A 55,922-nucleotide genomic window follows, 5' to 3' on the forward strand; every position below is an offset into this window, starting at 1 on the left:
CGTGTTTCGGACAGTGCTGTTGCCACCCAGGAGTTCGTCAAGCCCGGCAGGTTTGCGCCCTGTGAGTGAAGTGACGGGTCGCAGCGGGCCGGCTACCACCGTGATCTCCCGCGTTTCCGTGCTGACGCCGTGGTGCAGCTTCAGGGAATCGTCTTCATCTTCGTCGTGGGGTTCAAAGTGCCGCGGAGCCAGGCTCAGCCGCGAGAGCATGGAAGGGCGCCCGTCTTTACGTGCAGGTTCCTCCGCGACGGCCGGAGCCGGTTCGGGATCTGCAGCGTCGTTTTCTTCGAGGTCTTCGTGCTCGCTTCCGGGCCGCGGGTGGGCTGCGGGAACGTTGCTCAGCAGCACCGCCAAGGCGTCGTCTCCGTCTTCGTCCACGCCCAGGCGCTGACCCCGCCGCGAACGCAGCATTTCCAGGAGGCTGTCCGATTCCTTGGCGGACGCGCGGGCGGCTGTCTCAGCATCGGTTTCGAAATCGAAAGGCCGGTCCGAGACGGCAGCGAGCCTGCGCGCCGGGACGGGTCCATCCAGTGGCTCCAGCTCGCTGAGTTGTTGGGCCCAGCGGTTGGCGTTCTGAAAGGACTTGCGCTGCGGGCTGAAGGTCCACATGGCAGGAGGTTCCTCACCGATGCTGCCGTGGGTGCCCGGTACCGTTTCGAAGCGTGCGACGACGGTCCAGGAACCGTCCGTACGGCGCCACGAGTCCCATTCCACCGTGGCCGAATCGATGCCGTGGGCAGCGAGCCTGTGGTCTACCATTTCACCCAGCGTGGCCGGGTTGTCGCCGAAGGCCGAACGGTAGGCGTCGTGCCCGGGGGCAGGGGCAGCAACCTCAATGTTGCGTGCCTGCCTGGCTACGTACTCACGCTCTGCGAGGACAGGGCCTTCGTAGCGTTGGACGTTGGCGAGGGGCAGCCCGGACAGCTCGGCCACTTCGGCCGCGGTGGCCCCACTGCGGATCCTGGATTGGATGTCGCGCGGGGACATGGCAATGGCTGTGTTGGCGGCGCGGGCCGCCACTTGGGCAGGGGTCCGGCTCGCCGCTGACCTCAAGGCCTCGTCGATCGGAAGCTGGAACATCGCACCGCCGGGGCCGCTCAAAAGCAGATGCCCGCCGTCGTCGTGGACGCCTACCAGTCGTAGATCCTGCATAACACCCTCCACCACATGGCATAACTGACATTCGAAACTCTGCCACCCGCCGGGGTCTTTTCCTACTAGGAGGGAGGGCGTGCCGTGATATTCCGGTGAAACCGGCCCTGCGAGGAGTTCTTTCGGTGCTTTTTGGCAACGATTGGGGGCTATGGACATTCGTGGGCGGGAAGAGGACAATCTGGCCGATACCGGGCACAAATCCGAGGCGTGCAGCGTTGCATCCTTACCCCGGTGGCGATGGCCGCCGGACCGGCGAGAACCCACTGCAGACAGGGAGGACTAGGAAGGACCATGGCCACCGATTACGATGCCCCTCGAAAGACCGAGGAAGACGTCAGCGAGGATTCCCTGGAAGAACTCAAGACGCACCAGTCGGGGAAGCAATCTTCCGCCGTGGACGTCGATGAGTCGGACCTTGCCGACGGCTTCGAGTTGCCCGGTGCTGATTTGTCCGGCGAAGAACTCCTGATCCAGGTCATGCCACCCCAACCGGACGAGTTCACCTGCTTCAATTGCTTCCTGGTGAAGCACAAGTCCCAAATCGCCACCGAGCGTGGCGGACATTTGTACTGCACGGAGTGCGAAGGATAGGAACACCAGCGTTCCCAGGGTTCCCGCAGGGACTTGTCAGTCCCGCGGGGTGGTGAGCGCCGAGACCAGTTCGTCAGGCCGGCGGGAAGAGGCGAGCCAGTACGGAGTCCGGTCCGCGGGGTCGGTGATCTCAATCTTGACCACGGGGTCGATCCAGCCACGGAAGCACATGTAAGCGAGTCCGTTGAGCCGGGGACCCCGCTCGGCGGTGGCTTCGCCTTTGGTGAAGGCCTGGACGGATCCCACGAACTTCCGGTCGATGCTGGCCCTGCCTACCCGGACCGTGGTGGGAGTGACCGTAATCGTGGGTGTTGAGAGCACCAACATGATGGTCATGATGGCCAGCAGGACCAAAGCCGCGATGATGCCCGTTGCTGCGCTGATGGGGCCGAACATCAGGATGCCGGCGCCGGACAGGCCCACCACCACAACCCAAATCCACACTGACGGCCACAGTTTCTCGGTGTAGAGAACCTCCGATGACGTCGGGGTGTTCCGGGCAGGCACGGGGGAGGACTGGTCAGGCGTAGGCATGCCTCCAGCTTATCCGGCCCTGCGCTGGTGCTGCGTCCACCCTCAAAGGCAGCGGCCGGCAGGCCGGGTGCGCAGGTTCCTGCTCCCAGTAGAATGGACCACTGTGAGCAATGAGACGGCAGTATTCAGCACAGACACCGCCCCCGGAACCGCCAACGGCAGTGAGACCCCCGCGGCCTACGGAGCCCCCACCTTGGAAGTCCAGCTGAAAATGCTCGACGCCGGGTTGGAAGCGCCGTCGTACGCGCACCCGGGAGATGCCGGAGCCGACCTCCGGGCCCGCGAGGACGTACACCTCGCCCCCGGTGAGCGGAAACTTGTTCCCACGGGCGTTTCGATAGCGCTGCCGAATGGTTTCGTGGCTCTTATCCACCCGCGGTCGGGGCTCGCCACCAAGCATGGGCTGACCGTCGTCAATGCTCCAGGCACTGTTGACGCAGGCTACCGGGGCGAGATCGCGGTGACGCTCCTGAATACCGATCAAGACCACGCCATCGACCTCAAGCGCGGCGATAGAATTGCACAAATGGTGATACAGCGCGTTGAGTACGCGCGGTTCGTGGCTGTAGACCAGCTGTCCGATTCCGTTCGTGGAACCGGCGGCTTCGGTTCCACAGGCGGCTTCAACGCACCGAAGCCCTCAGCAAACCACTGACCTCGCTGCGTCGGAGGCATCGCCTTGGCGTGGTTTTACATGGTTTAACGTGGGTGCGGTTTACTTGGGGATAGACCACTACTAAGGAGAAAACCCAATGCTTTTTGGGCGCGGCAAGAAGTCCAAGGACGAGCGGTCGGACACCGCCGGCACTGTCGAGGAATCCGGTGCTGAGGCACAAAGTCCTCAATCGGGCCAGCTTGGCACCCCCGGTGATTTCCGGCTTGCCAAAGGCCCCTTGGATATAGACGAGATCGAGGACCGTGACGGTTACGTGGACCTCGGGGCGCTGCTGATCGCTCCAGCCGAAGGTCTCCAGTTGAGGCTTGAGGTTGAAGAAGCCACCCAGCGTGTGGTGGCCGTGACCATGGACCTGGACGGTTCCAGCCTGCAGCTTCAGGCGTTTGCGGCTCCACGGTCAGAAGGTTTGTGGGATGAGATCCGGGAACAGATCACCCAGTCCGTGGCCAGTCAGGGCGGGGAAACCGAAGAGGTTTCCGGAGCCTTTGGTACCGAGCTGGTCGCCAAGTTGCCCGCTGAAGCGGCCGATGGCAGCCGTGGTTTCCGTGCCGCGCGTTTCATGGGCGTGGACGGTCCGCGCTGGTTCCTCCGCGGCGTCCTTGGCGGGCAGGCTGCCTTGGAGCGGGACGCTGCAGCAGGGCTGGAAGAACTTTTCCGCCGGGTAGTGGTGGTGCGCGGCGACAACCCGATGCCTCCCCGCGAATTGCTGCAGCTGCGCCTGCCCAAGGACGCTGCCGTGCCGGGACAGGCCGGCGCTCCGCAGGCTGCACCGGCCATGGAACAGCCCGAACGAGGGCCGGAGATCACCCAGATTGGCTGACACTTCGGGCAGAGGAGGAACAGCCGGCCAGCGTCCCCGGACGCAGGGAGTCCGTGATCTTCCTGCCCGGGGGAGGGCGGTGTGCACCGGCTTCATCGAGTCGGTGACGCATCAGCCGCCCAGCGATCAGCCATTCTTTTCCGCTGTTGTCGTCGACGCCCTGGGTCCCGGACCACATCACGCCATCAATGCAGGTGGAATCCGGAAGCCCTACGACCGTCTCCGCGTCATTTGGCTCGGCAGGACACACGTTCCCGGCATCGAGGCCGGTGTGCAGCTTCGCCTGAACGGCATGGTGACCCAGCTTGACGGTTTGCCGGCCATGTTCAATCCACGCTACGAAATACTTTCCCGTCAGGAGCATCTATGACCGTGTCCAATGGATCAGAACCCAAGGACACCGGGGGCGCTGTTCCCGATCAAAGGATGTCACCGCCGGATGATGCCCTCAAGCCGACGGCAGAAGCCCCCAGCGTGTCCGATCTCGCTGCCGGCTACGCCGAAAAAGCCGGCCTCCACCGGAACAGCGCTGGGCATGTGGACATGCTGAAGTCCGCAGGTGGATGGCAGGGAATCGCTGAGAGCATTCTTCCGGGACTGGTGTTCCTGGTGGTTTTCACCGTGACCCGTGATCTGACCCCGGCGTTGGTGGCGGCTTTGGCCGCCGCCGCGGTTTTCACCGTGGTCCGGTTGATCCAACGGCGTCCCCTGACCCAGGCGCTGGCCGGTGTGGTGGGCGTCGGTATTTCCGCGTGGTTGGCCAATACCACGGGCAAGGCAGAGGACTTCTACGTCCTGGGCTTCTTCACCAATATCGCCTACATCGCCGCCATGGTGCTCTCCATTGTCCTCAAATGGCCGGTGGCGGGCCTTCTTTTTGGTTTCGTCCGCAATGAGGGCCTCGAGTGGCGGAAGGATCCCGAACGGCTCAGGGCTTACAAACTGGGAACGTGGATTGTGGTTGCGGTTCTTGCACTGCGCCTTGTGGTGCAGGTGCCGTTGTACTTCATGGGTGAGGCCGGCCTGACAGCGTTGGCGACCACCAGGCTCCTGATGGGCGCCCCGCTGTACATCCTGGGTCTCTGGGTGGCCTGGCTGCTCACCAAGCCTGCACCTCAGCCGTCGAAGCCGTCGTCCTCAGAGGACTGATCCGCGGCCGAAGACGTTTCCCCACGAGGTTCGCCGCCGTCGTCGGAACCTGGCGACAACAGTGACCGGAGGCCGTCTTCGGCTGCGATGGTGGTGACGAAGAACAGCTCGTCGCCGCCATCCAGGACATCGTCCCGGGTAGGAGTGATCGGCGCTTGGTCGCGAAGGATGGCTACCAGTGTTGCGTCCTCCGGCCAGTCGATCCCTCCGACCGTGCTGCCGATGACATGGGAGTCATGCGGGACGGTGAATTCGACGATCGAGGCCACACCGGTCTGGAGCGTCAGGAGGCGGACAATGTCGCCGATTTCCACGGCTTCTTCCACCAATGCCGTCATGAGCTGCGGGGTGTTCACCGCGACGTCGACGCCCCAGGAATCATTGAACATCCAGTCATTCTTGGGGTTGTTCACACGGCCCACAGTGCGTCCCACGCCAAACTCGGTCTTGGCCAGCAGGGACACCACAAGGTTGACTTTGTCGTCGCCCGTGGCTGACACCACGACGTCGGCATCCTCAAGTTTTGCGTCCTGCAGGGTGCTGAGTTCACAGGCGTCTCCCACCAACCAGCGGGCGCCCCGCAGTCCGCTGCGGCCAATGACCTCGGGCTTGAGGTCGATCAGCAGTATCTGGTGCTTGTGGGCCAGAAGTTCGCGGGCAATGGACGAGCCGACGCTTCCTGCGCCAACAATGACAACTTTCACTAAGACTCCTTGGCGGGTGCTTTGGCGAGGATCCGGCTGATCTCGGACGTTCTGTCCAGGCTCAGCATCGCGTGGACCGTATCGCCTTCCTGGTAAGCCGTGCCGGCCTGGGGGAGCACGCCCTCACCAAACCGGGTGAGGAAGGCGATGCGGATTCCCGAGGCCGCCTCGATCGAAGCGAGGCTGTGCCCAATCCAATCCTCGTGCAGCTCCACTTCGGCCAGCACGAGCCGGCCTGAAGGCTCACGGTAGTCTCCGGCCAAATGCTGCTCCGGAAGAATGCGGCGAAGGACCTGGTCGGCGCTCCAGCGGACGGCTGCCACCGTGGGGATGCCCAGTCGCTGGTAGATTTCGGCGCGGCCGGGATCGTAGATCCGTGCCACGACGTGGGCAACGTGGAAGGTCTCGCGGGCCACCCGGGTGGCCAGGATGTTCGAGTTGTCGCCACTGGAGACGGCGGCGAAGGCGTAGGCCTCTTCCACGCCGGCCTGCTTAAGGGTGTCCCGGTCGAAACCCACCCCGGTGACCTTGCGGCCGGTAAAGGTGTTGCGCAACCGGCGGAAGGCCCGCTCGTCCTGGTCGATGATGGCGACCGAATGGCCGGCATCCTCCAAAGTGTGTGCCAGGGTTGCGCCAACACGGCCGCAACCCATGATCACGAAGTGAGCCACCATGTCTCCTTTATCTGTGCTGTCCGTCCCGCTCGGTATGACTTTACCGGTGCCGCGTGGCTGCGCCTGCGAACGACCGTCATGACATCGATGGGGATTCAGAGTAGCTTTGCGGAGTGCTGACAATTTTGAATGCTGCGAAGCGGGTGTTGGTGGGCCGGCCAGTCAGGAACGACCGCCTGTCCCACACCTTGTTGCCCAAACGCATCGCTTTGCCGATCTTCGCCTCGGATGCGCTGTCTTCGGTTGCCTATGCCCCTGACGAAATCCTGCTGACACTCGCCCTGGCCGGAGTCAGCGCAGTGGCCTTCTCTCCACTTGTCGGCCTCGCGGTCATGGTGGTTTTGCTCACAGTGGTGGCGTCCTACCGGCAAAATGTCCACGCCTATCCATCCGGCGGCGGCGACTACGAAATCGCCAGCGTCAACCTGGGCAAGTATGCCGGGCTCACGGTGGCGTCGGCCCTGCTGGTGGACTACGTGCTGACAGTGGCGGTGTCCATGTCCTCGGCGGCCACCTACCTCACTACGGCCATTCCCTCGCTGCACGGCCAACAGGCACTCATCGCCACCATCGGCGTGGTCATCCTTGCGTTGGTCAACCTCCGCGGGGTCAGGGAAGCCGGGACGCTCTTCGCTGTCCCCACCTATATCTTCATGGCGTCCATCCTCGGCATGACCGCGGTCGGCATCTTCCAAGCAGCTACCGGGACACTGGGTGAGGCACCCTCCGCCAACTTCACCATCGTCCCGGAGCCAGGCTTCGACGAGGGATTGGTGGGCCTTGCCGGAGCTTTCCTGCTGCTGCGGGCCTTTTCCTCCGGGGCCGCGGCGCTCACAGGTGTTGAGGCCATCAGCAACGGCGTTCCCAATTTCAGGAAACCAAAGAGCAAGAATGCGGCCAGCACGCTGCTGCTGTTGGGCGTCATAGCGGCCTCCATGCTGGCCGGAATCCTCTACCTTGCCAACGCCACCAAGGTGCACATTGTCCTGGACCCCGCGCGCGAGTTCCTGGTGGATGGCAAACCCCTGCCGGAGGGCTACATCCAGACGCCTGCCATCAGCCAGATCGCGGACACCATCTTTGGCTCGGGCTCCATCCTTTTCTATGTCGTGGTGGCTGCCACGGGTGTGATCCTGGTGTTCGCCTCCAACACCGCCTTCAACGGCTTTCCCGTGCTTGGCTCCATCCTGGCCCAGGACGGTTACCTTCCCCGCCAGCTCCGAACCAGGGGTGACCGCCTTGCCTTCAGCAACGGCGTTCTCGCCCTGGCGGCCGGCGCACTGGTGCTCATCCTTGCGTTCAATGCCGATGTCACCAAGCTGATCCAGCTTTATATTGTGGGTGTCTTCATCTCGTTCACGGCCAGCCAGCTCGGGATGATCCGCCACTGGGGCCGGGAGCTGAAGCTTGCAAGGGACAAGGCTGTCCGCCGCCGCATCTTCAAGTCGCGAACCATCAACATGCTGGGCTTTGGCATGACCGCATTGGTCCTGGTGATCGTCTTGATCACCAAGTTCGAGCAAGGTGCCTGGATCGCTTTGCTTGCGATGTTTGTCCTCTTCCTCATCATGTGGAGCATCCGGGCCCACTATGACAATGTGGCCCGGGAACTGGCCGTTGACGAGGACTCGTCCCCGCGTGCGTTGCCCACCCGTGTCCACGCGGTACTGCTTGTCTCGCACGTACGCAAGCCTGTCCTGAGGGCACTGGCCTATGCCAGGGCGTCGAGGCCTTCACGCCTTGACGCAATTACCGTGGACATCAATACCGAGGAGACCGAACACACCGTCCGGGATTGGGAGAAACTGGAAATTCCGGTTCCCCTGACCGTCCTGGCCAGCCCGTACCGCGAGACCGTGACGCCCATCATGGATTACATCAAGAACATGCGCCGTGATTCGCCGCGGGACTTGATCGTGGTTTACATCCCCGAATATGTCGTGGGCAAATGGTGGGAACAACTGGTCCATAACCAGACAGCACTCAGAATCAAGACGAGGCTCCACTTTGAACCTGGAGTCATGGTTGCCAGCGTTCCGTGGCAGCTGAAATCCTCCGAAGAAGCAAAGGCACTGCAGGATACCTAAATGACCTCCCACAGCAATTCCTCCCACACCGATCACCCCGTCAATGACCACCAAGGGGCATCCGGTACTGAACTGGTCGTTGACATTGGTCCCATAGCCCACGGAGGGCACTTCGTCGCGCGGCACGAAGGGCGCGTCATCTTCGTCCGGCACGCCATCCCGGGGGAGAAGGTCCGTATCCGGTTGACTGACTCCGGTGACTCGTCGCGCTTCTGGCGGGCCGACGTCGTCGAAGTCCTTGACGCTTCGCCCCACCGGGTCCCGCACTTTTGGAGGGCAGCGGATTCCCAGGCCTCCTGGCGCCGTGGCGGGCCGCCGGTTGGCGGCGCCGAGCTCGGGCATATTTCGCTGGAGCACCAGCGTGCCCTGAAAGCCGAGGTGCTGGCTGAACAACTCAAACGGCTTGCCGGGCTTGACCTCGCCACAGAGGTGGAAGCCGTGGGGGACCATAACGACGACGGCCTCGGCTGGCGCACACGCGCCGGCTTTGCCGTGACCTCCAAGGGTCGGTTGGGCATGCACGCCCATCGCTCGGACGTGGTGCTTCCCATCAAGGAGATGCCGTTGGCGCTCCCGGGACTGAACGACCTGAAGCTGTGGGACCTTGACCTCTCGGGCGTCGCCCGCGTCGAGGTTGCGGTCCCGGCCAATGGATCCAGGCCCCTGATACTGCTGGCGCCGGAGGAGGGGACGAGCCCCAAGAGGGTGCACAGCATTCTGTCGCAGTTGCCGCATGACGTGTCGGTCGCCAGCTTCGACCCCAGCAAGGGAGAGGTCCTGCAGCTCCGGGGGAGAACCTGGGTGCAGGAGACCGCGGCCGGCCACGAGTACCGGGTCACCGGCGAGGGTTTCTGGCAGATCCACAAGAACGCACCGGAAACGCTCGTGGGCGCTGTGACGGACTATCTTTCGCATGGCGGGTACTTGCAGCCGGGCGCCGCAGTTGCCGACCTCTACGCCGGTGCCGGGCTGTTCACGGCACCGCTGGCCGACGCCGTGGGTGTCACTGGATCGGTGCTCTCGGTGGAGGGTGCCCCCGGCGCGAGCCGCGACGCACGTAAGAACCTGCACGGTGAGCCGCAGGTGGAAATCGTCCAAGGGCGGGTGGAACGCGTGCTGCACCAGAGTGCCCGGAGCTTCGATTCCGTGGTGCTGGATCCACCGCGGGCCGGAGCCGGAAAAGCTGTGGTCAAGCAATTGATGGCCACTGGTCCCCGCGCAATCGCCTATGTGTCCTGCGATCCTGCTTCCTTTGCGCGTGATCTGGGTTACTTCCATCAGGGAGGTTGGCGCCTGGAGTCACTGCGGGCCTTCGATCTCTACCCCCATACCCACCACCTCGAAACAGTGGGCCTGATCGTCCCTTCCGCCTAGCCGGAGTGTCGCCCGCCCGCCGCAGTGCGGCGGGCGGCGCCGCGTTTGGGTGGCGACATGCCACTCTTGGGGCGGATGCCACTACGATGGGCGTAGTAGCCCCGCTTCGCTGGAATCATCGCCGCGGACCGGGGTGACCACGAGAGATGCCGCCCGGCTAAGTAAGGTGCGCCTAACTGGCTAGCGGCCAACCACGCGACAAAGATGAAACTGTTGCGAGAGGAGTCCTGCCATGAGCACTGTGGACAGCTTCGGTTCCAAAGGCGTACTGAATGTAGCCGGCACCGATTATGAAATTTTCCGGTTGAACTCCGTAGAGGGCGCAGACAGCCTTCCGTTCAGCCTTAAGGTATTGCTTGAAAACCTCCTGCGGACTGAGGATGGCGCCAATATTACGGCGGACCATGTCCGCGCCCTGGCCGGTTGGGATCCCAATGCGGAGCCCGATACGGAAATCCAGTTCACCCCGGCACGTGTCATCATGCAGGACTTCACTGGTGTTCCCTGCGTCGTTGACCTCGCCACCATGCGCGAAGCAGTCAAGGAACTCGGCGGCGATCCCAAGCGCGTCAACCCCTTGGCGCCTGCAGAAATGGTCATCGACCACTCCGTCCAGATCGACGCCTTCGGTAACTCCGGCGCACTGGAGCGCAACATGGAGATCGAATACCAGCGCAATGGTGAGCGCTACCAGTTCCTTCGCTGGGGCCAGACCGCGTTCGACGACTTCAAAGTTGTCCCGCCGGGAACCGGTATTGTCCACCAGGTCAACATCGAGTACCTGGCACGCACCGTGATGACCCGCGAGGTAGACGGTGTTCTTCGTGCCTACCCCGACACCTGTGTGGGCACTGACTCGCACACCACCATGGTCAACGGCCTGGGCATCCTGGGTTGGGGCGTCGGCGGCATCGAAGCCGAGGCAGCAATGCTTGGCCAGCCCGTTTCCATGCTGATCCCCCGCGTTGTGGGCTTCAAGCTCAAGGGCAGCATCCCGGCCGGCGCTACCGCCACCGACGTCGTCCTGACCATCACCGAAATGCTGCGCAAGCACGGTGTTGTTGGCAAGTTCGTTGAGTTCTACGGTGAAGGCGTAGCCGCTGTGCCGTTGGCCAACCGCGCCACCATCGGCAACATGAGCCCTGAATTCGGTTCCACGGCTGCCATGTTCCCCATCGACGACGTCACCCTGGAGTACCTGCGCCTGACCGGCCGTTCCGAAGCAAACGTCGCCCTCGTGGAGGCGTACAGCAAGGAACAGGGCCTCTGGCACGATCCCTCCCGCGAACTGCGCTTCTCCGAGTTCCTTGAGTTGGACCTGTCCACGGTTGTTCCTTCCATTTCCGGCCCCAAGCGTCCCCAGGACCGCATTGAGCTCACGGACGCCAAGGAGCAGTTCCGTAAGGACATCCACAACTACGTGGCCATCGAAGACGGCAGCGTTGACGAGTCGCTGGACGAGTCCTTCCCGGCGTCGGACGCGCCGTCGTTCACTCATGCTGACTCGCACACCACGGAGACGGAGCGCGTTTACTCCGCCGCCAACGGTGCGCATGGCCGCCCGTCGTCCCCGGTCAAGGTCAAGACTGCCGACGGACGCGAATTCGAGCTGGACCATGGTGCAGTGTCGATCGCATCGATCACGTCCTGCACCAACACGTCCAACCCGTCTGTGATGCTTGCTGCTGCCCTCCTGGCACGCAACGCCGTGGACAAGGGCCTGACGTCCAAGCCGTGGGTCAAGACCTCTGTTGCCCCCGGCTCCAAGGTGGTCACTGACTACTACGAAAAGTCCGGCCTCACGCCGTACCTGGAGAAGCTCGGCTTCTACATCGTCGGTTACGGTTGCGCCACCTGTATCGGTAACTCCGGTCCGCTGGAGCCTGAAATCTCCGAGGCTATCCAGGCCAACGATCTTTCCGTCACCGCAGTCCTCTCCGGCAACCGCAACTTCGAAGGCCGCATCAACCCGGACGTGAAGATGAACTACCTGGCGTCGCCGCCGCTGGTCATCGCCTACGCCCTGGCCGGTTCCATGGACTTCGATTTCGACACCGATGCCCTGGGCACCGACTCGGAAGGCAACGAGGTCTTCCTGAAGGACATCTGGCCGAACCCCACGGAGGTGCAGGAAGTCATCGACTCCTCCATCGACGAGGCCATGTTCGCCAAGGGTTACGAAGGCGTCTTCGACGGCGACGACCGTTGGAAGGCCCTCGACACCCCTGCAGGCGACACCTTCGCATGGGCCGAGGACTCCACCTACGTGCGGAAGCCCCCATACTTCGAGGGCATGAAGGCACAGCCGGACCCCGTCCAGGACATCGAGGGCGCCCGCGTCCTCCTGAAGCTCGGCGACTCCGTCACCACCGACCACATCTCCCCGGCTGGCTCGTTCAAGTCGGACACCCCTGCAGGCCAGTACCTTTTGGCCAACGGTGTGGAGCGCAAGGACTTCAACTCCTACGGTTCGCGCCGTGGCAACCACGAAGTCATGATCCGCGGCACGTTCGCCAACATCCGCATCAAGAACCAGCTCCTGGACGGTGTCGAGGGTGGCTTCACCCGCGACTTCAGCCAGGAAGGTGCACCGCAGGCGTACGTGTACGACGCCGCCCAGAACTACCAGGCAGCGGGAACGCCGCTGGTGGTGCTGGCAGGCAAGGAATACGGTTCGGGTTCTTCCCGTGACTGGGCTGCGAAGGGCACCGCGCTCCTGGGCGTCAAGGCCGTCATCGCCGAGAGCTACGAGCGTATCCACCGCTCCAACCTGATCGGCATGGGCGTCCTCCCGCTGCAGTACCCCGCAGGCGAGTCGGCAGCAACCCTGGGCCTGACCGGTACGGAAACGTTCGCAGTTGAAGGCGTCACCGAGCTGAACAACGGCACCACGCCGAAGACGCTCAAAGTGACGGCTACGGCAGAGGACGGTACCGTCAAGTCCTTCGACGCGGTTCTGCGCATCGATACCCCGGGTGAAGCGGACTACTACCGCAACGGCGGCATCCTGCAGTACGTGCTGCGCCAGATCTCCGCATAGCCAGTCGGCCGGTTTCCGGCTGATCCTGATGCCAGACAGCCCCGGCTGGTCGCCTGACCAGCCGGGGCTGTTGGCGTCCGGGTCCCGCCGCGATGCGGATCGTCGCGGTGGGAAACGCGCAGGCCCGGGCACGCGCTAAAGTTAACAAGCACGTCATTCACCCTAAGGAGGGCCGTTGGGACTTTTGGAAACCGTCAAGGATCCACAGGACCTGGCCAAACTGTCCGGCACCGAGCTGGAACAACTGGCCGGCGAAATCAGGGAATTCCTGATCACCAACGTAGCCGCGACAGGCGGACACCTGGGCCCAAACCTTGGTGTCGTTGAACTCACCCTGGCCGTCCACCGGATTTTCGAGTCCCCGCGGGACAGCATTGTCTTCGACACCGGGCATCAGTCCTACGTGCACAAGCTGCTTACCGGCCGCCAGGATTTCAGCACCCTCCGCCAGCAGGGTGGGCTCTCCGGTTATCCGGAGCGCGCTGAATCAGAGCACGACATTGTGGAGAGCTCCCACGCCTCGTCCTCCCTGTCCTGGGCCGACGGCATTTCACGGGCCCGGCAGCTGACCGGCGAAGGTGACCGGTTCGTCGTCGCGGTGGTGGGCGATGGCGCACTCACCGGTGGCATGACATGGGAAGCCATCAATAACATTGCCGCTGACAAACGGCGGCGTGTGGTCATTGTGGTCAATGACAACGGCCGTTCCTACGCACCCACTGTTGGCGGCTTTGCCGACTACCTCGCTTCACTGCGCCCCACCATCGACTCCCTGCGCACCACTCCGGCGTACGAGCGGATGCTGGACTGGTGGAAGAAAAAGCTCCAGAACGGCGGTCCCGCCGGGCAATTCACCTACAAGAGCCTGCACGCCATGAAGAAGGGCATCAAGGACTGGTGGGCTCCCCAAGGCATGTTCGAGGACCTGGGCATGAAGTACATCGGTCCGGTGGACGGGCACAGTCTCCAGGCCATGGAGAATGCGCTGAACACCGCCAAGGCCTACGGAGGCCCGGTGATCGTGCACGCGATGACCGAGAAGGGCCACGGTTATGCCCCGGCCCTGGCCAACGAGGCAGACCAATTCCACGCCGTGGGAATCATCGACCCCGAAACGGGCGAGTCCACGGAGATGCCTGGCGCCAGGTCATGGACCTCGGTGTTCGCTGAGGAGATCGCGGACATCGCTGATGAGCGCGAGGACATCGTGGGCATTACAGGCGCCATGCTGATCCCCGTGGGCCTGCACAAATTTGCTGAGCGGCACCCGGAACGCGTCATCGACGTCGGCATCGCTGAGCAGCACGCCCTCACGTCGGCTGCGGGCATGGCCTTCGGCGGCCTGCATCCCGTGGTGGCGGTCTATGCCACCTTCCTGAACCGGGCCTTTGACCAGCTCCTCATGGATGTGGCCCTGCATAAGGCCGGCGTCACGATTGTCCTGGACCGGGCCGGCGTCACCGGCCCGGACGGCCCCAGCCACCACGGCATGTGGGACATGGCGATGGTCCAGATCGTGCCGGGACTCCATTTGGCCGCACCCCGCGATGCCACCAGGCTCCGGGAAGAATTGCGGGAGGCTGTGGCGGTTGACGACGCCCCCACGGTGGTGCGCTTCTCCAAAGGCAGCGTCGGTTCCGAAGTTGAAGCGATTGAACGGCTTCACGACGGCGTTGACATCCTTGCCCGCCGACCCGAGGGATCCACCGAAAACGATGTCCTCATCGTCAGCGTCGGCGCCATGTCTGAGCTCGCGCTGGATGTGGCCGGACGGCTGGGTGCCCAAGGCATCAGTTCCACGGTAGTGGACCCCCGTTGGGTCCTTCCCGTCCGTAAATCGATCATTGCTCTCGCTGCCCGCCATCGCCTGGTCATCTGCATTGAAGACGGCGTGCGTGCCGGTGGCGTTGGCTCCCGCATACGGCAGGAGATGCGTGCTGCGGGGGTGGATACGGCCCTCAATGAAGTCGGTTTGCCTGTGGAGTTCCTGGTCCACGGCTCCCGGAGCCAGGTCCTGGAACGCGTTGGACTCACCGCCCAGAAGATAACGCACGACGTCGTAGCCCAGGTTCTGGGGACCAAGGTCCCCTTCGCGAGGCCCCTCCCAGGCCAGGAACACCCCACCACCGGCAGTCTGCCCACGTTGTGATGAATAACCCCGGACCGGGCGCACTGCAGCCCGGTGACCTCGTTGTGTCGAGGAACAGGAAATGGAACGGCAAAGCCCATTGGGTGGTGCCTGGCCGGTATCTTGGCGAAGACCTTCACGGCTGGTGGATTTTCCAGGGCGCGGGGGAGTTCTGTTCCCGTCCCGGGGCAGCCTTCTACACGGCTTCGGACGCTGTCCTGCTGGTCCCGAGGACCGGCGAGTTTGTGGCGACCTTTTACGACGATACGTACCCGGGCGACTTCCGCATTTACGTTGACCTCGCCACGTCCCACGACTGGAACACCATCAGGCCCGGCGTCACGGAGTTCCACATGATCGACATGGACCTGGACGTGATCCGTTCCACCCGGCACGGTGTGTTTGTTGACGATGAAGACGAGTTTGAGCAGCACCGGGTGGCCATGGGCTATCCGCACGACACAGTGGCCGCTATGCGCACGGAATGCGCCGCCCTCTTGGAGGCTGTAGCGGCCATGAAAGCACCGTTCGACGTCACTGGTGCCAGCACCAGCGCCGAATGGTTCAGAAAAGGACGGGCATGAGCGGCATTATTCGCACGTACAAGCGGGACGATGAGGGAGTACTTCACTTCCGGGAAGCCTGGTACGACGACGAGGACCAGCAGTTCGTGATTAATCACGGCGTGGTGGGTCATCAGAGCAAAACCGACGAAACCGGCGTGGAGGACGAATCCTCGGTGGAGGGCCTGATGTCGGCATTCGCTGCGCAGTGCGAGGAAGACGGATACGCGGAGATTCCAGAGTCGGAGCAGTTCTGGGTTGTTGCCCAGATTGCCCTCAAGACCAAGGACGGCACCGAGCGGGACCGTCATCTTGAACGGAAAGCCAAGGCCGCCCTGACAGGGGAACTGGCATGGCGCGGGTTGGGCATCGTGGACCGGTCCGAAATAGGCAATGGCCACTTGAACATCTTCTGCCTCTGCCCGGACGTGAACAAGGCCGTGAATGCCATCAAGATCTGTGTTCGTGGTGAGGACCTTGACTTCACCAAACTCACTATCGCTGCGGCGCCGCACAGCGAGCCCGACGCCTTCCGGCTGAAGCACTCGCCCAAGCAGGGCGTGGGCTTTACTCTCTAAGTAGCACCCCAACGCACCAGGAGGGACTTCCATGGCGTCCAAGAGCAACTGGCCCGGACATACACCACTGCCCAAGGGCCTCGCTGCACCGGCGAGACGGGCTTTGGCGCACGAAGGAATTGAGACCCTGGAGCAGTTGGCGGAATTCGGAGAGGTGAAAATCTCCAAGCTCCACGGCATGGGGCCGGTGGCCATCGCCCAGCTTGAGGATGCCATGGAGGAATCGGGAATCTCCTACAGCGGCGGCTAGGCTGATTTCATGACTGAATACCGACGCCTTGGCCATTCCGGATTGACTGTCTCAGCTGTTGGGCTGGGCTGCAACAATCTTGGACGCGCCAATACACCCACCGAGTCCCAGGAGGGCACGGACGACGTTGTCCATGCCGCGCTTGATGCCGGAGTGACCTTCTTTGACGTTGCCGATGTCTACGGCCGCGAGCCGGGACTGAGCGAGGCCATGTTGGGCAAGGCGCTCAAGGGCCGGCGTGACGACGTAGTCATCGGCACCAAGTTCGGCATGGACATGCGTGGAGTCAACGGCAACGACTTCGACGCCCGCGGTTCGCGCCGCTACATTGTGAGGGCCGTGGAAGCATCGCTCCGCCGCTTGGACACAGAGTGGATCGATCTCTACCAGTTCCATACCCCGGACGCGCGGACGCCCATCGAGGAGACCCTGGCCGCCTTGGATGACCTGGTGTCCAGCGGCAAGGTGCGGTACATCGGCCATTCCAACTTTGCCGGCTGGCAGATCGCTGAAGCGGAGTACGTCGGGCGCCAGCTTGGGGGCGCGCGCTTCATCTCGACGCAAAATCATTACAACCTCCTGGACCGGCGCGCAGAACTCGAGGTGCTTCCCGCGGCGGGAGCCTTTTCCTTGGGCGTCCTTCCTTACTTCCCCTTGGCCAACGGGCTGCTCACCGGAAAGTACTCTGCGGGCAAGGCCCCTGAAGGTTCCCGCTTGAGCCACACCCGCACCAACCTGGTGGACGACGCCGATTGGGACCAGCTGGGTCGCTTCGGCCAGTTCGCCAAGGAGCGGGACATCAGTGAATTGCAGCTGGCCTTCTCCTGGCTTGCCGCGCAGCCCGGTGTCGGCAGCGTGATCGCGGGCGCCACGCGTCCGGAGCAGATCCGCGAAAACGCCGAAGCTGTGTGCTGGGTACCTACCCAGGAAGACTGCGCGGAGCTGGATGAGATCTTCCCGCGGACGCCGAAGGTTGCACTCTTCTAGCCCGCTAGCACATCCCGCCCCCCGCCAGGCGTCCCTCTCTCAGAAAACAGACCCTAAAACGGAACGCTCTCCCACCTCGGTGAGAGAGCGTTCCGGTTTGGGCCGCGGGATGTGAGAGAGCGATCGGTTTAAGGGCCCGGGATGTGCGAGAGGGACGGATCAGGCAGGGGCTGATGCGACGCCGGGGGCGAGGAACCTCTTGCCGTTGACCCGCTCCGAAGCGCCCACGCGATCCAGGTACGGTGTGATGCCTCCGAGGAACATCGGCCAGCCGGCGCCCATGATGACGCAAAGGTCGATGTCTTCCGGTCCGGAGACCACGCCCTCGGCGAGCATGAGCCCGATTTCCTCGGCCAGGGCATCCTGCGTGCGTCGAAGGACGTCCTCGCCGGTGGACGGGGTGTCGCCGAAGGACATAATGGCCAAAGTCTCAGCCGGGATAACAGGAGTCCCATCGGGGCCTGGGACCCATAGTGACTTTACTCCGTTGTCGATGAGCTTCTGCAGGTTCTGCGAGACGGGGAACCGGTCGCCGAACGCTGTGTGCAGGGACTCCTGCACATGCTGGGCGACCGGCAGGCCAACCATGGCAGCCAGGGTGAACGGCGACATCGGCAGCCCCATGGGACGCAGGGCGTTGTCAGCGACGTCGGCAGGTGTTCCTTCGTCGAACGCTGCGATGACTTCACCCATGAGGCGGAGCAGGATGCGGTTGACCACAAAGGCTGCGGCATCCTTGACCAGCACCGCAGTCTTCTTGAGACCCTTGGCGAGTTCGAAGGCGGTGGCCAGCACGGCGTCGTCCGTCTTGGGTGCCCGCACAATCTCCAGGAGGGGCATGACAGCCACCGGGTTGAAGAAGTGGAAGCCCACCAGGCGTTCCGGGTGCTTCAGGTCCTCGGCCATGGCAGTGACAGACAGCGAAGACGTGTTGGTGGCCAGGATGCATTCGGGAGAAACAATTGCTTCAACCTCCGCGAAGACCTGCTTCTTGATGTGGAGTTCTTCGAAAACGGCCTCGATGACGAAGTCGGCGTCGGCGAAGGCTTCCTTGGAGACGGAACCCGTAATGAGCGCCTTGGTCCTGTTGGCGGCGTCGGGCTTGATCCGCTTCTTGGCCAGCATCTTGTCCACTTCGGCATGGACGTAGGCAACGCCCTTGTCCACCCTCGCCTGATCGATGTCGGTCATCACTACAGGGACTTTCAGCTGCCGGGCGAACAGCAAGGCCAGCTGGCTTGCCATGAGCCCTGCGCCTACCACGCCGACCTTGGTGACCGGGCGGGCAAGCTTGCGGTCAGGGGCCCCTGCAGGACGCTTTGAGCGCTTCTGGACAAGGTCCAGGAAAGCGTACACAGTGGAGCGGAACTCGTCCGTTTGCATGAGCCCTGCGAGGGTCTCACACTCGAGCTCTGCCGATTCCGCCTGTGTCATGGTGCGGTTGGCTTCTATGACGTCCAGGACCTTTGCCGGGGCAGGGGAGGCATTGGAGGTCTTGGACTCCACAAAAGCCCGTCCAGCGGTAACTGCGGCTGCCCACCGCCCAGCGACTGCGTCGTCCGCGGCATCTACGGAGTTCTTCCGCTCAGGTGTGACGTCGCCTGAAATAACCTTTGCCGCCCATGCGAGCGACTGTTCCACGAAGTCGGCAGGCTCGAAGATGGCGTCGGCCACCCCCAGCTCGAATGCCTGCGGTCCGGTGAGTGTCCGGTTGTTGCTCAGGGGATTCTCGATCATCACCTTGACGGCGTTCTCGGGACCGATGAGGCGCGGCAGGATATAGACGCCACCCCACCCCGGCACGAGGCCGATGAACGCTTCGGGGAGGGCCAAGGCGCCGGCACCGGTGGAGACGGTCCGGTACGTCGACTGCAGGGCGATTTCGAGTCCGCCGCCCAGGGCAAGGCCGTTGATGAAGGCGAAGCTTGGCACGCCAAGATTTGCCAGGGTGCTGTAGACGGCGTGGCCAAGCTGTGCCATCCAGAGGCCGTGCTCGCGCTCCTTGAGCGTTTTGACGGCCGACAGGTCGGCGCCGGCCACCAGGAAGTACGGCTTGCCCGTGACACCGACACCCACGATGTCACCCCGTGAAGCACGTTCCTTGAGTTGGTCCAGGACGCCGCCCAGTTCAACCAGCGTGTTGGGGCCCAGCGTGGTGGGCTTGGAGTGGTCCAAGCCATTGTCCAGGGTGATCAGCGCGAAGGTTCCTGCGCCACCCGGCAGCTGAATGTCCTGCACGTAGGAGTGGGTGACCACTTCGTCAGGGAAGAGGGCGGCGAGCTTCTGGAATTCGGCGGCGCTCATGCGGCGGCTCCTTCGGTGGTGGCGGTCTCAGCGGTGGAGGAAGCGTAGTCGGGGTGGTGCGGGTTCTCCCAGATCACTGTTGCACCCATGCCCAGGCCGATGCACATAGTGGTGATGCCGTAGCGCACTGTGGGATCCTCCTCGAATTGCCGGGCCAGCTGGTTCATCAGGCGGACGCCGGAGGAAGCAAGCGGATGTCCGACGGCGATCGCACCGCCATAGCGGTTGACGCGGGGGTCATTGTCGGCGATGCCGAAGTGGTCCAGGAAGCTCAGTACCTGGACCGCGAAGGCTTCATTGATCTCGAAGAGCCCGATGTCTTCTATGCCCAGTCCGGCGTTCTTGAGCGCCTTTTCCGTCGCCGGAACGGGGCCAATGCCCATGACCTCCGGTTCGACGCCCGCGAAGGCGTAGGAGACAAGGCGCATCTTGACGGAGAGTCCCAGCTCCTCGGCGGCTTCGGCCGACGCGAGAACGGCCGCCGTCGCGCCGTCATTCAAGCCAGCGGCGTTTCCGGCAGTGACGCGGCCGTGGGCACGGAAAGGGGTGCGAAGTTCGGCGAGGTCGGCCACCGTGGTTCCGGGGCGAGGGGGTTCGTCCGTGGTATGGAGCGCCCAGCCCTGGCCCGGCTTCATTGTGGCCACGGGGACGAGGTCGTGCTGTATTTGTTCGTTGGAGTACGCTGCGGCGAGCTTGGCTTGCGAAGCAGCGGCATAGGCATCCGTGCGGTCCTTGGTGATGGCCGGGAACCGGTCGTGCAGGTTTTCTGCCGTGTTGCCCATGTTCAGGGCAGCCGGGTCCACCAGCCGCTCGGACATGAACCGCGGATTGGGGTCGGCTCCGGCGCCCATGGGGTGGTTGCCCATATGTTCCACTCCGCCGGCGATGACGACGTCGTAGGCGCCAAAGCCGATGCCACTCGCCGTCGTGGTGACCGCCGTCATGGCGCCTGCGCACATGCGGTCGATGGCGAAGCCGGGAACGGTGCGCGGGAGGCCGGCCAGCAACGCGGCGGTGCGGCCGATGGTGAGGCCCTGGTCTCCGGTCTGCGTGGTGGCGGCAATGGCTACCTCGTCCACGCGGTCTGCTGGCAGGGACGGATTGCGCCGCATCAGTTCGCGGATGCACTTCACCACGAGGTCATCGGCCCTGGTGCCCGCGTAGATTCCCTTGTCGCCGGCTTTGCCGAACGGGGTGCGGACTCCGTCCACGAAAACGACATCGCGGACATTCCTTTGGGCACTGCGTGATGGACTCATGTATTAACTCCTCGTTGAGACATGGTGCCGGCCCGCGTCGCGGGTGCTCCGGTTGGCATTAACGCAATGTTACTCGCCGGTAACTTACGGTGCAAGGTGTGTCGACCTCCTGCCGAGTGACCCTGGAGACGCGAAAGGCCCGCCGCCGCGAACCGTAGTTCGGGTGACGGGCCTGGCAGTCTGGACAGACTCAGGCGGAGTCCGATGACTGTTGGGTTTCCTGTGCCTGCCGGCTGTCCTTCGTTTTGGATTCTTTGGCCGGCAGGGGTTTGGGGTTCAAGCAGGCGTCGGTGAGGATTGGTGCGGCGAAGGAGACCTGCCATTCGCGGGCACCCAGCTCCCGCAATTCAGCAGATACCGTTTCCAGGGATATGTCCGACGGTGGCCGCCAGGTGATCCGCCTCAGGAAGTCCGGTGTCAGCAGGTTCTCCACCGGCAGGTTGAGTTCGTCAGCCTTGGCCTGCAGCGCGGGCCGGGCGGTGGCCAGGCGCGCTGCAGCCTCCGGGTCGCGATCCACCCACACCCGCGGCGGCGGTGGAGCGTTGGTGGGCAGATGCAAGGGCGGAAGATCAGTCAGGGTGCGGGCGATGGTGATGCATCGCAGCCAGCGCGGTGCCTCCCGTTGGGCAGAGCGGCCGTGGAATCCCTTGGTGGCCAGTAGTTGGGGGACAGTGGTGGGCATGGCTTTCGCGGCTGCCACCAAGGCCGAATCAGGAATCAGGCGCCCCGGCGCCACATCGCGTTTACGTGCCAGCTGATCGCGCTCCTGCCAGAGTTCGCGGACTGCTGCCAACTGACGGCGGTCCCGGATCTGGTGCAACCCGGACGTTTTCCGCCAGGGATCGACGCGGGGCGGTGAAATACCGGCGGCAAGGATGCCGGCGAATTCCTGTTCGGCGTACTCCAGCTTGCCGTCCGCCTCCAGCAACTCGATGAGCTCTTCGCGCAATTCCGCAAGAACTTCGACGTCGAGCGCTGCGTACCGGAGCCAAGGCTCGGGCAGCGGGCGGGTGGACCAGTCGGCTGCAGAATGTTCTTTTGCCAGGCCGAATCCGAGGAGTTGCTCGATGACGGCCGCCAGGCCTACGCGGGGAAGGCCGGCAAGGCGGGCGGCAAGTTCGGTGTCGAACAGTTTGTCGGGCCACATGCCGAGTTCGGACAGGCAGGGAAGGTCCTGGGTGGCTGCATGCAGGATCCATTCGACGCCACGGAGAGCCTCGTTGATGATGTCCAGGTTGTCGAAAGGCTCGGGGTCGATCAGCCAGGTTCCCGCTCCGTCGCGGCGGATCTGCACCAGGAAGGCGCGTTGGCCGTAACGGAAGCCGGAGGCGCGCTCTGCGTCCACCCCGGCCGGTCCTGTTCCGGCGGCGATGGCGGCGGCGCATCGTTCAAGTCCGGCCGGAGTGTCGATGACCAGGGGGACGCCTTCGCGTGGCGTATCGAGATCGATGACTTCGGGGACGTGGCTGTCAAAGCCGTCTACCTTGATGTGGGTGGTGGGATCAGCAACCGGATCGCCGGCTGTGGTTTTATCCAGATTTTCAGGGGTCATGGTGGCTTAAGCTTACCGATTCACGCCGGGTTCTCGCCGGGACGCGGTGCTGACCGTGTATTGGCCGCCGTGGGCGACGTGTCAACAGTGGTCAATTCAGCCTCCTGTTGGGAAGTCCAGTGACGCCCGGCGGAAGGGGAGGAAGCCCGGCGAAAGTACAGACCATGTCTGACCAGGCCTCCAAGTGCGCCTGGACGTCAGCGCCGGCAGGGGTCCATGAAGCGCGAAGTTCAATGTCTATGGTGTCCGGGCGTTCGGCCACTGTGCCAAAGCTCTCGGAAAGGATCCTTGTTGCCGTGCCGCCAGCCGCGCGATACGGGGCTGCGTGGTTCTCCAGGGCGTCCACCAACCACGTCCAGGCGACGGAGCCCAGCATGGAGTCGTTGCCCATCTCAGCGTCCATTTGGGCCCGAATGTAGGTGACAATACGGAATTCACCTTCCCACACCGGTGAACCATCGGGATCGTAGAGGAGGATGAACCGGCCCGTGGCCAGTTCGTCGTCGTCCTCGCTCGCCGGCGTGTTCGCCTGGCTCGCTGCGAAGGCCTTGGCCGCCGGCCCGTGGACGGGAACGCGGCGCGTAGCCGCAGTGGGGCTGAAAACTTCCGCACCCAAAGCCACCGCGTACGGGGCCAGCCGGGCGGGCGCAGGGATCTCATCAAGCCGCAATTCGCTGCGGCATTGGGCTTTTCGAAGTGTTCCCAAGGCGAGGAGAAAGTCCGAGGGAACCTGTGCGAGGGCGTTCACCCTCGCAGGTTATGCTTCCGGGGCGGCGATTCCCAGCAGGCTCGCCGCCCCGGATGCGCGGGGTTACCGGGAGGCCAGCTCCCGCTTGATGCCAGCAACGAAGGCGTCGATGTCTTCCTCTGTGGTGTCAAAGGAGCACATCCACCGGACCTCACCTCTGGCGGCGTCCCAATCGTAGAAGGCGAAGCTCTTGCGCAGGCGGTCGGCAACGCCGGCCGGGAGGATGGCGAAGACGCCGTTGGACTGCGTCGCCTGGGTGGGCTCCACGCCGTCGATCGCTTCAACGGCCGTCCGCAGGCGGGAGGCCATGGCGTTGGCGTGGGCGGCCGAACGCAACCACAGTCCATCCTCCAGCAGGGCAATGAACTGGGCAGAGATAAAGCGCATCTTCGAGGCGAGCTGCATGTTCATCTTGCGAAGGAACTTCAGGCCATCAGCCGCCTCCGGGTTGAGTGCCACTACGACTTCGCCAAAAAGGAGTCCGTTCTTGGTGCCGCCGAAGGACAGGATGTCCACGCCGGCGTCGCGCGTGAAGGCCCGGAGGGGAACATCAAGGTGAGCGGCTGCGTTCGCCAGCCTGGCGCCATCCATGTGAAGCTTCATGCCCTTGGAATGGGCGTGGTCCGCGATGGCCCGCACTTCTTCCGGGGTGTAGCAGGTACCCAGTTCAGTGGTCTGGGTTATGGAGACCACCAAAGGCTGGGCCCGGTGCTCATCACCCCAGCCCCACGCTTCGCGATCAATCAGCTCGGGGGTGAGTTTGCCGTCCTCGGTGGGAACCTGGAGGAGCTTGATCCCGCCCACCCGTTCGGGTGCACCGTTCTCATCCATGTTGATGTGCGCGGTGGAGGCGCAGATCACCGCTCCCCACCGGGGAAGGAGGGATTGCAGGGCAAGGACGTTGGCGCCGGTGCCGTTGAAGACCGGGAAGGTCTCGATGCCCGGCCCGAATTGCTGCTCCAGCACCTCCTGCAGCCGTGCGGTGTACACATCCTCGCCGTAAGAGACCTGGTGCCCGCCATTGGCCGTTGCCAGTGCAGCGAGGATCTCCGGGTGCACGCCGGAGTAGTTATCGGAGGCAAATCCACGAACCGATGGGTCATGGAGCTGGCTGTTCCCAACCATCGTGTTGGCGCTGTTGGCGCGGTGGATGGCCTCTGTTGTGCTCGTCACTTGTTCATTCACGCTTTCAAGTCTATTTGGCCAGCAGGATGCGCTGGCCGTTGAGGTTTGCGGCCTGTTCTTCGAACAGTCCGACGACGGCGGCCGCCAGGTCCTCGACGTCCGTATAGCCGGGGAACCGCCTGTCCGGATGCGCGGCACGCATGGCGGAATCCACCAGGGCTTTGACCACGAAGATGACGGCTGCGCTGTGTTGGCCTTCTGGCTGCTGCTGGCTGGCCTGCCGGCCGTCCGCCTGCGCGCGGCGGAACCCGTCAGCCACTGCAAGGGTCCAGGCTTCAGCGGCAGCCTTTGCCGCGGCGTAACTGGCGGCAGCGGCAGTAGGAGCTGACGCGGAGGTGGAGGAGATCATCGCCAACCGGCCCTGCGGGGATGCCTCGAGCTGGCTGTAGAACACCCGGGAGACGTTGCGCAGGGTAGTGATCGCGCCCCGTTCCAGGGCATCCCAATCCTCATCGGATTGGTCTTCGATGCCTTTCGCGCCACGCCAACCGCCCACCAAGTGGATGACTCCATCCACCTTTTCAACGCCGTGGCCGGAGAGCCCGTCCGCGAGGTCGCGAACAGCCTCATACGAAGCGAGATCGCACACCAGGGGGACCACTCCATGGCCGGCTTCATTCGCCGCTTCCTGGATGCGAACGTCGTCCGAGCCCACAGTGAAGACCCGGTGACCGGCGGCCCCCAGAGCCCGCGCGGCAGCAATGCCGGACGCGCTGCTGCCGCCGGTCACAAGGATGGTCAGTGTGGGCATCAGGCCGCCGTCGCGCCGGTGATGCCCGTAGTGGATTCGATCACGGGACGCATCTTCTTCTCCAATGCTTCGTAGAACATGGACAGCGGGAACTCGTCGTCAAGGACCTGGTCGGTGAGCCCGCGGGGAGGACCGTCCAGCGGCAGGGCATCCGGTCCCTTGGCCCACACAGACGCCGGGTGGGCAGTCACCGTGCCGGAAATGAGTTCGTACGCAGCCAACCAGTGGGCGGCCTTCGGCCGGTCAATGGAACGCCAGTAGAGTTCTTCGATTCTGGCACCGAGTTCAACCACTACTGCAGCAGCATCCTCCCAGTCAATGGAGAGCTTGCTGTCCGTCCAGTGAAGGACGTGGTGCTGGTGCATCCACGCGAACAGCAGTTGACCGCCAAGTCCGTCATAGTTGCGGACACGGCTGCCGGTGATCGCGAAGCGGAAGATCCGGTCAAAAATCACCGCGTACTGAACAAGTTTTGCGTGCTTCCTGGCGTCAGGATCGGCGTTCTCATCCTTCTCGATGCGGACTGACTCGCGGAAGGCGGTCAAATCGCATCGCAACTCTTCCAACGAGTAGAGGAAGAACGGCATGCGCTGCTTGATCATGAACGGATCAAAAGGCAGATCACCCCGCATGTGGGTGCGGTCATGGATGAGGTCCCACATGACGAACGTGCGCTGGGTGAGTTCCTGGTCCTCGATCAACTGGGCTGCATCTGCTGGAAGTTCCAAAGAAGTGGTTGCTGCTGCTGCCTTGAGGACGCGGCGGAAGCGTGCGGCTTCACGGTCGGCGAAGATGGCGCCCCAGGTGAAGGTGGGAGTCTCGCGCACGGCAACGGTTTCGGGGAAGAGCACCGCGGAGTTGGTGTCGTACCCGGGAGTGAAATCGATGAAGCGGATGGGGACGAACAGCTTGTTGGAGTACTCGCCCGCTTCAAGCCCGCCAATGAACTCAGGCCAGATGACCTCGATCAATACGGCTTCGACCAGCCTGTTGGTGCTGCCGTTCTGCGTGTACATGGGGAAGACCACCAGGTGTTGGAGGCCGTCAACGCGCAGTTCCTGGGGCTGGAACGCCTGCAGGGAATCCAGGAAGTCCGGTACGCCGAAGCCGCCCTGTACCCACCGGCCAAAGTCCTCCACCAGCAACTCCAGGTAGCGGGCGTCGTGGGGGAACAGGGGAGCCAAAGATGTGACGGCGTCGCAGATCGTTGCTACGAGGGTTGTTGCCTCGCCGTGGACCGAGGGATCGGCGATGGAGCCGTCCTGTTCCTGGTGTGCTTGGAGTGCTGTGGCCGCGGCCTTCAGCGTTGTCCACTCGGCGTTGTCAGCGGTGACACGCGGGAGGGTGGAGGTGGCGATGGTTGTCATGGAGCTCGGCCCTTTCCGAAGTAGTGGTTGCTTCTGGGCCGAGCGTAGCAAGCGAAAAGCATTGCTAATTGAAAAAAGCCCCGAGGATAAGCAACTCTTGCCCTTTGGGTGTTCCTGCACAGTTCGAGATCCAGCGCCCCGCACTCCTGCAGGACAACAGCTCCGGACGGACCGAACCCATGGCCGGCCCGTCCGGACCCGTCAGCTCTCTTCCGGGTTGACCAGGCGGAGCGAGATGGAGTTGATGCAGAACCGCTGGTCCGTAGGGGTGCCGTAGCCCTCGCCCTCGAAGACGTGCCCCAAATGCGAATCACAGGTGGCGCAACGGACCTCCACCCGGTCCATGCCCATGGTGCGGTCATGAAGATAGCGGACCGTGCCTTCAGCCAAGGGAGCCCAGAACGACGGCCAGCCGCAATGGGAATCGAACTTCTCCTTGCTGGTAAACAGCTGGCTGCCACAAGCACGGCACTGATAGACGCCCTCTGTGTGGGTGTCCCAGTACTCGCCGGTGTACGGCCGCTCCGTTCCCGCCTGCCGCAGAACGCGGTATTCCTCGGGGGTCAACTCCTCGCGCCACTGGGCATCAGTTTTCTCCGCAGGCGCAGAAGTTGTCTTGCTTGTGTTCTCAGGAGTGTTCATGTCTTGTGCAACGCTCACGAGTCGCCGATAAATCCCGAACCCGCGTACAGATGGAGGACAGGAAGTCCCAATTGATCCTGCGCTTTGTTGGCCCAGTCGGTGTGGAACGTATCGGCGATGGCATGGGGGCGCGTGACCACTACGGCCTGCGCGGCATCGAGCGCACGCACTTTGGACACCAAGCCGGCCACGGCACCGCCGTCGACGACTTCACCCGTGACGCCGCCACCCAAACCGGCCAACGCCGCCAGGGAGGCCGTCAACGTCTCCGACGCTTCAGCACGCTCCGCCGCCGGATCCGGTGACTGCGCTGTAAGTTCGCGGAACGCCTTGGCGATCTCCAGCAACGAAAGATTCTCCAGGAAGTCCACCAGGAGATGTCGCTCGGTGTTGGCGGGAACCAGGACAACGAGGGGCGCGTCGCTGCCATCCACCAGTTTGGCGATGTTAACGCGGTCGTCGGGGCCAAGGGGCTCTTCAGTCAAGATGACTATGGGATCACTCATGGCTACAGCGTAGTCCCGCATAACCTGAGTCCGCAGGCTTTGGTACCGAATCAGGGTGCAGGTGCGCCGCGCGGCCCGCACCTGCACCCGGCGTGGCCAGGAAGCGGCAACAATGGAGGCATGGCATCGACACACGGGTCAGCGGGCGACGCTGCAGAGAACAAAATGTCCCTCCGTACCAAATGGGCCATAGGCGGCTTCCTCGCGGGCGGCACCCTCGCAGGCCTGCTCGGCGCCGGGTCCTCTGCGCTCGCCGTCTACTTTGCACGGCGCGTCATCACCCCGGCGGCCCGCCATGAGGACCAGGAGGTCCTGGCAGTCATCCGGGACGACAAGGGGCTCCAGGTCATCCTCGCGGCTACCCCGGACACCACCATCGACGGCGTGTTCAGTCTCTTCTTCGCCGGCGGTCAAGGACACGCGCGGATTGGCCGGATCGTGTCCTACTCCCCGGCCGAGCAGACTGTCCTCCGCGAGGTTGAAGAGGTCTACAGTGGCAATCTGGCAGAGGCCCGCCGTGGCTGGTGGAGCGGCGCTACCTACCCGGACCCGGCGTCGATCGGCCTTGCGGCCGAGGATGTGGAGATAAAGGTCGACGGCGGGCTGGCGCCGGCATGGTTGATCCGCGCTGATGCTTCCGCGGCAGCGCCGGTCTGGGCAATTATGGTGCACGGGCGTGGCGCCACGCGGCTTGAGGGCCTCCGGGCTGTGCGTACGGCGCGGAGCCTGGGGCTGGACAGCCTGCTCATCTCCTACCGCAACGACGGCCTGGCCCCTTCAGCCCTCGATGGGCGCTACGGCCTGGGATCCACTGAATGGCGGGACGTGGAGGCTGCCATTGATTACGCCTTGGAGCATGGGGCCGGGGAGGTCGTGCTGTTCGGGTGGTCCATGGGCGGAGCGATCAGCCTGCAGACAGCCGATCTCTCCAGGCACCGCCACCTCATCCGGGCCTTGGTGCTGGATGCCCCCGTCATCAACTGGGTCAATGTCATGGCCCACCATGCCCAAATGAACAGGATTCCCTACACCGTGGGGCGTTATGGCCAGTTGATGCTGGGTCATCCGCTGGGGCGCAGGCTGACCGGCCTCGCGGCTCCCGTTGACCTCAAGGCCATGGATTGGGAAGCCCGCGCCATTGAGCTGCGGACCCCCACGCTGTTGATCCACAGCGTCGACGACGACTACGTTCCGTTCGGCCCGTCCGCCAGCCTCGCCGAGAAGAACCCGGAAATGGTGACCTTTGAGCCCTTCAACGGTGCGCGGCACACCAAGGAATGGAACGTGGACCCGGAACGGTGGGAACGCGTAGTGCACGCATGGCTGCAGCGGGAATTGGCTCCACGGAACAACCCGGGACAGCCGGTGGCTGCAGGTCCGGAGGATGGTGCAGGCTCAGTGGGTGGTGCAGGACTGACTGGCGCTTCTGGCCAGACTGGCTAAGGCCGACGCCTGGTATCAGCTGGCGGGGAGGTGCCGATGGCCGCAACGGCTGCCTGTGTCAACCGGATGAGGTCCGCGGGAGCGAGTTCGATGTCCAGTCCGCGGCGGCCACCGGAGACCAGGATGGCGTCAAAGCCCAGCGCTGATTCGTCCAGGACCGTGGGGGAGGGCTGGCGCTGTCCCACGGGCGATATCCCGCCCAGCACGTAACCGGTGCGGCGCTCAGCGGCCTTGGGATCGGCCATGGCCGCTTTCTTCGCTCCCAACGCCGCAGCAACCGACTTCAGGTCCAGGTTTCCGGACACAGGGACAACGGCTACCGCCAGGCGGCCTTCGACCTCCACCATGAGTGTCTTGAAGACCCTCTCCGGCTCGATGCCCAGGACCTCCGCGGCTTCCATGCCGTAGCTGGGCGCGGCTGGATCATGGGCGTACGGGTGAAGCACAAAAGAAACGCCGGCCGCAGCAAGAGCTGCAGTAGCCGGCGTTCCCTGTGAAGCCATTTTTTTGGCCATACCGTCTGGTGGCGCCTTTCGGTGTCCTGGCGGGCTCAGTGCTCCAGCCGGCTGGCGGCTGCAACTTTGCGCTTGATGCGGCCGAGCATGGCCGTCATTCCCCGCATACGCAGGGGAGTAATGGCCCGCGTCAGGCCCAGCAGTTCGGGCATGTCGTCCGGAACAGCAAGGATCTCTTCGGCGGTAAGTCCGTCGAGTCCCTCGTGCAGGACACCGGCGAAGCCGCGGGTGGTCGGCGCCTCCTGGGGAGCCTTGAAGAAGAGCCGGTACTTGCGGGCACCGTCAGGATTCTTCTCCGACTCGATCGTGAGGAACAGCGGGGACTGGCATTCCACAACCTGCTCCAGCAACTCAGGGTGGTCCTTCAGGCGCTCTGGAAGCTCCGGAAGGCCCCTGGAGAACTCAAGCAGGAGCTGCAGACGGTCAGGCTCCGTCAGTGCCTGGAAGTCATCGACGATTTCCGCCAGCGCGGTGGGCAAAGTGTACGTACTCATCTCTTCCAGCTTACGCACAACCGCGGCGATTGCGCTCTGTATGCCGCAACACTACGGGCCTCCGGACGGTGGCGGATTCACGCGACGACTAGTTGCGTGCGAAGGCGGCTGGAACGGAACCGCGCTCTGCACCCTTGACGATGGGAACACGAACGGCATTGCCCCACTCTGTCCAGGAGCCGTCATAGTTGCGCACGGTATCGAAGCCCAGCAGGTACTTGAGCGCAAACCAGGTGTGGCTTGAGCGTTCGCCGATCCGGCAGTAGGCCACGACGTCGTCGCCGGCCGCCAGCCCGGCCTCACCCAGGTACAGGGCTTCGAGTTCTTCGCGGCTGCGGTAGGTGCCGTCCTCTGCAGCGGCCCGGGCCCAGGGAATGGATGCGGCCGTAGGGATGTGGCCGCCACGGAGTGCGCCCTCTTCGGGGTAGGCAGGCATGTGGGTGCGCTGTCCCGTGTATTCCTCGGGGGAGCGGACGTCGATCAGGGGGTTTCCCAGGTGTGCGAGGACATCTTCCTTGAAAGCGCGGATGGGAGCGTCGTTGCGCTCTACTTCCGGGTAGTCGCCGACTACGGGCTGTGAAGTTTCGGTGGTCAGTTCGCGGCCTTCGGCGATCCATTTGTCGCGGCCGCCATCCAGGAGGCGGACGTCTTCGTGGCCGAAGAGAGTGAAAACCCAGAGGGCGTAGGCAGCCCACCAGTTGGACTTGTCGCCGTAGATGACAACCGTGCTGTCGCGGGAGATTCCCTTTGATGATGCGAGGGCAGCGAAAGCAGCGCCGTCGACGTAGTCGCGGGTGACCTCATCGTTCAAATCGGTGTGCCAGTCGATCTTTACGGCTCCCGGGATGTGGCCGGTCTCGTACAGGAGGACGTCCTCATCGGACTCAACCACTACCAGTTTGCCGTCGGCAACAGCGCCGTCGGCAAGCGCGGATGCGAGCCATTCGGTGGAAACAAGGCGTTCGGGGTTCGCGTACGACGCGAACTTTTCGTTCTGTTCAACGGGGTAGGACATGGTGATGGCCTTTCACTGACAACGGACGGAAGCCTGGCCGTGGGGAGTGGTGCAGGTGCCGGCCCGGCTGCTTCCAACACTAACCACGGGGCGGCAGGAATGCTTCCCTGCGGTCACACGGTGAAACATGGGCTTGGTCACGTGTCCCGCCGGGGCCGCCGGAAGCCGGTATTCTTGCTGGGGACGTAATACCGAAGGAACGGACCACCGTGGTACAGATCGAACAACTGGCTGCCCGCACGCCGGCAGTCTCCGTGGAGGAGCTCCTCAAGGGCTTCTACCCCTCTCCGCGATTCGGAGAGGTATCGTTCGACAGCTACCGTCCCGACCCCTCGCAGCCGAGCCAGGCCAATGCCGTGAAGCTCCTCTCGGCCTTCGCCGACGGAGTGGCATCCGAAGACAACGGCGGCTTGTTCAAGAAGCTCTTCGCCAAGAAGGCGCCGGCCACCAGAGCAGGAATCTACCTTGACGGCGGCTTTGGCGTCGGCAAGACCCACCTCCTGGCCTCGTTGTGGCACAGGTCGCCCGGACCCAAGGCCTTCGGTACGTTCGTTGAATACACCAACCTGGTGGGTGCGCTTTCATTCCGCAAGACCGTGGAGGCGCTGAGCAGCTACAAGCTGGTCTGCATCGACGAATTTGAACTGGATGACCCCGGCGATACCGTGTTGATGTCCCGCCTGATGCGTGAACTGGCCGACGCCGGCGTCAAGCTCGCGGCCACGTCCAACACCCTGCCCGGCTCGCTGGGCGAGGGCCGCTTTGCCGCCGTCGATTTCCAACGCGAGATCCAGGTTCTCGCGGACCAGTTCGATGTTGTCAGGATCGACGGCGAGGACTTCCGGCACCGTGGATTGCCCGCTGCTCCGGCGCCGCTGAAGACCGAAGAGCTCAAACACCGTATGAAGGCCGAATTCGCCGGCAGGACCGTGGCGGTGGATGACTTCCGCACGCTGGTCAATCACCTGGCTGCGGTTCACCCCAGCCGTTACCGTCAACTCATCTCCGGCGTTGAAGCCGTGGTGTGGAGCGACGTCGAAACCATCACGGAGCAGGCAGTAGCCCTTCGCTTCGTAGTGCTGGCGGACAGGCTTTATGACAAAGATGTGCCCATCCTGGCCAGCGGCGTCCCCTTCGACAAACTCTTTACCGAAGAGATGATGACCGGCGGTTACACCAAGAAGTACTTCCGGGCTGTCTCCCGGCTGACCGCTCTTGCCCGTGAGGCGCAAAACCACGAACCCGCCTGATTCACGCTTTCTGAACAGGCTCGCGGCTCTTGAGCATCCAGCGCACCAGGATGCCTCCGGCCAGCGCCCAGAACGCAGCGCCAACCCCGGCAAAGCTGAGGCCAGACGCTGCCAACAGGAAAGTGATGCAAGCCGGAATGCGTTCCTCCGCTACAGCCAGCGCTGAGGAAATGGAGGCGGCCAGGGTCCCCAGGAGTGCCAGGCCGGCGACGGCTTCCAGGAGTCCTGGCGGGGCTGCGGCCACCAACGTCACCAGCGCCGCGGACGCCGCGGCCAGGACAAGGTAGGCCAGTCCGGAAACGAACGCTGCGATCCAACGCCTGCCATGGTCCTTGCCTGCTTCCTCTCCCGCCGCCAGCGCTGCGCTGAGCGCCGCGAGGTTTATCGCGTGTCCGCCGAAGGGTGCACCGGCAAGAGTGCCCGCGCCGGTGACCAGCATCGAGGGGCGCCATGGAGTGGTGTACCCGAACGACTTCAGGACTGCGACGCCTGGAATGTTTTGCGATGCCATGGTGACGATGAACAAGGGTAATGCCAGCCCTACGGCAGCCTCTAGGGAGAAGGCCGGAGTTGTCCACTCAAGCCTTGGCACGAGGCTGTGAAGGGGTACCTGGACTCCGTTGGAGACTATGTGGATCCCGATGACGGCGAGGGCAACCAGCAACGATGCCGGGACAGACCAACGCGGTGCGAACTTCATCAGCACAACCCAGCACAAGATCACCGGAGCAACGAGGAGCGGTGCCGAGCCCAACGACTTGAAGGGCGCCAGGCACAGGGGAAGCAGGACCCCGGCAAGCATGGCTTGCGCCAGCGCAGTAGGGATCCTGGCCATGAGGCGCCCCAACACCGGCAACAATCCCGTCAGGACGATCAGTACCCCGACCATCAGGAACGCGCCCACGGCAGCCGGCCAGCCGCCGTCGACCGTTCCAGCGGAGGCGAGCAGCGCTGCCCCGGGTGTTGACCACGCGAGCGTGACCGGCATCCTGGACCGCCAGGACAGCCACAGGATCCCGAGGCCGAAGGTCAGGGTGAGTGCCAGTAAACCGCTGGATGCCTGGGCCTGATTGGCCCCCACAGCTTGAAGACCTGCCAGGACTACTGCGAACGATGAAGTAAAGCCAACCAACGCTGTCACAATGCCGGCGGTGATCGGCGGGCCCAGTGTGTCCCGGCTGACATGGTTATGAGTGGTGGGCGGGGAGACAGAACGCATGAAGTCCAACGTACCCGAACAGCGGTCGGACGCCCTGTCGGTTAAACGCCAAGGGCACCGGTGGCGCCTCTCGGCGGGACCGGTGCCCCCTTGACGTATCTGGTACGGCGGCTCAGGCAGCTACGGCTGCTTCGGCTCATCCGTGACGGGAGCCTGTCCAGGCTTTCCGTCGTTCTTGGCCACGAAGTCGGAAGCGGCATTCTGGACCTTGTCGACGTGGCCGGCATACTTGCCGCCCGTCTTATTGTCCACAAAATCCCCGGCCTTTTCGATGCCATTCTTGATGGCTTCTTCGTTGCCTTGAATGAGACCCTGAGCCTTGCCCTTCAGGTCGTCAATTAAACCCACGGGCACCTCCCTTCCATCGCGGAGCCAGTTCGCTCCTCCGCGTCCGACCCTAACACCACTTGACAGGGGTGCCAAGGGTTGCGGATGACGCTGTGGACAAACTACGCCAATGGCTTACTTTCCACCTTGTGGCGCGGGCTGTCCGGGTTCATCAGTGAGTGCCTGCGACCGTACGCGAAGTAGATCACCAGGCCGATGACCAGCCACACTCCAAACCGGGCCCAGGTTTCCCAATGCAGTTGGAACATCAGGAACGCGGAGGCCAGGACGCCGAAGGCAGGGACGATCGGCATGAGCGGCAACCGGAACGTCCTCGGAGCATTTGGCTTGGTGTATCGGAAAACAATTACTGAAACGCAGACCACCACGAAGGCGGCCAGGATGCCGATGTTGGTGAGGTCGGCTACTTCTTTGATGGGGAAAACGCCGGCGAGGAAGGCCGAAGCAACGCCGGCGATCCACGTCACGCGCTGTGGCGTGCCGTGCCGGTCAGTCTTGGCGAACCAACCGGGCAGCAGGCCGTCGCGGCTCATGGAGAACCACACGCGCGTGACGCCCAACAGGAAGGTCAGCATGACGGTCAGGATGGAAAGCACCGCGAACACCGAGATGATGGTGGCAATGACGGGCAGTCCAACCCCCTGGAACGCCGACGCGAAGCCGGCCGTGGGGTTGATGTCCTTGTAGTTCTGCATACCGGTCAGGACCAGCGTGGCAGCTACGTACAAAAGCATGGCGATGATCAAGGACAAGATAATGGCCTTGGGCATGTGCTTCTTGCCGTCCTTCGCCTCTTCGGCCGCCGTGCTCATTGCGTCATAGCCGAAGACTGCGAAGAAGACGGTTGCGGCGCCGGCGATAACCGGACCGAAGCCGCTGGGCATGAACGGGTTGTAGTTCTCGGCGTTGACGTAGAAAATACCGAGTCCGATGATGAACAGGATCAGGATGACCTTGATGGCCACCGCTACCAGTTCGAACCGGCCAAAGGCCTTGGTTCCACGGCTCAGGATCCACGTGACCAACAGGCAGACCAAGATCGCCGGGAGGTTGATGAGGCCGCCCTTGCCCTCGTCGGCAGTGGACGTCATCCACGTTGGCATGTGGATTCCGATGCCGGAGAGGAACGCATCGAAGTAACCGGAGATGCCGATGGCCACCACAGCCACGATCGCGATGTATTCCAGCAGCAGATCCCAGCCGATGAACCAGCCAATGATCTCGCCGAGGGCCACGTAGCCGTAGGTGTAAGCCGAGCCGGCGCGTGGGATCATTCCAGCGAATTCGGCGTAGGACAGCGCGGCGGCGCCGGATGCCAAGCCGGCGATCAGGAAGGAAATCAGAACTGCGGGGCCTACGCCCGGAGTTCCCTCGCTCCCGTGGGCTACAAGGCCGGCGAGGGAGAAGATCCCGACGCCGATAATTCCGCCGACGCCGATGGCCGTCAGCTGCCAGAGGCCCAGACTTTTGAATAGTCCGCTGTGCTTGTTTTCTTCCTCAATGTCGTCGATCGGCTTGCGCCTCAGGACGGACTTGGAAGCCGTCTGTTGATTCATGGGGGTACTCCTGCCAGTTGGCGTGGAACGGTGATGAGCTCGCAGTACATTATGCGAGCCTAATCACATTAGATAAAGCGACTTCTTCTGAGGGGTATCGGTTACTTCAAGTAATGAATCGATTATTTGCTGAAGTTGGGTACAAAAAAAGCAGCTCCGGGGGAGCTGCTTTTCTTTCTGGAGCGGACGACGAGATTCGAACTCGCGACATCCACCTTGGCAAGGTGGTGCTCTACCAGCTGAGCTACGTCCGCACATGTTGTCTGCCGGGCTGATGCCTGGCCGTCAACAACAAACAAGTTGCCTTGTTCTGGTGGGCGATACTGGGATCGAACCAGTGACCTCTTCCGTGTCAGGGAAGCGCGCTACCGCTGCGCCAATCGCCCGTTTCCGGGTCCTATCGAGTAGGAGAGCGGACGACGAGATTCGAACTCGCGACATCCACCTTGGCAAGGTGGTGCTCTACCAGCTGAGCTACGTCCGCACATGTTGTCTGCCGGGCTGATGCCTGGCCGTCAACAACAAACAAGTTGCCTTGTTCTGGTGGGCGATACTGGGATCGAACCAGTGACCTCTTCCGTGTCAGGGAAGCGCGCTACCGCTGCGCCAATCGCCCATGCATCCAGCCAACTGCTGGAAGACATGGTTTTCACCGAGGTGGGTACGGGATTCGAACCCGTGTATACGGCTTTGCAGGCCGCTGCCTCGCCTCTCGGCCAACCCACCGTGTAAGCCGAATTCCGGGAAATTCCTGCTTTGACAGTGCCTTGCGAGCGGACGACGAGATTCGAACTCGCGACATCCACCTTGGCAAGGTGGTGCTCTACCAGCTGAGCTACGTCCGCAGTGTCGTTTCGACGGACAACCCTTCAGGCTTTCCGTCGCTTTCCGACGAGTAAAAACTCTATAGGAGGTTGTTGCAAACTCCAAATCGAGGGTGGGGATTTGGTTTCGCAGGTGGCTGGATCCTTGAATCTGCGCGGAATCCCCTGAGTTTCACCCATGTAATTCCACCGCTGTAGTTCCGTTGTCAATGAAGGCGCTGATCGGTTTTGCAATCAGGCCGTGGTCGGTTAGTGTTTTCTATGCACCCGGGCGATTGGCGCAGTGGTAGCGCGCTTCGTTCACACCGAAGAGGTCACTGGTTCGAACCCAGTATCGCCCACCAAGAGAAGCCCCCGGAATTCCGGGGGCTTTTGGGTTTCTGAGGCATTTTCCTCCACTCCCTGGTACCTGCGTGGGACTCGCGAGCGAGGTCCATGAATCCTGCTCGGCAGGATGATGGCTACCTACTGTCCCAAGTACCACGGGGACACCACACCGGTACTACCCAGTCCCACCACCAAGGTGTCTCGGTTTCAGTAATTGCCACGGTTGATCGCATTCCCCCTCTTGTCCTGGTGTCATTAAATGGCAATCAACCAGCAGGGCACGCACTCACCGTGGCGACGAGAACTGCGCCCCCGAGGCTTATCAGTACCTGCCGGCGGCCAACCTGGGATTCCTGCAGCTCAACCCGCGCAGGAACGAAGTTGCCAATCTTCATTGATCTTTGCCTCTCTCACATGGGGATTCGGTTCAACGCCAAGGCGCCGATGAAGGATCCCATACCGGACGCTGGTTAGTGCTAGTCGGGTTCTCCTGCGCTTGTGAGGATCGCGGCCACCACGTCCGCTTTTTGCCTGGTGTAAGCACTCCAGTCCTTGGTGCTGACGGCGGCCTCGCGCTTGACGGGGCAGTAATTGCACGGCATTCGCCAACACCGATGGGTATTTCGCGTCACGAAACGCTTCATCGGAGCACTTTGTCAACATGCGTGCTGAGGATGAACCTGATGTGCCCTGGACCCCTCCTGACCCTGGGCTGTCCACTTCGGAACTGGCGGAGACGGCTCCCATCCTTGCGGCGAAGCTGGCCCGGCTGCCGCCGGAGCAACTCGCAATGATCTTCCCGCCGGAGAATTCTGTCGGCCCTGTATGACACAGTCTTTATATGACTGCTCCACTGCTTGCCCACGCTACTGACTACGGCCGGATGTATGCCCGCTCTACCACGGAGCAATTTTCGGTTCCCTCCATCACCACGGTGATCGGACAACAGGCCCACTCGCTGGACGGTTGGTTCAGCTACATGGGTGCGAGCAGTCTCGCTGCGGACCCGGAGCTTCCGGCGATTCTTGGAAGCCCGGCCAAAACCCGCCAAGCGATCAACAAGGCGGCCAAAGCTGCTGAGGTGTATAGGGACGCGGCAGCAGCACGAGGCGACCGCGTGCACACGTACTGCGAGCAGGTTGCCTTGCGTGCTCTGGGACGTCCGCACCGCATGCAGGAATGCAGGGACGACCTCGCAGCCCATGGTGAGGAGGCGTTTGCCGCCCGCTTCGATGAATGGTGGGAACTGTACCGTGTGGAGCCGCTGGCCCCGGAGATCACCGTGTGGAACAAGACTGTGGGCTATGCCGGGACACTTGACCTTGTAGCCCGGATCAATGGGCGTATCTGTTTGATCGACTACAAGACCAAAGGCACCACGCGGGATGGAACGGTCAAGGCCCTCGATGACAAAGTGGTCATGCAACTCGCGGCCGGAATGAAGGCGGAGGAAAGCCTGGTCGATCCCGTTGCCGGAGTATGGGAGCCATGGAAATACGGAGACAACCCCATGCTGCTCGCTGTAGCCATCGGAGAGACCGAAGTCCGGCCGATGCGGGCCAACCCGGAAATCCTCAAGCACCACTGGTGGAAGTTCTGCGCGCTTCGGCGCGTCTGGGAAATGTCGGCAGACGTCTCTGCAGCGGGACAAGCGCTGTTGCCCATTGCTCCGCCGGTGTTCGCAGCGGTTGGCGCCGGAGCGGCAAACAGCGCCAGCGGTGATTGACCTCAACTAAACTGGCTTAGGCTCCGCAACACCCGGAGCCGGGTTTGACGATAGTGAGGACTGACAGCACATGGCAATTTTGAGTATCCGAATCATCGGGGATCCGGTGTTGCGCACCGTAGCGGACCCCGTCACCGATTTCGGTCCGGAGCTCGCCAAGCTGGTAGCTGACATGACGGAAACCATGGAGGACGTGGAGGGTGCGGGCCTCGCCGCACCTCAGATCGGCGTCAGCCAGCGCGTTTTTACTTACCGCATTGGTGGAGTGGAAGGCCACATCATCAACCCTGTCCTGGAAAACAGCGATGACTTCCAGCCGGATGAAGTAGAGGGTTGCCTCTCGATCCCCGGCCTGGGCTTCCCGGTCCGCCGTTTCCGGACAACCAGGGCCACCGGTGTTGATTTGAACGGCAACCCGGTCTCGGTGGAAGCAGAGGGCATGCTTGCCCGGTGTTTCCAGCACGAAACGGACCACCTTGACGGCATCTTGTACACGGACAGGTTGGAAGGGGAGGACCGTAAGGCAGCCCTCCGCGCCATCCGGAACGCCAACTACCATGCCATCACGGAGAAGACCACGTCACAGCGCGCCGCCAGCGTGGGATCCAGTTTTGGTGGCGGCAGTTTCGGGGCACCCGAGTGAGGGTCCTTTTCGCAGGAACCCCCGCGGTGGCCGTCCCATCGTTGGACGCTCTGGTTAAGGCGGGATTCGACGTCGTCGCGGTCCTGACGCGCCCGGACGCGCCGGTAGGCAGGAAGCGTGTACTGACACCTTCGCCCGTCGCAGCGCGGGCCATGGAACTGGGTATCGACGTCATCCGCGCGGCCAAGGTCGATGCGGAAACCACCGCCCGGATCTCGGACTTCGCCCCGGATGTCGCTGCCATTGTTGCCTACGGTGGAATTGTTCCTAAGGCAGCCTTGGGAGTTCCGAGGCATGGGTGGGTCAATCTGCATTTCTCGCTCCTCCCTGCTTGGCGGGGCGCTGCCCCCGTCCAGCGATCAATCATCGCGGGGGACGAAATCACCGGTGCCGTAACGTTCCAGCTCGAAGAAGGCCTCGATACCGGCCCCGTGTTCGGTACCCTCACTGAAGCTGTGCGGCCGGACGACACCTCCGGGGACCTCCTCAAGCGCCTCTCCATCAGCGGAGCCGTGCTTCTCAGCCAGACGCTTTCCGCGATCGACGCCGGTCAGGCTGCCCCGCAACCCCAAACCGGAGAAGTCTCCCTCGCTCCCAAATTGATGCTGGAGGACGGCCGCCTTGACTGGCAGCTGCCTGCCCTTGCCGTCAGTCGCCGGGCCCGTGGTGTGACACCCGAGCCGGGGGCATGGACAACGCTGGAAGGCCAGCGGATCAAACTTGAACCACTGGCACTCCGTCCTGAGATCAAGGACCTGGCTCCGGGCGCCATCAGGGTGGATGGCAAGTCTGTGCTGGTGGGCACCGGATCCCACGCCGTTGAGCTCGGCAGGATCCAGCCGGCAGGTAAGAAAATGATGTCGTCGGCTGACTGGGCCCGCGGCTTGGCAACACCCGAGAGAGTGGTATTCGAATGAGTGAGTCCGGCCGGCGAGGCCCCAACAACAGCGGGAACCGGGACGGCGCCGGACAAGGCAACCGGGGTGCACGTGGCGAAAGCCGGCGTGACGCCCAGGGCCGGGAGCGAAACCGTGGCCCTCAACGGGGCTTCACGAACAATGCTCCATCGCAGCGTACGCGCCGCGCTGACCCAGCCCGTCTTGTGGCCTTCGAAGTGCTCCGTGCTGTTGCTTCCGAGGATGCCTACGCCAACCTGGTGCTCCCAGCCCGCATCCGGGAACACCGGTTGGATCGCCGGGATGCCGGCTTCGCCACGGAGCTGAGCTACGGCGCTTTGCGCGGTCAAGGCACCTATGACGCTATTCTCGCCCGCTGCGTGGACCGCCCCCTCGAGCAGTTGGACCCTGCAATCCTGGATGCCCTGCGGATTGGCGCCCATCAGTTGCTCTCAATGCGTGTTCCTGCGCATGCAGCGTTGGACCAGACCGTTGGCTTGGCGCGTGCCGTCATCGGCGCAGGTCCGTCAGCCCTGATCAACGCAGTCCTGCGCAAGGTCACTGCCCACAGCATGGGCGAGTGGTTGGACATCCTGCTGGCCAACGAAACCGATGAAACCCGGATTGCCTCGCTTCGGCATGCCCACCCTGAATGGATTGTCCGCGCATTGCGCCAATCGCTTGTCAACCACGGACGTCCGAAGTCGGAAATTGATGACCTGCTGGAGGCGGACAACGCCGCGCCCGTGGTTAATCTGGTGGCACTGCCGGGTTTGGGAAGCCTGGACGAGGCTTTCGACAATGGGGCCACGGCAGGCGAACTGGTGGAAGATTCGGCATTGTCCGCCGGTGGAGACCTCGGCCGCCTGGAAACAGTTCGTCGCGGAACCACCCGCGTCCAGGATGTCGGATCCCAGCTGGTTGCCCGGGCCTTGGCTGGCGTGGACCTGGGCGCCTCCTCCGGAAGTGAACGCTGGTTGGACTTGTGCGCAGGTCCGGGAGGCAAGGCCGCTCTTCTGGCTGCCCTGGCGCACAGGGACGGCGCTACCTTGTTGGCCAACGAGCCCGCGCCACACAGGGCGAAGCTCGTTCAGCAGGCACTGTCGGCTGTTCCGGAGGACACATGGTCGGTACGGACGGGTGATGGACGCGACGTTGGTTCGGAGCAGGCGGAAGCTTTCGACCGCGTGTTGGTTGATGTTCCCTGCAGCGGGCTGGGAGCGTTGCGCAGGCGGCCCGAATCGCGCTGGCGGCGCTCACCCAAGGACATTGGCGACCTCGGTCCGTTGCAACGTGACCTCTTGAAGTCTGCAATTGATGCAGTAAAGCCCGGCGGCGTGGTTGCCTATGTGACATGCTCGCCGCACCCGGCCGAAACCACTGCGGTTGTCAGCGACGTCATGGCCAAGCGTGCGGACCTGGAACTACTCAACGCCGGGCAGGCTCTTGACGATGTCAGCCTCACCGGACACTTGGGCGCAGGTCACGAACAAACAGCCCAGTTGTGGCCGCACGTCCACCAGACCGATGCCATGTTCATGGCCATCATCCGTAAAAAGCCGTAACTGCCGGAACCCGGCTTTCCATTTCCACCGACCCAGAGGGGCTGCTTTGTCTCAGTGCTGTATCAATCCGAGCATCCTGTCTGCCGATTTCGTCAACCTTGAGGCGGAACTGCAGCGGATCAGCAATGCCGATGCCGTTCACGTCGACGTCATGGACAACCACTTTGTCCCCAACCTGACGCTGGGCCTTCCGGTCGTGCAGCGGATCCAGGCGGTCAGTCCGGTACCGTTGGACGCCCACCTGATGATTTCCGACGCCGACCGCTGGGCGCCTGCCTACGCGGACGCAGGCGTTGCTTCGGTGACGTTCCATGCGGAAGCCGCCATGGCCCCCGTCAAGCTGGCACGCGAACTGCGTGCGCGGGGATCCAAAGCTGGAATGGCCCTTCGTCCGGCTACGCCGGTTGAGCCCTACCTGGACATGCTCAGCGAGTTGGACATGCTGTTGATCATGACGGTGGAGCCCGGATTTGGTGGGCAGTCCTTCCTGGACATCACCCTGCCCAAAATCCGACGTGCGCGGGCTGCGGTAGAGGGCTCCGGCATCGGCGTGGCCATCCAAGTGGATGGGGGAATTACTGAGGAAACCATCATCAGGGCCGCAGAAGCCGGTGCCAATGTGTTCGTGGCAGGCTCGGCGGTCTATGGGCACCAGGACCCCGCAGCTGCGATCGATCGGCTCCGTGCAGCGGGCCAGGCTGTGACGGCGACGTTCGCCTGACGATCGTCACCACATGTTACGAAGATGGCTGGGAATAGCCCGGCCGTCTTGGTAGTTGTGGCAGAATAACAACACACATACGTGCTCCGGGGTCGGTGTAAGTCCGAACCGGCGGTTATAGTCCGCGACCCGCGAGCCATCGGATTCCAAGTGATTGGACCTTCGATGGCAGACGGTTGAACTGGTGAAATTCCGGTACCGACAGTTAAAGTCTGGATGGGAGAAGCACGTACAGTCATGCCGTGGGCGTTCCTTTAGCGACGCCCGGCATTGCGCTGTCGTACACCCCCGGAGTCATCGCGGCTTACTGGGAAGGAACGGCATGGACTTTCTGCGATGGCTCTTCGAAGCACAGATCCCCGTTGGAGGATCTGCTCTTGTCTTACGCGAAGTGCTTGGAAACATTTTTGGGCTCCTCAGCGCCCTCGGCGGTATGCGCCGCAAAGTCTGGGCTTGGCCGATCGGCATAATCGGCAACATCCTCCTGCTCACGGTCTTTCTGGGTAACGTCTTTGGTGCAGCTGCGCCGGCTACCCTGTGGGGGCAGGCAGCACGGCAGGTGATGTTCATCGCCGTCGCCATTTACGGCTGGTACCGGTGGCAGCAAGGCCGTCAATCGAGCAGCCAAGGGCGCGCCATTGTGCCTGGCTGGGCCAGCAACAAGGTCCGCATCGCCCTGGTTGGCGCCATGGTGGCCGGCACGGCAGCGCTGACGCCCTTGTTTGATGCCCTCGGTTCCTACCCGCCGGTCTGGGCCGACGCCTGGACCTTCATGGGGTCACTTCTGGCGACGTACGGCATGGCCCGTGGATGGACTGAGTTCTGGCTGATCTGGGTTGCCGTGGACATTGTAGGTGTGCCGTTGCTGTTCAGCGCCGGCTACTACGCCAGCGCGGTCATGTACCTGTTCTACGGCTTCTTCACCCTCACCGGGTTCTTCGTCTGGTGGCGGGCCGAAAAGCGCGAACGCACCGGTCGTGATGCCGGCACACCGGACCTTGCACTACCGGCGGGAGTTGCACGATGACGGCCGATACAGCCCTCTACACTCCGGCGGAGCGCGCGGCCATGGATGCCGCACTCGCCGCAGCCCTTGCCGGTCCCCGCGGAGCCAACCCGTTGGTTGGGGCAGTCATCCTCAGTCCCGGGGGCCAGCAATTGGCGACGGGATACCATCGGGGTGCCGGCACGGCCCATGCCGAAGCAGACGCGATCTCCGAAGCCCGCAAGCAAGGCATCGACACCGTGGGAACAACCATGGTGGTGACCCTGGAACCGTGCAACCATGTGGGCCGCACGGGACCCTGTGCGCAGGCAATCATGGCGGCGGGAATCTCAAAGGTGATTTACGCCGTCGACGATCCCCACGACCCCGCTGCGGGCGGTGCCCGTACGCTCCGTTCCGCCGGCGTGGAGGTCCGTTCCGGGCTGGCCCTGGAGCGGGCGTTCGACCTCAATCGCGATTGGTTCGACGCCGTTGCCGCCAAGCGCCCCTTCGTCACCTTGCACATCGCCCAGACGTTGGACAGCCGCATTGCGGCCGAGGACGGCACCAGTCAATGGATTTCCAGTCCGGAGTCGCTCGCTGACAACCATGGGCTGCGGGGACTCATCGACGCCATCCTGGTGGGCACGGGGACGGTCCTGATCGACAACCCCAGGCTGACTGCGAGGGACGCGGAGGGAGAACTCTCCAACCGGCAGCCGGTCCGCGCCGTAATGGGTTTACGGGAGGTCCCTGAGGATGCGGCAGTCCGGGGGACCGACGGGCGCTTTGTGCACCTGCCAACACGGGATCCGGCAGAGGCTTTGGGCATGCTGTTCGACCAGGGAGTCAGGCACGTCATGGTGGAAGGCGGCTCGTCCATCCTGAGCACATTCCTTGGCGCGCATCTCGTGGACGAGCTGATCGTCTACATGGCTCCGACGTTGCTGGGATCCGGAACTCCCGCCCTGCACGACCTCGGAATCACCACGCTGGCGGACGCCCAGCACTGGTCCTGGGACGACGCCGGTGGCGGAGCGGTCCGGACGCTCGGCAACGACCTTCGGCTGCACCTGCGGTCCCCAAGGGGCACCGCCGCCAATATCAAGAATTTGGTTCCACACAAGAGTTTGGTTCCGCGCGGTGAAGCTGCGGAACATGTCACAGGAGGACACTGATGTTTACGGGAATCGTTGCAGAACAAGGCACCGTGCTGGGCATTGAGCATGACGGCGACGCCAGCGCCACGCTGCGGCTGAAAGCACCCACCACCACCGATGGCTTGGCCTTGGGTGGTTCCATCGCCGTCAACGGAGTGTGCCTGACCGCCACACAAATTGACGGGCAGGACTTCAGCGTTGATGTCATGGGTGAAACCCTCGTCCGGACCACCATCGGCGGGTTGGCCCCGGGGGACACCGTGAACCTTGAACGCTGTGTTCCAGCGGGGGGACGGCTGGACGGCCATGTGGTGCAGGGGCACGTGGACGGTGTGGGGGAGTTGCTGGAACGCGAGGCCCTCGGAAATTGGGACCGGCTGCGGTTTGGTGTCCCGGCCCCGTTGGCACGCTACATCGCGGAGAAAGGTTCGATCGCCGTCGACGGTGTCTCGCTGACAGTGACCGCCGTCAGCGCTGCTGCCGAACCGGCGCCGTGGTTTGAGGTGGGGCTGATCCCCACAACGCTGGAAGAAACCGGGCTGGGAGCCAAGTCAGTGGGTGGCCACGTCAACCTGGAAGTGGACGTGTTGGCCAAGTACACCGAACGCCTCCTGTCCTTCGCGCCGCAGGCAGGGAGCACACGATGAGCGCCCCTGCAAAGACCTCACCGGCCGGAACTCCCCGTATAGCACTGGATCCCGTGGAAACGGCCATTGAGGCGATGGCCGCGGGCCGGGCAGTGATCGTGGTGGACAACGAGGACCGTGAGAACGAAGGTGACATTATTTTCGCGGCCCAGCATGCCACGCCCGCACTCATGGGATGGACCATCCGGTATTCATCCGGCGTCATCTGCGTCCCTTTGGACGGCGAACGTGCGGATGCACTGGTGCTGCCTCCCATGGTGGAGATCAACGAGGACGCCAAGGGGACCGCATACACCGTTTCCTGTGATGCAGCGATCGGCGTCAGTACAGGTATATCGGCTACGGACCGGGCCCTGACGGCCCGTATTCTGGCAGATCCGGGCAGCACCCCGGCCTCCATAACCCGTCCCGGGCATATTTTCCCGTTGCGTGCGGTTAAAGGGGGAGTGCGTGAACGTCCGGGTCACACGGAAGCTGCCGTAGACCTGTGTCGTCTTGCCGGGTTGGCCCCGGTGGGTGTGATCGCAGAGTTGGTACATGATGATGGTGAAATGATGCGCTTGGACAGCCTGCGCGACTTCGCCGCCGACCATGGATGCCCCCTCATCTCCATAGAGGACCTGGTGTCGTATGTTGAGGCGGTAGAGTCCCAGACGGCACCCATTTCACAGGAGGACGAGGAGAAGCGATGACCGCATCGACCACGCGCAGCAGCGACCACACCGGCCCTGCGCCCCACCCCGTCAGCGGTGGCCCGATCGTGCAGTTGCCCACGGCTTTCGGCGACTTTGTGGCTCAGGCCTGGACGGACCACGTGACCGGCGTTGAACACCTCGCCGTCAGTTCGCCCAATCCGCCGAAGGATGGCCGTGCGCCGCTGGTACGGCTGCACTCCGAGTGCCTGACCGGCGATGTTTTCGGTTCATACCGCTGCGACTGCGGAGAACAGCTGGCTTTTGCCTTGGAACTCATCCACGCCGAAGGCGGAACGCTGCTCTACCTGCGCGGCCAGGAGGGCCGCGGCATCGGGCTGGCCAACAAGATCAAGGCCTACGCCTTGCAGGAAGCCGGTTTCGACACAGTGGAAGCCAATGAGCAGCTGGGCTTGCCGGTTGATGCACGTTCGTACAGCGCGGCAGGACAGATCCTCGCCGAGATGGGACTTCATGAAGTCCGGCTTCTGAGCAATAATCCCGACAAGCAGCACCGGCTCGACAAGGCCGGAGTGACTGTGGTGGAAATGGTCCCCACCGAGGTGCCTTCACGCGAACAGAACCTGCGCTACCTGCAAACCAAGAAGGACCGGATGGACCACCGGCTGACGCTCGATGTCGAGCCCGTCAGCAATGGCAAGACGCCTTCGAACCACACCTTTGACAACAACCAAGACTGAACGGATCCACACCACACCATGAGCGGACACGGCGCCCCCACTATCGACCTCACCACCCTTAACCCTGAGGAAACCTCGCAGCTCAAGCTGGCCATTGTGGCAGCAAGCTGGCACACACAGATCATGGACGGGCTGGTGGATGGCGCACTTCGCGCCGCCAAGGAAGCCGGGATCGCCGAGCCCACACTCCTGCGGGTTCCGGGCAGCTTTGAGCTTCCTGTCGCCGCCGCCAGGCTCGCACCGCACTTTGACGCAGTGGTGGCACTTGGCGTGGTCATCCGCGGCGGGACACCGCACTTTGACTACGTATGCCAGGCCGCGACATCCGGACTCACCGATGTCAGTGTCCGCACCGGCGTGCCTGTGGGCTTCGGTGTCCTCACCTGTGACACCGAGCAGCAGGGCCTGGACCGCGCAGGCCTGCCCGGTTCCAAAGAAGATAAAGGCCACGAAGCTGTCACCGCAGCCCTCGCCACGGCAGTGACGTTGAAGCAGTTCAGCTAAAGCCCTTGCCTGCGGGCACTCAAGGGGATGTGGGTGTGTCTTCACTCACATCCCCTTCGTCATGCAACGCCCCAACAAGCGGTGTCCGCCCCGGAGCAAGTAGTCTGGAGGGCGTGAAGAATTTCGAGACGCTGTTCGCAGAACTGAGTGAGAAAGCAGCGACCCGCCCGGCAGGCTCGCGCACGGTTGCCGAACTGGACTCCGGAATCCACGGCATCGGCAAGAAGGTGGTCGAAGAGGCCGCCGAAGTCTGGATGGCCGCGGAGTACGAATCGGACGAAGCCGCCGCTGAGGAAATCTCCCAGCTGCTCTACCACCTGCAGGTCCTCATGCTCGCCAAGGGCCTCACTCTGGAGGACGTTTACAAGCATCTCTAGCCACGCCACTCCGCTCGCCTGTAGCGGAGCCCCTACGTGGCCAAGGTGCCTGAAAACTCCCTTCCAACAAGAAAGTCTCCCCATGCTCCGTGTAGCAGTCCCCAATAAGGGATCCCTGTCCGAAGCCGCCTCGGCCATGTTGTCCGAGGCCGGTTACCGCCAACGTCGCGATACCCGCGAGCTGGTCATGGTGGACCCCGACAACGACATTGAGTTCTTCTTCCTCCGTCCCCGTGACATCGCTGTTTACGTGGGCCAGGGAACGCTGGATGTCGGCATCACCGGCAGGGACCTCCTGCTCGATGCGAAGGTCGAAGCCGAGGAAATTCTTCCCCTGGGCTTTGCGCCGTCAACCTTCCGGTTTGCCGGTCCTGTAGGTGACTTCGCCGGCGTCGAACAGCTTGAAGGGAAGCGCCTGGCCACCAGCTATGACGGCCTCCTGCGCGACTATCTCGCCGGGCGCGGCGTGAACGCCACAGTGGTCCGCCTCGATGGTGCTGTGGAGTCCTCCGTACGCCTCGGCGTGGCGGACGCCATTGCCGACGTCGTCGAAACCGGAAACACCCTCAAGGCTGCCGGCATGGAGATCTTTGGCGATCCCATCCTGAAGTCCGAGGCCGTGCTCATCCGCCGCTCCGGTTCAGGTGGAGCAGCCAACGGTACAGCCAAGGAAATCGAGATCCTCATCCGCCGGCTCCAGGGCGTCCTGGTGGCCCGCCAGTACGTGCTGATGGACTACGACATCCGCAAGGACCTGGTGGAAGACGCCGCTGCGCTGACTCCCGGCCTTGAATCGCCCACCGTGTCGCCCCTGCGTGATTCGGAATGGGTTGCCGTGCGGTCAATGGTTCCCAAAAAAGAAACCAACCGCATCATGGACGAGCTCTACGACCTCGGTGCGCGCGCCATCCTGGTCAGCAGCATCCACGCCTGCCGCATCTAACCCACGCAGTGATCGAGTAGAGCCCAGCAGAACTGAGGAGCAGCACATGGCTGTAGCCGTCCGCGTCATACCCTGCCTTGATGTCGACGCGGGCCGCGTCGTCAAAGGCGTCAACTTTGAAGGCCTCCGCGACGCCGGTGATCCGGTGGAACTTGCGCACCGTTACGACAATGGCGGGGCCGATGAACTGACGTTCCTGGACGTCACTGCCTCATCCGGCAACCGCGAAACCACGTTCGACGTCGTTCGCCGCACGGCTGAGGAAGTCTTCATTCCCCTCACCGTGGGTGGTGGTGTCCGTGGCGTGGCAGAGGTGGACAAGCTCCTGCGCTTCGGTGCGGACAAGGCGTCCATCAATACCGCCGCTGTTGCCCGTCCGGAGGTCATTGACGAAATCACCCGTCACTTCGGCTCGCAGGTCCTGGTGCTCTCCGTGGATGCGCGCCGTACCCGCGAAGGTGACGTCCCGACGTCGTCCGGTTTTGAAGTGACCACCCACGGTGGCCGCACCGGAACCGGCATCGACGCCATCGCCTGGGCCAAGGAAGCAGCGGACCGGGGCGTGGGCGAAATCCTGCTCAACTCGATCGACGCCGACGGTACGAAGGACGGCTTCGACCTTGAATTGATCCGCTTGGTCCGCGCTGCAGTGAACATTCCGATCATTGCCTCGGGCGGCGCCGGGGAACCGGCCCACTTCCCGCCCGCCGTAGAAGCAGGAGCTGATGCCGTACTGGCCGCTTCGGTGTTCCACTTTGGTCCGGACGACATGATCGCCCAGGTCAAGGCCGCCATCCGGGAGGCCGGCTTCGAAGTCCGTTGATCGGCAATGATTAAAAGCAAGGGAGGGTCACCACGCAGTGACCCTCCCTTGGTTTGTTTAGAGGCCGATATCGGCGGACTGCAACAACGCGACGGCGTCCGGCTGGCCTTCGAAGGTGACCAAAGCCTGGCTGGTGCGGCCGTGCGCATGCATGAGCAATTCGCCCGGTTCGCCAACAATGGCGACGGAAACGGGGGCGCGCTTGGCGACATGCCGCGGCCCGGTGGGACGTACCAGGACGATGCCGAGGTCTACGCCGCGGTACAGGAAGGCAGCCCGCTTGATGAGGTCGTCCCACAGGGCATCCGAATATGCTTCGTCGAGTGCGCGGGGGGCCCAACGGTCGCCCGCGCGGCGGACGTCCTCAGTGTGAACGAAATACTCAATGAGGTTGGACGTCTCATCCAGGGCTTTGATCTTCAAGGGGGAGAGGGCCGGTGGGCCGGCGCGGAACGTCTTGATGAGGTCCGCGTAGGCGTCAGGGCTCTTGAGCTTGGCTGCAAGCTTGGAAGTGGCCTTTTCCGAGGCCTTGCCCAGGCTGGGAATCAGAAGGCCCAAACCCACTGCAATCTTCCGTTCGCGCAGATACAAATGAGCAGCAAGATCCCGCGTCTGCCACCCTTCGCAGAGCGTGGGGGAGTCAGGTCCGGCCGCCAGCAGGGTTTCGGCCAGTACTTCTCGGGAAGGATCGACGAAATGCATCACTTGTGAAACTAGCACGATCGGAGCCCTCATGCGCAGTGGAACCGCCGCAGAATCCGGCTCCCGCCAAAGGCACTAGACTTGATCTGATGTCAGAGCAGTCCGCCCCCAGCCACTCTCCCGCCGTGGAGCCCTCCAGCGACCCCGCAGGCCCCTTGCCGCAGGAGATCGCCAGCGCCCTCAAGCGTGATTCATCCGGACTCGTTGCCGCTATCGTGCAGCAGCATGACACCAACGAGGTCCTCATGCTTGGTTGGATGGATGACGAGGCTCTCCACCGCACCATGACCACGGGACGTGTGACGTTCTACTCGCGCTCCCGCCAGGAGTACTGGCGCAAGGGCGACACCTCCGGACACGTACAGTTCGTGAAGTCTGTCGCCCTTGACTGCGACGGCGATGCCCTCCTGATCCGCGTGGACCAGATCGGCGCAGCCTGCCACACCGGTACCCGGACCTGCTTCGATGGTCGCGACTTCACAGTTGTTACGGGCCACCGCGACTAAGGCACCCACTACTTTCCACTGACGCACCACCTCAGACAAAAGGCGGAGAACATAGCCATGCAGGACCTTGGAATCATCAGCCCGGGCCTGGAAGAGTTCCGCGAACTCGCCGTCCACAGCCGTGTCATCCCTGTCCGACTCAAGGTTCTGGCAGACGCCGAGACTCCTATCGGCTTGTACCGAAAGCTGGCCAAGGGCCAACCTGGAACATTCCTCTTGGAATCCGCGGCAGTTGGCGGCGCGTGGTCGCGTTACTCCTTCATCGGATCCAAGTCCCGTGCCACGCTGACCACCAAAGACGGACAGGCCCACTGGATTGGTGAGCCGCCCGTGGGGGTTCCGGTCTCGGGTAACCCTGTTGACGCGGTGCGGGACACCATCGAGGCACTCCAAACAGACCGCTTTGATGGGTTGCCGCCGTTCACGTCCGGTTTGGTGGGCTTCCTCGGGTGGGAAGCCGTCCGTCACTGGGAGCGGCTGACGTCTCCGCCCGAAGACGACCTGCACCTGCCTGAGATGGCCCTCAACCTGGTCACCGACATGGCTGTTCATGACAATGTGGACGGCACCGTCCTCCTGATTGCCAACGCCATCAACTTCGACGACAGCTCCGAGCGCGTGGACGACGCCTGGCACGACGCCGTCGCCCGGGTGAAGGGTTTGCTGGACCTGATCAGCACCCCCGTGGCCCAGCCGGTCTCTGTGCTGGAAACCGCTGCCCTGGACTTTGCTTCCAGCGTCCAGGAGCGGTGGGATGAAGCCAAGTACCTTGAGGCGATCGACCGCGGCAAGGAAGCCATTGTTGACGGCGAGGTTTTCCAAGTGGTGATTTCCCGGCGCTTCGAGATGGAATGCGCTGCGGATCCCCTGGATGTTTACCGCGTCCTGCGCAACACCAACCCGAGCCCGTACATGTATCTCTTCAGCCTGGAGGATGCGGACGGCCGCGGGTACTCGATTGTGGGTTCGTCACCGGAAGCGCTTGTGACTGTGACCGGCGAGGAAGTCATCACCCACCCCATCGCCGGTTCGCGCCCCCGTGGGAAGACCGTTGAGGCGGACAAAGCACTGGCGACAGAACTGCTGGCCGACCAGAAGGAGCGGGCCGAGCACCTGATGTTGGTGGACCTGTCCCGCAACGATCTGTCAAAGGTCTGTGTGGCAGGAACGGTGGACGTCACGCAGTTCATGGAAGTGGAGCGGTTCAGCCACATCATGCACCTGGTGTCCACCGTGGTAGGGAAGCTCGCTCCCCAGGCCAAGGCCTACGACGTCCTCAAAGCGACGTTCCCGGCGGGCACGCTGTCCGGCGCTCCCAAGCCCCGCGCGCTGCGACTGCTGGACGAACTGGAACCCCACCGGCGTGGCATCTACGGCGGCGTGGTGGGTTACCTGGACTTCGCCGGTGACATGGACATGGCGATTGCCATCCGGTCAGCCCTGCTCCGTGAAGGCCGCGCCTATGTCCAGGCCGGCGGTGGAATCGTGGCCGATTCGCACAAGCCATCCGAAGCGCTGGAGACGGTGAACAAAGCGGCCGCGCCCCTTCGGGCCGTTCACACCGCGGGATCGCTGCAGAACATTTCCGCTGAGACGGTAGGGACTGCGGATATCCACGACGACGGGACTTCCGCGTCATGAGCACCGCACCCTCAGCATCTCCCGTCAGGCAGCCGCCGCGCTGGGCACGTAAATCCACTGTGGTTCTCGCCACCACCATCCTTGCCCTGGCGGTATTCGGTGCCACCACGCAGACCTGGATCGAGGTCAGCCTGGATCCCACCGGAGCGTCCAACAGCGACCTCCACGTCCAAGGCAGCAAGGCAGCCACGGCAGTTACTGCCCTTGCGGTGGTCGCCTTGGCCGGCGGACTGGCAGCGTCCATTGCCGGGAAAATCGCGCGCTGGATCATCGCGGTCCTCATCGTCCTGTCGGCGGCCGGGATCATTCTTGCCGCAATCACTGTCCTGCTTGACCCGTTGGGTGCCGCCCAAGGTGCCATTGCTGCAGCAACAGGCGTGTCCGGCGGACAGGCTGACGCTGCGTCCACGGCGTTCCCGGTGGCAGCCATTGTGGCGGGTGCCCTGCTGGCCTTTTGCGCTGTTGCCTTGCCGCTGGCCGGACGTTATTGGACCTCCCGGACCAAGTACGACGCCGGCGCGCGGGGCCGGAAGAGCAGTAACGAACCGGTGGACGAGATTGACAGCTGGGACAGCCTGTCGCGTGGTGAGGACCCTACGTAGGCAGCCACAGTGGGCTTCCGGGCAGGTGTGGCGCAACAAAAGCCCACACGCCTGTCGTGACGTCGGACGATGTCCCGGGCGCCGCCAATAAATGGCAGAATGTAAGCAGTATTCATCCTGAGGAGATTTCACATGAGCAAAACAACAGTGTCCGCAAACCAAGCTGAATCCACCATGGCCAGCCACGCTGACGCCATTGGCCACGGAAACAGCCCGGCTGCCTGGACCTGCGTACTTGTGATGCTGGTCGGTGCCCTGATTTCCTCCATCGCGTTCGTCATTGCCAGTACCCCGATCTTCATTGGCGGACTGGTTGTCATGGTCATCGGCCTGATCGTGGGCTTCGTCATGCGCAAGGCGGGCTACGGAGTGGGCGGCAGCAAGCTGCAGAACAACGGCCACTAATCGTGACCGTTCTTGATGACATCATTGTTGGCGTCAAGGAGGAGATGGAGACGCGCAGCCGTCTCGTTTCCCTTGCGGAGCTGAAGGACCGCGCCGCAGGTGCCGCCCCGGCCCACGATGCATGGGCCGCCCTGGGTGGTCCCTCATCCGTCCGCAACGACCTCAAGGTCATCGCAGAAATCAAGCGTCGCAGCCCGTCCAAGGGCGACCTCGCGCCCATCGCGGATCCCGCTTCCCTTGCGGTTCAGTATGCCGACGGCGGGGCTTCCGTCATCAGCGTCCTGACCGAACAGCGCCGTTTCGGCGGCTCGCTGGCCGACCTCGATGCCGTCCGCGCCGCCGTCGATATTCCCTTGCTGCGCAAGGACTTCACGGTGGACGAGTACCAGATCTGGGAAGCCCGTGCCCACGGCGCCGACCTCATCCTGCTTATTGTCGCGGCAGTGTCGGACTCGGAGTTGGCGGAGTTCAGCGCGCTGAGCCACGAGCTCGGCATGAACGTGCTCGTGGAAACCCACACCGAGGAAGAGATCGAGCGCGCCGTCGCGGCCCAGGCCAAGATCATCGGCGTCAATGTCCGCAACCTCAAGACCCTCGACGTCGACCGCTCGGTTTTCAGTTCCCTGGCTGGATTGATTCCTGCCGAGGCCGTCATCGTCGCCGAGTCGGGTGTGCGGGGCGTGGACGACGTCTCGCATTACGCCGCGGGCGGCGCCAACGCCATCCTGGTGGGGGAGGCGCTTGTCAGCGACTCCACGCCGCGCGAACGCATCACCGAATTCAAGGCAGCTGGAGCTGCCGCCATCGCCGTCAGGAACTGAGGCAGTCACTGAATCACGGCGAACTGTCGCAAGGCAGCCCGGGCTTGAGCCTGCGGCTGCCTTGCGGCACGTGGAACTACCCAATGAACTAACTGGAACAGGACGGTGAGACTGATGGTCAACGCGCCAACAGCCGGCTCAGAAGAGAATGCGGCTGACGCATTCCTGCAAGGTGGCCCTTCGCTGCGCAACGCCTCCGGGCCCTATTTCGGCAACTACGGCGGACGCTGGATGCCCGAGTCCCTCATCGCCGCCCTCGACGAAGTCCAGGACACCTTCGAGAAAGCCAAAGCTGACCCCGAGTTCATCGCTCAGCTCAAGGACCTCAACAAAAACTACTCCGGCCGGCCTTCCCTCCTCACCGAAGCCAAACGCTTCTCCGAGCACGCCGGCGGAGCACGCATCTTCCTCAAGCGCGAAGACCTGAACCACACCGGGTCCCACAAGATCAACAACGTCCTGGGCCAGGCCCTCCTCGCCAAGCGCATGGGCAAGACACGGGTGATCGCGGAAACCGGCGCCGGACAGCACGGCGTGGCCAGTGCCACGGCGGCAGCTTTGCTTGGCCTGGAATGTGTGGTCTACATGGGTGCCGAGGATTGCCGGCGCCAGGCCCTGAACGTTGCCCGCATGCAGCTGCTCGGTGCCACCGTGGTACCCGTGACCAACGGCTCCCAGACACTCAAGGACGCCATCAACGACGCCCTGCGCGACTGGGTCTCGAACGTCGAACACACCCACTACCTTCTGGGTACCGCGGCCGGGGCACATCCATTCCCTGCCATGGTCCGCTATTTCCATGAAGTCATTGGCGAGGAAGCCCGCAGCCAGATCCTGGAGCAAACAGGCAAGCTCCCCGATGCCATTGCCGCATGTATCGGTGGTGGGTCCAACGCGATCGGCCTGTTCCACGCTTTCCTTGACGACGCATCCGTCAAGATCTATGGCTTTGAAGCAGGCGGAGAAGGTGTCGAGACCGGTCGCCACGCGGCTGCGATCTCCCTGGGCCGTCCCGGTGTCCTGCACGGCGCCCGTTCCTACCTCATGCAGGACGAAGACGGCCAGACCATCGAGTCCCACTCCATCTCTGCGGGTCTGGACTACCCCAGCGTGGGTCCGGAGCACTCATACCTGGCCGACATTGGGCGCGTCACGTATGAGGCGGTCACGGATACCGAAGCGATGGATGCCTTCAGCCTCCTGTGCCGGACCGAGGGCATCATTCCCGCCATCGAGTCCTCGCACGCCTTGGCCGGCGCCATCAAGATCGGCCATCGGTTGACCGAAGGCAAGGAGAACCCTTCCGACGTCACGGTGATCGTGAACCTGTCCGGTCGTGGAGACAAGGACGTGGAGACAGCCGCGGCCTGGTTCAACATGTTGGATGAAGAAGGCCACGTCAAGGGCACTACGTTATCTACCCGTAAGCCCAAGGGCCCCACCGAGCGCACGTCCGATGCCGGGGATGTCAACGAGGACCAGAACTGATGACTGAAGAATTCGCCAGCAAATCCGCTGCCGCCATCGATCGTGCCAAGGCAGAAGGCCGTGCCGCCCTGGTGGGCTACCTCCCCGCGGGGTACCCCACCGTCCAGGAAAGCATCGAGGCGGGCATCGCCTTGGCCCGCAATGGCGCTGACCTCATCGAGATCGGCATCCCGTACTCCGATCCTGTGATGGACGGCCCGGTCATCCAGGCTGCAACCACCGAGGCGATCGCCAACGGATTCCGTGTCAGCAACGTTTTCGACGTTGTTGCCGGCATCACCGCCGCTACGGATGCGGCCGTGCTGGTCATGACCTACTGGAACCCGGTCATGCGCATGGGTGTCGATGAATTCTCCCGGCGCCTGGCCGAAGCCGGGGGAGCCGGGCTCATCACCCCCGACTTGGTCCCTGACGAGGCTCATGAGTGGTTCGAGGCCTCGGATAAGTATGGCTTGGACCGGGTGTTCCTCGTGGCACCTTCGTCCACCCCGGAGCGACTTGATATGACCGTCAAGGCAAGTCGTGGATTCGTCTACGCTGTCTCAATCATGGGCGTCACCGGAACGCGCACCTCTGTCAGCAGCAGTGCTGAAGACGTGGTGGCCCGTGCCCACGCTGCCGGAGCCGGGCGCGTGTGCGTCGGTTTGGGCGTGTCCAACCCGGACCATGTCCGTGAAATTGCCGGCTATGCTGACGGCGTGATCGTTGGAACCGCCTTGGTGGCGGCTCTCCGCGATGGCGGCGTGGACGCTGTCGGGC

Annotated in this window: 56 protein-coding genes, 7 tRNA genes and 1 riboswitch (2 of these 64 running past the window's edge); of the genes, 37 read left to right on the forward strand and 26 right to left on the reverse strand. The window is 63.2% G+C overall.

Translation table 11 applies throughout. The annotated features are described in order from the left end of the window. Positions 1-1,152, reverse strand: the 5' portion of a protein-coding gene (gene sepH / locus AYX22_RS09360) for a septation protein SepH (RefSeq protein WP_207597171.1). Its footprint begins 189 nt before the window's first position; the window shows 1,152 of its 1,341 coding nt (coding positions 1-1,152); it begins with the start codon at positions 1,150-1,152; the stop codon falls past the left edge of the window. A gap of 294 nt (positions 1,153-1,446) precedes the next feature. Here sepH and AYX22_RS09365 point away from each other — a divergent pair, with 294 nt between their 5' ends. Further along, complete coding sequence (locus AYX22_RS09365; RefSeq protein WP_207597172.1) at positions 1,447-1,746, forward strand: DUF4193 domain-containing protein; 300 nt, start codon at positions 1,447-1,449, stop codon at positions 1,744-1,746. Positions 1,747-1,782: 36 nt separating this feature from the next. Here AYX22_RS09365 and AYX22_RS09370 read toward each other — a convergent pair whose 3' ends face one another. Then, the gene (locus tag AYX22_RS09370) at positions 1,783-2,280 is read right to left on the reverse strand and encodes a DUF3093 domain-containing protein (RefSeq protein ID WP_198318398.1); all 498 of its coding nucleotides are present in this window, start codon (positions 2,278-2,280) and stop codon (positions 1,783-1,785) included. Between the two features lie 103 nt (positions 2,281-2,383). On the opposite strand from AYX22_RS09370, the gene dut reads away from it, so the two are divergent. From dut to AYX22_RS09390, 4 genes are all read left to right on the forward strand, one after another. After that, positions 2,384-2,935 (forward strand): dUTP diphosphatase, encoded by a 552-nt coding sequence (gene dut, locus AYX22_RS09375; protein ID WP_207597173.1) that lies wholly within the window; start codon positions 2,384-2,386, stop codon positions 2,933-2,935. A 97-nt stretch (positions 2,936-3,032) separates the two neighbouring features. Then, positions 3,033-3,776 (forward strand): DUF3710 domain-containing protein, encoded by a 744-nt coding sequence (locus AYX22_RS09380; RefSeq protein WP_207597174.1) that lies wholly within the window; start codon positions 3,033-3,035, stop codon positions 3,774-3,776. Then, positions 3,769-4,146 (forward strand): hypothetical protein, encoded by a 378-nt coding sequence (locus AYX22_RS09385; RefSeq protein WP_242703577.1) that lies wholly within the window; start codon positions 3,769-3,771, stop codon positions 4,144-4,146. Before AYX22_RS09380 ends, AYX22_RS09385 begins: the two co-directional genes overlap by 8 nt. After that, on the forward strand, positions 4,143-4,925 hold the full coding sequence (locus tag AYX22_RS09390; protein WP_207597175.1) for a DUF3159 domain-containing protein: 783 nt from the start codon (positions 4,143-4,145) through the stop codon (positions 4,923-4,925). The genes AYX22_RS09385 and AYX22_RS09390 overlap by 4 nt, the downstream gene beginning before the upstream one ends. Here the strand turns inward: AYX22_RS09390 and AYX22_RS09395 are convergent. Both AYX22_RS09395 and AYX22_RS09400 read right to left on the reverse strand, forming a co-directional pair. Beyond that, the gene (locus AYX22_RS09395) at positions 4,892-5,629 is read right to left on the reverse strand and encodes an NAD-binding protein (RefSeq protein WP_207597176.1); all 738 of its coding nucleotides are present in this window, start codon (positions 5,627-5,629) and stop codon (positions 4,892-4,894) included. The genes AYX22_RS09390 and AYX22_RS09395 overlap by 34 nt on opposite strands. Continuing rightward, positions 5,629-6,300, reverse strand: coding sequence for a TrkA family potassium uptake protein (locus tag AYX22_RS09400; protein WP_207597534.1), 672 nt, complete (start codon positions 6,298-6,300; stop codon positions 5,629-5,631). The genes AYX22_RS09395 and AYX22_RS09400 overlap by 1 nt, the downstream gene beginning before the upstream one ends. Before the next feature lie 116 nt (positions 6,301-6,416). Here AYX22_RS09400 and AYX22_RS09405 point away from each other — a divergent pair, with 116 nt between their 5' ends. From AYX22_RS09405 to AYX22_RS09440, 8 genes are all read left to right on the forward strand, one after another. After that, positions 6,417-8,390 (forward strand): APC family permease, encoded by a 1,974-nt coding sequence (locus AYX22_RS09405; protein WP_207597177.1) that lies wholly within the window; start codon positions 6,417-6,419, stop codon positions 8,388-8,390. Continuing rightward, positions 8,391-9,764: a class I SAM-dependent RNA methyltransferase gene (locus AYX22_RS09410; protein WP_207597178.1), complete on the forward strand. Its 1,374-nt coding sequence runs from the start codon at positions 8,391-8,393 to the stop codon at positions 9,762-9,764. 232 nt (positions 9,765-9,996) lie between these two features. Then, on the forward strand, positions 9,997-12,804 hold the full coding sequence (gene acnA, locus AYX22_RS09415; protein WP_207597179.1) for an aconitate hydratase AcnA: 2,808 nt from the start codon (positions 9,997-9,999) through the stop codon (positions 12,802-12,804). A 175-nt stretch (positions 12,805-12,979) separates the two neighbouring features. Beyond that, the gene (dxs, locus tag AYX22_RS09420; protein WP_207597180.1) at positions 12,980-14,953 is read left to right on the forward strand and encodes a 1-deoxy-D-xylulose-5-phosphate synthase; all 1,974 of its coding nucleotides are present in this window, start codon (positions 12,980-12,982) and stop codon (positions 14,951-14,953) included. Next, positions 14,953-15,516, forward strand: coding sequence for a DUF402 domain-containing protein (locus AYX22_RS09425; RefSeq protein WP_207597181.1), 564 nt, complete (start codon positions 14,953-14,955; stop codon positions 15,514-15,516). The genes dxs and AYX22_RS09425 overlap by 1 nt, the downstream gene beginning before the upstream one ends. Further along, positions 15,513-16,073 (forward strand): hypothetical protein, encoded by a 561-nt coding sequence (locus AYX22_RS09430; protein WP_207597182.1) that lies wholly within the window; start codon positions 15,513-15,515, stop codon positions 16,071-16,073. Before AYX22_RS09425 ends, AYX22_RS09430 begins: the two co-directional genes overlap by 4 nt. Before the next feature lie 31 nt (positions 16,074-16,104). Next, positions 16,105-16,323, forward strand: coding sequence for a hypothetical protein (locus AYX22_RS09435; protein ID WP_207597183.1), 219 nt, complete (start codon positions 16,105-16,107; stop codon positions 16,321-16,323). A gap of 9 nt (positions 16,324-16,332) precedes the next feature. Beyond that, positions 16,333-17,310, forward strand: a complete 978-nt coding sequence (locus AYX22_RS09440; protein ID WP_207597184.1) for an aldo/keto reductase — start codon at positions 16,333-16,335, stop codon at positions 17,308-17,310. Positions 17,311-17,469: 159 nt separating this feature from the next. Here AYX22_RS09440 and AYX22_RS09445 read toward each other — a convergent pair whose 3' ends face one another. From AYX22_RS09445 to AYX22_RS09485, 9 genes are all read right to left on the reverse strand, one after another. Then, entirely contained in the window at positions 17,470-19,614 is a 2,145-nt protein-coding gene (locus AYX22_RS09445; protein WP_207597185.1) for a 3-hydroxyacyl-CoA dehydrogenase NAD-binding domain-containing protein, read from the reverse strand. Beyond that, entirely contained in the window at positions 19,611-20,873 is a 1,263-nt protein-coding gene (locus tag AYX22_RS09450) for an acetyl-CoA C-acyltransferase (RefSeq protein WP_207597186.1), read from the reverse strand. The genes AYX22_RS09445 and AYX22_RS09450 overlap by 4 nt, the downstream gene beginning before the upstream one ends. Before the next feature lie 190 nt (positions 20,874-21,063). Then, the gene (locus tag AYX22_RS09455; protein WP_207597187.1) at positions 21,064-22,425 is read right to left on the reverse strand and encodes an HRDC domain-containing protein; all 1,362 of its coding nucleotides are present in this window, start codon (positions 22,423-22,425) and stop codon (positions 21,064-21,066) included. A 91-nt stretch (positions 22,426-22,516) separates the two neighbouring features. Next, on the reverse strand, positions 22,517-23,173 hold the full coding sequence (locus AYX22_RS09460; protein WP_207597188.1) for a DUF3000 domain-containing protein: 657 nt from the start codon (positions 23,171-23,173) through the stop codon (positions 22,517-22,519). 63 nt (positions 23,174-23,236) lie between these two features. Further along, entirely contained in the window at positions 23,237-24,298 is a 1,062-nt protein-coding gene (locus AYX22_RS09465) for a low specificity L-threonine aldolase (protein WP_207597535.1), read from the reverse strand. Positions 24,299-24,368: 70 nt separating this feature from the next. Beyond that, complete coding sequence (locus tag AYX22_RS09470; RefSeq protein WP_207597189.1) at positions 24,369-25,109, reverse strand: SDR family NAD(P)-dependent oxidoreductase; 741 nt, start codon at positions 25,107-25,109, stop codon at positions 24,369-24,371. Continuing rightward, on the reverse strand, positions 25,109-26,476 hold the full coding sequence (locus AYX22_RS09475; RefSeq protein ID WP_207597190.1) for a DUF6421 family protein: 1,368 nt from the start codon (positions 26,474-26,476) through the stop codon (positions 25,109-25,111). The genes AYX22_RS09470 and AYX22_RS09475 overlap by 1 nt, the downstream gene beginning before the upstream one ends. A gap of 201 nt (positions 26,477-26,677) precedes the next feature. Continuing rightward, positions 26,678-27,118, reverse strand: coding sequence for a peptide-methionine (R)-S-oxide reductase MsrB (gene msrB / locus AYX22_RS09480; RefSeq protein ID WP_207597536.1), 441 nt, complete (start codon positions 27,116-27,118; stop codon positions 26,678-26,680). Positions 27,119-27,132: 14 nt separating this feature from the next. Next, on the reverse strand, positions 27,133-27,624 hold the full coding sequence (locus tag AYX22_RS09485; protein ID WP_207597191.1) for a hypothetical protein: 492 nt from the start codon (positions 27,622-27,624) through the stop codon (positions 27,133-27,135). Between the two features lie 120 nt (positions 27,625-27,744). Here AYX22_RS09485 and AYX22_RS09490 point away from each other — a divergent pair, with 120 nt between their 5' ends. Continuing rightward, entirely contained in the window at positions 27,745-29,067 is a 1,323-nt protein-coding gene (locus tag AYX22_RS09490; RefSeq protein WP_242703578.1) for an alpha/beta fold hydrolase, read from the forward strand. Here the strand turns inward: AYX22_RS09490 and ybaK are convergent. From ybaK to AYX22_RS09505, 3 genes are all read right to left on the reverse strand, one after another. After that, positions 29,064-29,582: a Cys-tRNA(Pro) deacylase gene (ybaK, locus tag AYX22_RS09495; protein WP_207597192.1), complete on the reverse strand. Its 519-nt coding sequence runs from the start codon at positions 29,580-29,582 to the stop codon at positions 29,064-29,066. The genes AYX22_RS09490 and ybaK overlap by 4 nt on opposite strands. Before the next feature lie 35 nt (positions 29,583-29,617). Beyond that, positions 29,618-30,076: a SufE family protein gene (locus tag AYX22_RS09500; RefSeq protein WP_198318399.1), complete on the reverse strand. Its 459-nt coding sequence runs from the start codon at positions 30,074-30,076 to the stop codon at positions 29,618-29,620. A gap of 88 nt (positions 30,077-30,164) precedes the next feature. Further along, positions 30,165-31,091: a sulfurtransferase gene (locus AYX22_RS09505; protein ID WP_207597193.1), complete on the reverse strand. Its 927-nt coding sequence runs from the start codon at positions 31,089-31,091 to the stop codon at positions 30,165-30,167. 209 nt (positions 31,092-31,300) lie between these two features. Between AYX22_RS09505 and zapE the strand changes: the two genes are divergently transcribed. Beyond that, entirely contained in the window at positions 31,301-32,341 is a 1,041-nt protein-coding gene (gene zapE / locus AYX22_RS09510) for a cell division protein ZapE (protein ID WP_207597194.1), read from the forward strand. Between the two features lies 1 nt (position 32,342). Here the strand turns inward: zapE and AYX22_RS09515 are convergent, their stop codons facing one another. The 9 genes from AYX22_RS09515 to AYX22_RS09555 all read right to left on the reverse strand — a co-directional run bounded on the left by AYX22_RS09515 (position 32,343) and on the right by AYX22_RS09555 (position 36,309). Continuing rightward, on the reverse strand, positions 32,343-33,560 hold the full coding sequence (locus tag AYX22_RS09515) for a benzoate/H(+) symporter BenE family transporter (RefSeq protein WP_207597195.1): 1,218 nt from the start codon (positions 33,558-33,560) through the stop codon (positions 32,343-32,345). 120 nt (positions 33,561-33,680) lie between these two features. Continuing rightward, positions 33,681-33,914 carry an antitoxin gene (locus AYX22_RS09520; protein WP_207597196.1) on the reverse strand — a complete coding sequence of 78 codons (234 nt, stop codon included), beginning with the start codon at positions 33,912-33,914 and terminating at the stop codon, positions 33,681-33,683. A 95-nt stretch (positions 33,915-34,009) separates the two neighbouring features. After that, entirely contained in the window at positions 34,010-35,464 is a 1,455-nt protein-coding gene (locus tag AYX22_RS09525) for an amino acid permease (RefSeq protein ID WP_207597197.1), read from the reverse strand. Between the two features lie 178 nt (positions 35,465-35,642). Further along, positions 35,643-35,718: transfer RNA gene (locus tag AYX22_RS09530), tRNA-Gly, on the reverse strand. Positions 35,719-35,775: 57 nt separating this feature from the next. Beyond that, positions 35,776-35,850 (reverse strand) — tRNA-Val (locus AYX22_RS09535). 25 nt (positions 35,851-35,875) lie between these two features. After that, positions 35,876-35,948 (reverse strand) — tRNA-Gly (locus AYX22_RS09540). Positions 35,949-36,005: 57 nt separating this feature from the next. Next, positions 36,006-36,080, reverse strand: a tRNA-Val gene (locus tag AYX22_RS09545). Between the two features lie 39 nt (positions 36,081-36,119). Continuing rightward, positions 36,120-36,190: transfer RNA gene (locus tag AYX22_RS09550), tRNA-Cys, on the reverse strand. 46 nt (positions 36,191-36,236) lie between these two features. Next, positions 36,237-36,309, reverse strand: a tRNA-Gly gene (locus AYX22_RS09555). A 248-nt stretch (positions 36,310-36,557) separates the two neighbouring features. Here AYX22_RS09555 and AYX22_RS09560 point away from each other — a divergent pair. The 15 genes from AYX22_RS09560 (at position 36,558) to hisF (ending at position 48,998) form a co-directional block, all read left to right on the forward strand. Further along, a tRNA-Val gene (locus AYX22_RS09560) sits at positions 36,558-36,632 on the forward strand. Between the two features lie 824 nt (positions 36,633-37,456). Continuing rightward, positions 37,457-38,341: a cytochrome gene (locus AYX22_RS09565; protein ID WP_207597198.1), complete on the forward strand. Its 885-nt coding sequence runs from the start codon at positions 37,457-37,459 to the stop codon at positions 38,339-38,341. 70 nt (positions 38,342-38,411) lie between these two features. After that, complete coding sequence (def, locus tag AYX22_RS09570; protein WP_207597199.1) at positions 38,412-38,984, forward strand: peptide deformylase; 573 nt, start codon at positions 38,412-38,414, stop codon at positions 38,982-38,984. Beyond that, the gene (fmt, locus tag AYX22_RS09575) at positions 38,981-39,901 is read left to right on the forward strand and encodes a methionyl-tRNA formyltransferase (protein WP_207597200.1); all 921 of its coding nucleotides are present in this window, start codon (positions 38,981-38,983) and stop codon (positions 39,899-39,901) included. The genes def and fmt overlap by 4 nt, the downstream gene beginning before the upstream one ends. After that, a complete protein-coding gene (locus AYX22_RS09580) occupies positions 39,898-41,445 on the forward strand; it encodes a transcription antitermination factor NusB (protein WP_207597201.1) in 1,548 nt (515 codons plus the stop codon). Before fmt ends, AYX22_RS09580 begins: the two co-directional genes overlap by 4 nt. 46 nt (positions 41,446-41,491) lie before the next feature. Next, on the forward strand, positions 41,492-42,166 hold the full coding sequence (rpe, locus tag AYX22_RS09585) for a ribulose-phosphate 3-epimerase (RefSeq protein ID WP_172323889.1): 675 nt from the start codon (positions 41,492-41,494) through the stop codon (positions 42,164-42,166). Positions 42,167-42,243: 77 nt separating this feature from the next. Then, a riboswitch (FMN riboswitch) is annotated at positions 42,244-42,399 on the forward strand. Positions 42,400-42,488: 89 nt separating this feature from the next. Then, the gene (gene pnuC / locus AYX22_RS09590; RefSeq protein ID WP_207597202.1) at positions 42,489-43,193 is read left to right on the forward strand and encodes a nicotinamide riboside transporter PnuC; all 705 of its coding nucleotides are present in this window, start codon (positions 42,489-42,491) and stop codon (positions 43,191-43,193) included. After that, positions 43,190-44,329, forward strand: coding sequence for a bifunctional diaminohydroxyphosphoribosylaminopyrimidine deaminase/5-amino-6-(5-phosphoribosylamino)uracil reductase RibD (ribD, locus tag AYX22_RS09595; RefSeq protein ID WP_207597203.1), 1,140 nt, complete (start codon positions 43,190-43,192; stop codon positions 44,327-44,329). The genes pnuC and ribD overlap by 4 nt, the downstream gene beginning before the upstream one ends. After that, entirely contained in the window at positions 44,329-44,958 is a 630-nt protein-coding gene (locus tag AYX22_RS09600; RefSeq protein WP_207597204.1) for a riboflavin synthase, read from the forward strand. The genes ribD and AYX22_RS09600 overlap by 1 nt, the downstream gene beginning before the upstream one ends. Continuing rightward, positions 44,955-45,650 (forward strand): 3,4-dihydroxy-2-butanone-4-phosphate synthase, encoded by a 696-nt coding sequence (gene ribB, locus AYX22_RS09605; protein ID WP_207597205.1) that lies wholly within the window; start codon positions 44,955-44,957, stop codon positions 45,648-45,650. The genes AYX22_RS09600 and ribB overlap by 4 nt, the downstream gene beginning before the upstream one ends. Then, entirely contained in the window at positions 45,647-46,351 is a 705-nt protein-coding gene (gene ribA, locus AYX22_RS09610; RefSeq protein WP_207597206.1) for a GTP cyclohydrolase II, read from the forward strand. Before ribB ends, ribA begins: the two co-directional genes overlap by 4 nt. Before the next feature lie 18 nt (positions 46,352-46,369). Further along, the gene (gene ribH / locus AYX22_RS09615; RefSeq protein ID WP_207597207.1) at positions 46,370-46,855 is read left to right on the forward strand and encodes a 6,7-dimethyl-8-ribityllumazine synthase; all 486 of its coding nucleotides are present in this window, start codon (positions 46,370-46,372) and stop codon (positions 46,853-46,855) included. Between the two features lie 113 nt (positions 46,856-46,968). Further along, positions 46,969-47,232, forward strand: coding sequence for a phosphoribosyl-ATP diphosphatase (locus AYX22_RS09620; protein ID WP_024820576.1), 264 nt, complete (start codon positions 46,969-46,971; stop codon positions 47,230-47,232). Between the two features lie 82 nt (positions 47,233-47,314). Beyond that, complete coding sequence (gene hisG / locus AYX22_RS09625; protein ID WP_207597208.1) at positions 47,315-48,175, forward strand: ATP phosphoribosyltransferase; 861 nt, start codon at positions 47,315-47,317, stop codon at positions 48,173-48,175. 46 nt (positions 48,176-48,221) lie between these two features. Further along, positions 48,222-48,998, forward strand: coding sequence for an imidazole glycerol phosphate synthase subunit HisF (hisF, locus tag AYX22_RS09630; protein WP_089594622.1), 777 nt, complete (start codon positions 48,222-48,224; stop codon positions 48,996-48,998). Between the two features lie 57 nt (positions 48,999-49,055). Here hisF and AYX22_RS09635 read toward each other — a convergent pair whose 3' ends face one another. Beyond that, positions 49,056-49,700: a TIGR03085 family metal-binding protein gene (locus tag AYX22_RS09635; RefSeq protein WP_207597537.1), complete on the reverse strand. Its 645-nt coding sequence runs from the start codon at positions 49,698-49,700 to the stop codon at positions 49,056-49,058. Positions 49,701-49,789: 89 nt separating this feature from the next. On the opposite strand from AYX22_RS09635, the gene hisI reads away from it, so the two are divergent. From hisI to trpA, 7 genes are all read left to right on the forward strand, one after another. After that, the gene (gene hisI, locus AYX22_RS09640) at positions 49,790-50,206 is read left to right on the forward strand and encodes a phosphoribosyl-AMP cyclohydrolase (RefSeq protein WP_207597209.1); all 417 of its coding nucleotides are present in this window, start codon (positions 49,790-49,792) and stop codon (positions 50,204-50,206) included. A 57-nt stretch (positions 50,207-50,263) separates the two neighbouring features. Next, positions 50,264-51,847 carry an anthranilate synthase component I gene (locus tag AYX22_RS09645; RefSeq protein WP_207597210.1) on the forward strand — a complete coding sequence of 528 codons (1,584 nt, stop codon included), beginning with the start codon at positions 50,264-50,266 and terminating at the stop codon, positions 51,845-51,847. After that, the gene (locus tag AYX22_RS09650) at positions 51,844-52,449 is read left to right on the forward strand and encodes a Trp biosynthesis-associated membrane protein (RefSeq protein WP_207597211.1); all 606 of its coding nucleotides are present in this window, start codon (positions 51,844-51,846) and stop codon (positions 52,447-52,449) included. The genes AYX22_RS09645 and AYX22_RS09650 overlap by 4 nt, the downstream gene beginning before the upstream one ends. A 132-nt stretch (positions 52,450-52,581) precedes the next feature. Next, positions 52,582-52,854 (forward strand): HGxxPAAW family protein, encoded by a 273-nt coding sequence (locus tag AYX22_RS09655; RefSeq protein ID WP_207597212.1) that lies wholly within the window; start codon positions 52,582-52,584, stop codon positions 52,852-52,854. A 2-nt stretch (positions 52,855-52,856) separates the two neighbouring features. Then, positions 52,857-53,675: an indole-3-glycerol phosphate synthase TrpC gene (trpC, locus tag AYX22_RS09660; RefSeq protein ID WP_207597213.1), complete on the forward strand. Its 819-nt coding sequence runs from the start codon at positions 52,857-52,859 to the stop codon at positions 53,673-53,675. A 114-nt stretch (positions 53,676-53,789) separates the two neighbouring features. Further along, positions 53,790-55,163 (forward strand): tryptophan synthase subunit beta, encoded by a 1,374-nt coding sequence (gene trpB / locus AYX22_RS09665; protein WP_207597214.1) that lies wholly within the window; start codon positions 53,790-53,792, stop codon positions 55,161-55,163. Continuing rightward, positions 55,163-55,922, forward strand: partial view of a tryptophan synthase subunit alpha gene (gene trpA, locus AYX22_RS09670; RefSeq protein ID WP_207597215.1) — the 5' portion only. It continues 53 nt past the right edge of the window; 760 of the gene's 813 nt are visible here — the first part of the coding sequence; it begins with the start codon at positions 55,163-55,165; its stop codon lies off the right edge, out of view. The genes trpB and trpA overlap by 1 nt, the downstream gene beginning before the upstream one ends.

The organism is Arthrobacter sp. D5-1 (genome assembly GCF_017357425.1).
Classification (GTDB): domain Bacteria; phylum Actinomycetota; class Actinomycetes; order Actinomycetales; family Micrococcaceae; genus Arthrobacter.

What these genes read in the sequence shown, in the direction of transcription:
- AYX22_RS09365 (WP_207597172.1), top strand. Translation starts at nt 1,447, where the DNA reads ATGGCCACCGATTACGATGCCCCTCGAAAGACCGAGGAAGACGTCAGC.
- AYX22_RS09370 (WP_198318398.1), bottom strand. Translation starts at nt 2,280, where the DNA reads ATGCCTACGCCTGACCAGTCCTCCCCCGTGCCTGCCCGGAACACCCCG.
- AYX22_RS09380 (WP_207597174.1), top strand. Translation starts at nt 3,033, where the DNA reads ATGCTTTTTGGGCGCGGCAAGAAGTCCAAGGACGAGCGGTCGGACACC.
- AYX22_RS09390 (WP_207597175.1), top strand. Translation starts at nt 4,143, where the DNA reads ATGACCGTGTCCAATGGATCAGAACCCAAGGACACCGGGGGCGCTGTT.
- AYX22_RS09410 (WP_207597178.1), top strand. Translation starts at nt 8,391, where the DNA reads ATGACCTCCCACAGCAATTCCTCCCACACCGATCACCCCGTCAATGAC.
- acnA (WP_207597179.1), top strand. Translation starts at nt 9,997, where the DNA reads ATGAGCACTGTGGACAGCTTCGGTTCCAAAGGCGTACTGAATGTAGCC.
- AYX22_RS09425 (WP_207597181.1), top strand. Translation starts at nt 14,953, where the DNA reads ATGAATAACCCCGGACCGGGCGCACTGCAGCCCGGTGACCTCGTTGTG.
- AYX22_RS09430 (WP_207597182.1), top strand. Translation starts at nt 15,513, where the DNA reads ATGAGCGGCATTATTCGCACGTACAAGCGGGACGATGAGGGAGTACTT.
- AYX22_RS09435 (WP_207597183.1), top strand. Translation starts at nt 16,105, where the DNA reads ATGGCGTCCAAGAGCAACTGGCCCGGACATACACCACTGCCCAAGGGC.
- AYX22_RS09440 (WP_207597184.1), top strand. Translation starts at nt 16,333, where the DNA reads ATGACTGAATACCGACGCCTTGGCCATTCCGGATTGACTGTCTCAGCT.
- AYX22_RS09445 (WP_207597185.1), bottom strand. Translation starts at nt 19,614, where the DNA reads ATGAGCGCCGCCGAATTCCAGAAGCTCGCCGCCCTCTTCCCTGACGAA.
- AYX22_RS09450 (WP_207597186.1), bottom strand. Translation starts at nt 20,873, where the DNA reads ATGAGTCCATCACGCAGTGCCCAAAGGAATGTCCGCGATGTCGTTTTC.
- AYX22_RS09455 (WP_207597187.1), bottom strand. Translation starts at nt 22,425, where the DNA reads ATGACCCCTGAAAATCTGGATAAAACCACAGCCGGCGATCCGGTTGCT.
- AYX22_RS09465 (WP_207597535.1), bottom strand. Translation starts at nt 24,298, where the DNA reads ATGGTTGGGAACAGCCAGCTCCATGACCCATCGGTTCGTGGATTTGCC.
- AYX22_RS09470 (WP_207597189.1), bottom strand. Translation starts at nt 25,109, where the DNA reads ATGCCCACACTGACCATCCTTGTGACCGGCGGCAGCAGCGCGTCCGGC.
- AYX22_RS09475 (WP_207597190.1), bottom strand. Translation starts at nt 26,476, where the DNA reads ATGACAACCATCGCCACCTCCACCCTCCCGCGTGTCACCGCTGACAAC.
- msrB (WP_207597536.1), bottom strand. Translation starts at nt 27,118, where the DNA reads ATGAACACTCCTGAGAACACAAGCAAGACAACTTCTGCGCCTGCGGAG.
- AYX22_RS09485 (WP_207597191.1), bottom strand. Translation starts at nt 27,624, where the DNA reads ATGAGTGATCCCATAGTCATCTTGACTGAAGAGCCCCTTGGCCCCGAC.
- AYX22_RS09490 (WP_242703578.1), top strand. Translation starts at nt 27,745, where the DNA reads ATGGCATCGACACACGGGTCAGCGGGCGACGCTGCAGAGAACAAAATG.
- ybaK (WP_207597192.1), bottom strand. Translation starts at nt 29,582, where the DNA reads ATGGCCAAAAAAATGGCTTCACAGGGAACGCCGGCTACTGCAGCTCTT.
- AYX22_RS09500 (WP_198318399.1), bottom strand. Translation starts at nt 30,076, where the DNA reads ATGAGTACGTACACTTTGCCCACCGCGCTGGCGGAAATCGTCGATGAC.
- AYX22_RS09505 (WP_207597193.1), bottom strand. Translation starts at nt 31,091, where the DNA reads ATGTCCTACCCCGTTGAACAGAACGAAAAGTTCGCGTCGTACGCGAAC.
- AYX22_RS09515 (WP_207597195.1), bottom strand. Translation starts at nt 33,560, where the DNA reads ATGCGTTCTGTCTCCCCGCCCACCACTCATAACCATGTCAGCCGGGAC.
- AYX22_RS09525 (WP_207597197.1), bottom strand. Translation starts at nt 35,464, where the DNA reads ATGAATCAACAGACGGCTTCCAAGTCCGTCCTGAGGCGCAAGCCGATC.
- AYX22_RS09565 (WP_207597198.1), top strand. Translation starts at nt 37,457, where the DNA reads ATGACTGCTCCACTGCTTGCCCACGCTACTGACTACGGCCGGATGTAT.
- def (WP_207597199.1), top strand. Translation starts at nt 38,412, where the DNA reads ATGGCAATTTTGAGTATCCGAATCATCGGGGATCCGGTGTTGCGCACC.
- AYX22_RS09580 (WP_207597201.1), top strand. Translation starts at nt 39,898, where the DNA reads ATGAGTGAGTCCGGCCGGCGAGGCCCCAACAACAGCGGGAACCGGGAC.
- pnuC (WP_207597202.1), top strand. Translation starts at nt 42,489, where the DNA reads ATGGACTTTCTGCGATGGCTCTTCGAAGCACAGATCCCCGTTGGAGGA.
- ribD (WP_207597203.1), top strand. Translation starts at nt 43,190, where the DNA reads ATGACGGCCGATACAGCCCTCTACACTCCGGCGGAGCGCGCGGCCATG.
- AYX22_RS09600 (WP_207597204.1), top strand. Translation starts at nt 44,329, where the DNA reads ATGTTTACGGGAATCGTTGCAGAACAAGGCACCGTGCTGGGCATTGAG.
- ribB (WP_207597205.1), top strand. Translation starts at nt 44,955, where the DNA reads ATGAGCGCCCCTGCAAAGACCTCACCGGCCGGAACTCCCCGTATAGCA.
- ribA (WP_207597206.1), top strand. Translation starts at nt 45,647, where the DNA reads ATGACCGCATCGACCACGCGCAGCAGCGACCACACCGGCCCTGCGCCC.
- ribH (WP_207597207.1), top strand. Translation starts at nt 46,370, where the DNA reads ATGAGCGGACACGGCGCCCCCACTATCGACCTCACCACCCTTAACCCT.
- hisG (WP_207597208.1), top strand. Translation starts at nt 47,315, where the DNA reads ATGCTCCGTGTAGCAGTCCCCAATAAGGGATCCCTGTCCGAAGCCGCC.
- hisF (WP_089594622.1), top strand. Translation starts at nt 48,222, where the DNA reads ATGGCTGTAGCCGTCCGCGTCATACCCTGCCTTGATGTCGACGCGGGC.
- AYX22_RS09635 (WP_207597537.1), bottom strand. Translation starts at nt 49,700, where the DNA reads ATGCATTTCGTCGATCCTTCCCGAGAAGTACTGGCCGAAACCCTGCTG.
- hisI (WP_207597209.1), top strand. Translation starts at nt 49,790, where the DNA reads ATGTCAGAGCAGTCCGCCCCCAGCCACTCTCCCGCCGTGGAGCCCTCC.
- AYX22_RS09645 (WP_207597210.1), top strand. Translation starts at nt 50,264, where the DNA reads ATGCAGGACCTTGGAATCATCAGCCCGGGCCTGGAAGAGTTCCGCGAA.
- AYX22_RS09650 (WP_207597211.1), top strand. Translation starts at nt 51,844, where the DNA reads ATGAGCACCGCACCCTCAGCATCTCCCGTCAGGCAGCCGCCGCGCTGG.
- AYX22_RS09655 (WP_207597212.1), top strand. Translation starts at nt 52,582, where the DNA reads ATGAGCAAAACAACAGTGTCCGCAAACCAAGCTGAATCCACCATGGCC.
- trpB (WP_207597214.1), top strand. Translation starts at nt 53,790, where the DNA reads ATGGTCAACGCGCCAACAGCCGGCTCAGAAGAGAATGCGGCTGACGCA.